The sequence below is a fragment of the Botryobacter ruber genome (assembly GCF_003347595.2).
GTDB classification, from domain to species: domain Bacteria; phylum Bacteroidota; class Bacteroidia; order Cytophagales; family Hymenobacteraceae; genus Pontibacter; species Pontibacter ruber_A.
Map to the genome: position 1 here is coordinate 173,015 of NZ_QCZK02000061.1, position 57,671 is coordinate 230,685.

A 57,671-nucleotide genomic window follows, 5' to 3' on the forward strand; every position below is an offset into this window, starting at 1 on the left:
GCCAGAAGTCCTACTTTAAAAGCACCAAACAAACCGCCAACAGAAACAACCGCTTTCATGTGCAGCCGCACCATGGCATTGGCGCGGTGGCCCAGATGGGCAGGGCTGGCTTACTGACGACTGCGTCCATGAACGTGAGCTATGCCTACCACCTGCCCATTACCCGAACACTGAACCTCTCCAGCGGCATTACCACCGGCATGGTACAGTACCGGTTAAACAGGAACGGGGTAAAAGTGCAGACTGACAACGATCCGTTTATTTATGGCGACTTCGGCAACCTGAACAAACTGGACCTGGGCATTGGCATGTGGCTTTACAGCCGCGATTTTTATGTGGGACTTTCAGCCATCCAGCTCCTGAAAAGCAAAAATGACGTTGACATCAACGATGGGCCGAAAGCGTCGCTCCAGCCGCACTTTTATGCAACAGGCGCCTACCGCTTCCTGTTCTCCGACATGGTTGCCTTCACCCCTTCGGTAATGATTAAAATGGCAGACCAGGGCACAACAGCCGCAGACGTAAATGCGAAACTGATTTACGGGCAGCGTTTCTGGGCCGGCCTCTCCTACCGCCACCAGGATGCCACCTCCGCTATGGCCGGCTTTTACCTCACGCCCATGATCGACCTCAGCTACTCCTACGACTTTACCACCTCCGAACTTCGAAGGGTAAGTGCTACCAGCCACGAAGTAGTGGTAGGCATAAAGCTCAGCAACCCGCAAAAAGTGCTGTGCCCGACCTGGGTCTGGTAAATATCGCAGCAGGATGTTGCTCCTGCAAACCAGGGAGCAGTGGCTGTGGTGGCAGGAGCTGCAGACTTTCCAGGGATGCTGATAAGGCCACATTCTACTACAACAGTGGTAGTAAGCACAAACAAGAAGGCTAAAAGGAGTAGAGAAAATGTTATCTCAATCCTTTTAGCCTTCTTGTTTTGAAAAGCGCTGCTAGTATCGCTACCCTAAGCCTGGAACCCTGTCAATCGGTGGTTAGCATAATTTACTGCAGCTGCCACCACAGCCGCTGCTCCCTTGCAACACTTTAGTTTTTAGGGCAGCACAGGCAATTACAGATCCAGTGCTCTTCTTTTCAGAAGTAAGTACTCTTCGTCTGAAATAGATCCTCTCTGGCGAAGATGGTCCAGCCTTTCAATAGTAGTGATGGAGCTTTCAACAGTTCTCGGATTGTCAACTTCCTTGTGCAGGTCTTCCGCTGAAAGGGAGGAATAGTCCGGTTCTGCATAATCACGTGCCGGAATTCTATCCCTGTTTATTTCCTGATTGTAAGTGTAAAACCTGTCTTCATTGTACGTGTCGTTGTTATAAAAATCATCAGAGATGCGACGCGTATTTCCGGGTTGCTGCTGAAGTGCCTGGCCAAACTCTGCTTTGTAATCATCTTTGGCATCGGGCAGGAACTCCCGCTGTGACTGACGCAGGTTATCGCGCACAGCGTACTCATACTCATCTGTTATCGGGCCACCAGTGTAAACAGGATACCTGGCAATGGATTTTGAATCGATGGAAGAAACAAACACATTTCTGCCGCCCTTGTCCAGGGCAGCTGCCCCGATCGGGATAAGCAAATACTGATCATTGCTGGTATTAAAAAACCTGCGGTTCGCCACTACTGCCAGGTAGCGCGCCTTCATGGCCTTTGGGTCCACAATTAGGTCTTTCACGATGCCTAAACTCTCGCCATCGGCGCCAACTACTCGCCAGCCAAGTATATCCGGATTATCTTTTGCAATTTTATAGTCTTTCAGGTTGCTTAGCGGCACCAGCCTTCCAGCATTTATTTCATAATTATCCATTGTTCATACCTTTTTAAATTGTTCTACTTCAGACAGAAACAAAATAAACCGACTCAAACTTGCCCTGCGCAGGAATAACCATACCGGTAGCAGGGGGCTCTTCGTCTTCAACGTCATCCCTGTCGGATGCAAGTTCATAAATACCCCAGGCCAGTAGCCCTAGCAGGAGAAGCAGGAACAGCCATGGCCAAATCGGCTTCCTTTTACGTTCTAACTTTATTTCTACCATTTTTCCTTGATTGTTGCCGCCATAATTTTCGGGCCACCTGTCGTAAAACAGGCAGCAGGCACTATGGTGAAGTTAATACGCTAATTCTGAAACGAATGTTAAAAGGAAAAATGGATATCAGTAAGAAAGCCAAAAGGAGGCTCCTGCCCTCAAATGAAAAATAAAACAAACTACCAGGTATGAATCCCGGATACGGAAGTACAGAATAACAATTAAGTGCTCTGGGTTTTCGGCCCCTTCACAACCCGCCGCACAAGCACCACTATTTTTTCGATAACGGCACCTAAAATAAGCCCGCCGATACCGCTAACCAGCACCTTTGCAAGCCAGGCAAGCGCGGGAATGTCTGCCAAAGAGTGCTCCAGGTTGTCCAGCGCGTGGCTGGTAACCGGAATACCATGTGCAATAATTTCGGCCCCCACCCACAGCATGGCTGCGGTTCCAATATACCCGAGGGCCTTTAAAAAGTGCGGCATAAAAGTAACAATCCCGCGCCCGATCCGCCTGATCTGCGGGTGAAAGGTGTCTTTGGCCATGTGCACGCCAATGTCGTCGGCTTTTACAATCAGGCCCACAAACCCATAAACGGCAACCGTAATAAACACCGCCACACTAAACATCACCACAATCTGGGTGGCCAGGGCCTTATCGGCGACAGTGGCATAGGTAATGGCAACAATTTCAGCCGAAAGAATCATATCGGTGCGCACGGCGCCTGTAACGCGTTCTCTTTCCAGTTCTTCGGGTGTAACCACTTTTACCCCTTCTTCCGGGACATGCTGGTCCTCCTCCTCGTGTTTACTGAACATGGAATGCACTTTCTCATATCCTTCAAAACACAAAAAAGCACCACCCAGCATCAAGATCGGGGTAATGGCCCAGGGCGCGAAAAACCCGAGCAGCAAGGCCGCCGGGCTTAAAATCAACACCTTATTTAGTAAGGATTTTTTGGCGATCCGGTAAATAATCGAAAGCTCGCGCGACGGGTCGAGCCCCACCACATACTTGGGCGTTACAGCCGTATCGTCAATCACAATGCCTGATACTTTCCCTGTTGTTTTTGATACCTGGGCGGGCACATCATCGAGGCTTGCCGCGCTCGCTTTAACAAGCGCAGACACATCATCGAGTAAAGCGAGAAGTCCTGAAGCCATTCTATTTTGCTATTTTTGCTATCGTATGAATCCTGATTAATTTATTTTTAGTACCACCCTGGTGGCACGTACGAGACTGCCAGTATCCTGACAATTACGCCACGTCGGATGGCGATATTACGAAATATATCTGTTAGTACACCTGTTAAGCTTATAATTTGATTTTTTCCTGCCCGCTGCCATTTGTACCCTCTAAAAGTTCTGCACCCACAGCCACCATTCCCGCTGCTCCTGCCCAGAACAACTTCAGGCACAAAAAGCGAGACTTCAGCCAAGGCACCCCTCTTTCTCAGGCAGCCAACGCAAATAAACATTATCCAATCACACGTTGGCTCCACCCTGTAATCACAACAAGTATCCGGGGCAGCTCCTGAAACAAACCCACAACCACAAATAACTGAATTCCAAAAATTTAAAAATCAAACAAGCAGCTCCTGTTTCAGTTTTTAGCAAAATTATAAACCAACAGTATAGACAACCGTAAAAAGCTATGGTACAGTAAATTGGTTTTTTACTATTATTAACCGGTTTGCTGTACCTTATTTATTTTATAGATAAATGATAAAACAATGAAAAAGGTTATTTATTCAATATTCAGTGTCAGTGTTCTTCTTTTTGCATCCTGTTCCGAAGACAGGGGCACAACGACCGAGGTGGCGGATGCCAACGAGGATGAAGTTGTAAACCAGTCCAATATCCGGGGTTTTGGCGATGAAATTGGCAAGGACGTAGGTGCTAATACGCCTTCAACGGTTGCTGATTATCGCGAACGCTCCGAGCATATTACCGAACAGATGGCTACGGATCTGCAGCTCGACGAGCCTGCACAGCAACGGGTTTCGGCTATTATCTACGACCGCGAAAGAAGATTAGGTGAACTGGAAGGCCGCTATAACTTTAGCGAAACAAACCGAATGGGCGGCCGTGTTATGGATGAAAACGACATGGGCACCAGGATGGAAGATCCGATGATGCAAGATAAGACCAGCACCACCACAGACACCAGGATGATGGATGATGCCGGCACCATGGAACGCGACAACACAGCCATGACCGCTGAACGTAAAAAAATTATGGCAGATGCCGACAAGGAGCTGAAGTCGGTTTTAACAGCCGAACAGTATAACAAGTTCGTACAGAACCGCACCAAATACGATGAGCTGAAATATAAAAACGATGCCACCGACACCAAAATCAAGTCTGAAGGCGATGAGATGAAGTACAAGTCAGATGATTATAAAGTGAAAGTGGAAGGCGATGAAACGAAAATAAAAACTGAAAACGAAAAGATGAAGATGGAGCGGAAATAAGCAAGGTAATTTTTCGGCTTATTGCACACAAAAGCCTGTAGTTTAAAAGCTGCAGGCTTTTGTTTTTGGAAAACGCCTACAGAAAACTGCCATTCCGGTGAGGCGCCGGCAAAGCAGGCTTCAGCACCGGCAGGTGCTGGCAGGTTTTTTGCTTATTTCCTTCCCGGCATTCCGCAACAATATTTTAGACTCTTGATAATTTTTCCGTAATTTTATCGTAACTACTTTAACTTAAAATACGCAAAACTGCGGCTCCTTTAGTACACATGCTCCGACATCCACTGCTTCTGTTCCTCCTCTTTTGTCTTCTGCTCTGCAGCCTGCCGGCTACAGCCCAGAAAGCTATCAGGATTAGTGGCAGCATCCTGCAACCCGATAAAACAACACCGGTTCCGGGGGCCAATGTCATCAAGTTTAGTACAAAAACAGGGGTGGTATCGGATGATCAGGGGAAATTCCTGATTGATATGCAGCAGGAAGACACGCTGCTGATACGGGCCATCGGGTACAAACCGGTACTTTATGTGCCCAGCAAGCTGCCTGTTTCGGAATTGCGGGTAAAAATTGTGCTGCAGGAAGATAGCGTGATGCTCGGAGAGGTGGAAGTAACCATACGCCCATCGCAGGAAATGATCGAGCGCGCTATGCGTAACATGAAGCAGCCGCAGGTAAGCCAGGCCAAAAAACCGGGCTATATACCGCCTGCCGAAGAACCGGCCCCGCCGACACCCGTCGCTCCTACAGCAGCCAGCCCCATTTCGATGCTCTACGAAATGCTCTCGAAAGACGGAAAGGAACGGGCCAAACTACAGCAGCTCATTCAGCAACTCGAAAAGGAGCAGCGCCTGAAAGAGGCAGAAGAGAAGAAAAAAGAGTACAACCGCTTCTTTAAAGACAACACCGGCTACGAATAAAAAGCAGCCGCCTGAAAACATTTTTGCATTAGGCAGGTTAAAAGGGCTACAACACCTGACCGTATGAAGATTGGCTACCCCTGCATCAACGAGAGCCTCGACTGCTCCTCTTCCCGAACATTCCGGCTGGCATCTTATTCCGAAGAGCGGCTAATCTCTTCCGTTGAACAGAACCTGGCCTGCCTGCGCCGCATCCTGGAATACAACGTGCAGCACGGCATGCTGTTTTTCAGGCTCACCTCCGGGCTGGTGCCCTTTGCCTCGCATCAGGTGAATACCTACAACTGGCAGGAGCACTTTCAGCCGACATTCAAAAGCCTGGGCGATTACATCAAAAGCCACAACATGCGCATCTCCATGCACCCCGACCAGTTTGTGGTGCTCAACTCGCCAAACGAGCAAACAGTACGCAACAGCATTGCTGAACTCGTGTACCAGGGAAGTGTGCTCGACCTGATGGGCCTCGACACCACCGCCAAACTGCAGATACATGGCGGCGGCGCGTACGGCGATAAACCCACGGCCCTGAACCGCTTTGCAGACGTGTACCACACTCAACTGCCCGAAGCCGTAAAAGCACGCCTTTGTGTTGAAAACGACGACCGCACCTATTCGCTGCAGGACTGCCTGGTGCTGCACGAGCTCACCGGAATGCCCATTATCTTCGACAACTTCCACCACGAGTGCAACAGCAACGGCGAACCCATGCGCGAAGCCGTGCAACTGGCCTCCCAAACCTGGCAGCCCGACCGCGACGGCATCCTGATGATGGATTACAGTTCACAGGCCCCTGGCGAGCGCAAAGGCAAGCACGTGCAAAACATACAGGAACAGCTTTTCCACGATTTCCTGGCAGAAACCGAAGGGCTGGACATGGACCTGATGCTCGAAATTAAAGACAAGGAAGCCAGCGCCCTAAAAGCCATCGAAATAGCCCGTTCGATGGGCCGGCTAAAATAAACTTGCCAGCAGCTGATACCCCCATTCCACCAGTTGCCACATAATCCAGCCCATCAGGATGAGCAGCAGTACAATGGCTATCAGCACACCAATCACAATGCCTTTGCCGCTGCCCTGGTACCTGCCTTCGGCATAGTGGCTGCGCAGCATTTTCACATTCCGGGAATTGGCTTTGTAAGCAAAGTCGAAGATGTTCCCCAGAACGGGTATACTCCCAATCACAGCATCCAGGGCCACGTTCAGGAGCATGAGCGCCACCAGTTTTCCGCTGGCGCCGTGCCGGGCCATAGTCAGGATCAGCATCGCCGAAACGGCAAACGAAGCCAGGTCGCCCACCCCCGGAATCAGTCCCAGGATCGGGTCCATCCCGAAACGCCAGGTAGTGCCAGGAACGGAAAACTGGTTATCCATGATCCTGGTAATATGGTCTACCCACTTCAGCTTCTCGGAGCGAGGCGTGCGGGTATAGTGTGTGTTGAATTCTGCCATAGCCGCTTATACGCATAGCAGCAACTATAGGTGCCCCAGCACCCTTTCAGGCACTTTACTGTCATCAAAACTTCCCCTCTTCACGTCACCAGCACGCATTTTTATGTACTGCTCCTGCCACCACAGCCACTGCTGCTGCTTCATTTTGCTCCAGTCTCTGCCCGAAGCTACTGTGTGACCTCCATCACTGAAGCGGGATAAACGCGACTGTACCTTTGTGAACAGGAAATAAAAAAAGGATTAAGGTTGATTCATTCAGGTGCAATAACGTAAATCAAAGTAATCGCTCCATCAAAAAACAATAATTATTATGAAAATTAAACAGTTTGAAGATAAAGGATTAGCCCATTACTCCTACGCCATTTTAAGCGAGGAAACAAAAGAGATTGTACTCGTAGACCCTGCCCGCGATCCGGCGCAATATTATGCCTTTGCCAGCGCCAACAATGCCAGCATAGTGGGTGTGATAGAAACGCATCCCCATGCCGACTTTGTGAGCGCACACCAGGAGATTCACCGGAAAACAGGGGCCACCATTTACACGCACAGCCTGGTAGACGCCGATTATCCGCACCAGGCATTCGACGAAGGGTCCGAAATTACGGTCGGCGACATTAAGCTCAAATCACTGCACACCCCCGGCCACTCCCCCGACAGCATCAGCGTGGTGCTGGAGCATGAGGGAAAGGACAAAGCGGTATTTACCGGCGATACCCTGTTTATTGGCGATGTGGGGCGTCCGGACCTGCGCGAGAAGGCGGGAAAAGTGATGGCAAAACGCGAAGAACTGGCCCGGCAGATGTACCACAGCACCCGCGAAAAACTCATGAAACTGAACGATGACGTGCTGGTGTACCCCGCCCACGGTGCCGGAAGCCTCTGCGGAAAAGCCCTCAGCAGCGCCAACAGCAGCACCATAGGCGCCGAGAAAACAGGCAACTATGCCCTGCAGCCCATGAGCGAAGAAGAATTTGTAAAGCTGCTCCTCCAGGACCAGCCCTTCATCCCCAAATATTTTGGCTATGATGTGGCCCTCAACAAACAGGGGGCACCAGCCTATCAAGAAAGCATTGCAGCTGTAAAACGACTGGAAAAGAACTTTTCGCCCGAAGCAGGCGCCCTGGTCGTAGATGCCCGCGACCAGCAGACCTTTAAGCAGGGCCACCTGCCAGGTGCCTATAATATACAAGCAGGAAACAAGTTCAAAACCTGGCTCGGAAGCATCATTGACCCCGAAGAGTCGTTTTACCTGGTGGCGCAGGACGAAAAGGAGCTGGAGGAACTGATTGCCAGGGCAGCCAGGATCGGATACGAAAGCAAAATAAAAGGTGCCTTTGTGCTGGAAGGAAAAGCCCCTGCCTCCTCCCCTGCCCTTGATCTTAGTAACTTCGAAGCACACCCCGAAAACTACACCATCGTCGACGTCCGAAATGCTTCCGAAGTAGATGGGAAGTTGATCTTTGACAAGGCCATTCATATTCCGCTGCACGAACTGCGGGAGCGGGCAAGCGACATACCGGAGGAAAAGCCGGTGGTGGTACACTGTGCCGGCGGTTATCGCTCTGCCGCTGCCAGCAGCATCCTCGAAAAAGCCCTGCCCCACACCAAGGTACTGGACCTGAGCGAAGACATCAGCAGATTTAAAGAGTAAGTGCATGCCAAAAGCCGGTGCGGTTCCTAACTGCACCGGCTTTTTCAGCTGAAGCTCCCAAAGCCTGCGGTATGCGTAGCCGTTGTGCTGAGGCTGTGGAGGCAACAGCAGCAGCGTTTTACCTCCCGGTTTACCAGGAGGCAAACGTATTTCAGATGATTATATTCCCACTGCCAGCCGCAGCCAGCGCCCGAAACAAATTTGAACTTAAAAAAGACAGAAGCCGGGCTAAATCCCCTTACTGCACCTGCCACCACTCCCGCTGCTCCTGCTCAGCTGCTACCTCCCGGTGGCTGTAGCAGGAAAAAAACAAGACCAACATACAGAAACGCAACAATTCCTGCTCTGTGATAATAGTCACTGTAAAGCCTTTCACAACCTGGTACCTTTGTATAAGGTTAAACTCATAACAATAATAAAATGGAAATTTTTGGATATGTAGCAGCTCTCGTCATTGGTCTTTCGCTAGGTCTGATTGGTGGCGGAGGCTCTATTCTTACGGTTCCGGTACTGGTTTATATGATCGGGTTAAACCCGGTTATCTCCACCGCTTACTCCCTTTTTATAGTAGGCCTCACCAGCCTGGTTGGCAGCTATAAGTTTTACAAAAAAGGGCTGGTCAGCCTGAAAACGGCTGTTGTGTTCGGTATTCCGTCTATTATATCGGTCTATATTACCCGCCGTTACATTGTACCGGCCATTCCCGACGAGCTGTTCACGATGGGCGATCTGCTCGTAACAAAGGACATTATGCTCATGCTGCTGTTCGCCGGGCTGATGGTATTCGCCTCCCTGAGCATGATCCGCCAGAAAAAAAAGGATGATGTGCTAACCGACGATAACGCCGACACAGCAATCGACATCGCCCACGAACAGCCCACGGTACATGCCAAACCAAAATTTAACTATGGCGGCATTCTGGCCGAAGGACTGGTGGTTGGTACCATCACGGGCCTGGTGGGTGCAGGCGGCGGCTTCCTGATTATTCCGGCACTGGTGCTCTTCAGCAAACTCGACATGAAAATGGCTGTTGGTACTTCACTGCTCATCATTGCGGCAAAATCGCTGCTGGGCTTTGTGGGCGACATCTATAATTACGACATCAACTGGACTTTTCTGGCCATTTTCTCCACCATCTCCATCGCCGGTATTTTTGTGGGCTCCTTCCTGTCCACTAAAATTCATGCCGATAAACTGAAGGTATCGTTCGGATGGTTTGTGCTGCTGATGGGGATTTATATCCTGGTAAAAGAAATTTTTCTTTCCTGAGGTTAGCGTGACCTAAGTCACTGAAAACGGCATAATATCTTCCGAAATTTGTATTGTTCCTGTTAGTTATTAAACACCTTACAGAGCATCTTAAAGACAAATATCCTGCAACAGATAACATAAAAGCAATTAGTACCCAAAGCAAAAATATTATGAAAGTAGAACAAATATATACCGGCTGCCTGGCACAAGGGGCTTATTATATCGAAAGTAACGGAGAAGCTGCCATCGTAGACCCGCTTCGCGAGATTATGCCTTACCTGGACAAGGCGGCCCGAAACGGCGCTAAAATCAAATACGTGCTGGAAACACACTTCCACGCCGACTTCGTGTCGGGGCACGTGGATCTGGCCAAAGCCACCGGCGCACAAATTGTGTTTGGTCCGAACGCACGGCCTTCCTTCGAAGCCCATATCGCCACTGATGGTGAGGAGCTGAAACTGGGAAATGTGCGCCTGAAAGTACTGCACACGCCGGGGCATACCATGGAATCTACTACCTACCTGCTGCTAAACGAAGCAGGAAAAGAACAGGCCATCTTCACCGGCGACACCCTGTTTATCGGTGACGTAGGCCGTCCGGACCTGGCTGTTAAATCGGACCTGACGGAGGAGCAACTGGCGCAAAATCTTTACGACTCGCTGCGCAACAAAATTATGCCGCTTCCCGACGAGGTGGTTGTTTACCCGGCACACGGCGCTGGCTCTGCCTGCGGTAAAAACATGAGCAAGGAAACATCCGATACGCTCGGCCATCAGAAAGAAACCAACTACGCCCTGCGTGCCGACATGACCAGAGAGGAGTTTGTGCAGGAGGTTACCACCGGGTTGCTCCCGCCTCCGGGTTACTTCCCGCTCAATGTAAAAATGAACCGCGAGGGCTACACCAACATTGAAGAAGTGCTGAGCCAGGGGCTGCGGCCATTCACGCCGGATGAATTTGAACTGGTTGCCAACGAAACCGGCGCGCTGGTACTCGATACCCGCAAGCCGGAGGAGTTCGCCAAAGCCTTTATTCCCAACTCCATCAACATCGGCATCGATGGCAGCTTTGCGCCTTGGGTAGGTGCGCTTATCCCCGACATTCAGCAGCCCATTTTGTTCGTTGCCGACGAAGGGCGCGAAGAAGAAGTAGTAACCCGGCTGGCACGCGTCGGCTACGACCACGCCATTGGTTACCTGAAAGGCGGCATGCAAGCCTGGGAAGCAGCCGGTAAAGAACCGGACACCATCAGCTCCATCGGAGCCGGAGAGTTTGCCCGGGCATATGCGCAGAACAACCAGCTCAAAGTAGTGGATGTACGCAAGCCGGGCGAATACCAGGCCGAGCACGTTACCACCGCACTACACGCTCCGCTCGACTACCTGAACGACCACCTGGCCGAACTGCCTAAAGATGAAAAAATGTACCTGCACTGTGCCGGCGGCTACCGCTCCATGATAGCAGCTTCCATCCTGAAGGCAAGGGGTTACGATAACGTGGTAAACGTGGAAGGCGGCTTTAAGGCAATTGCCGGAACAGACGTTCCTAAAACAGCTTATGTGTGTCCGTCCACACTAAAATAACAAAGATGGCTAAAAGAGGGGGCCTGGCTTCGGAAGAAACAGGCTCCTGCCATAGCCACCCATGCAAATAATATAAAATCAAATACAGAATCTAAAAGATAAAATAGCTATGTTTAATTTATTTAAATCTGCTCCCAAAGCCTATGAGGATTTGGATGGCAAAACGTTCAGAGAAAAATACGAAAGTACACCCAAAGCAAAACTGCTGGATGTACGAACACCGGGGGAGTTTGCATCCGGAACCATAAAAGGAGCAAAAAACCTGGATATAACCTCGCCACAATTCCAGACGGCAATAAAGACGATGGATAAAACCGAGCCCTATTTCCTGTTTTGCCGGAGCGGCGCCCGAAGCGGCAATGCCAGCAAACTGATGGCGGACCAGGGCTTTAAGGTGTACAACCTGTCCGGTGGAATAGGCGCCTGGCCAAAATAAACCTGCTGTGCAGCAAGCTTGTCCTGTTATGGCAGCAACAGGCAGCCTAACAACCTGCCTGTTTGCTGTTGCACCAAAAAAATAATACGTACTTTATAAAACAGATATGCTGGAAATCTTAAAACAACCCTGGCCATGGTACACCTCGGGTGCGGTAATAGCCTTTATCATGGTGCTGTTGTTATTCTTCGGGAAGTCGTTTGGCTTCTCCTCTAACCTCCGCGTGATATGCGCTGCCTGTGGAGCAGGTAAAACGGCAAAATTTTTCGATTTCGACTGGCGCTCCCAGACCTGGAACCTGCTTTTCCTGGTAGGCGCCGTAGCAGGAGGTTATATTTCGGCAGAGTTCTTAGCCGGCGAAGAAGCAGTCCAAATCTCACAGGCCACGGTTAACGATTTAGCCCAGCTGGGTATCTCCGCCCCGGATGGCTTACAACCGGAAGAGATTTTCAGCCTGGAAGCGCTGTTCAGTTTAAAAGGGTTTCTGCTGCTGCTCATCGGTGGCTTTCTGATTGGCTTCGGCTCCCGCTACGCCGGAGGCTGTACCTCCGGGCATGCCATCAGCGGCTTATCCAACCTGCAGCTGCCCTCGCTGATTGCCGTTGTCGGTTTCTTTATTGGTGGTCTGCTGATGACACACCTGCTGTTACCGCTGATCTTTTAACTGGCAAGGCAGCAACTTAAACTCGTATTTTAAAGACATAATTCGACCTACGTGAAAGGAATAAAGTTTATACTGGCCGGCATTTTATTCGGCATCGTGATGAGCAAGTCGGAAGCGATTTCATGGTTCCGGATTCAGGAGATGTTCCGCTTCCAGGCATTTCACATGTACGGCATCATCGGGACGGCCGTGGTGCTGGGTGTAATTGCGGTAGCGTTAATCAAAAAATTCAACCTGCGCGACTACCAGGGGAACCCGATTGTTTTTCAGCCGAAAGAGAAGTCGGTGCCGCGTTATTTGATTGGCGGCACTATTTTTGGACTAGGCTGGGCCCTGACCGGCGCCTGCCCGGGCCCGCTGTTCGTAAACCTGGGCCATGCCTACTGGGCTTTCCTGGTAGCTGTAGGGGGCGCCATTGCAGGCACCTATTTTTACGGCCTGATAAAAGACAGGCTGCCGCATTAATTTTTAAATCCGCAGACCGGGTGCAGCGGCACCTGGTAGCGCTACATCAACAGAAAAATAAAAAATGAGCAATAGAAAATTATCATTTCGTGACATTCCGGGCTGGGCAGTGATGCTGGCAATCTTTGGCGTACTCTACCTGACGGGCCTGCACACCGAGGCTATCGGACAGGTGCAGCGGCTCCTGCTGGCAACAGGCCTTAAAAAAGCCGATGTGCCTGAACAAATGGAACAGATACCTGACAAAAACCCTTCTGCAGCACCCACCATAGCCACAGAAGCCTCCGAAATGGCAGGAAAAGGATTCCAGATGAAAAGCCTATCCGGGGAAACAGTCAGCCTGGAAAGCCTGAAAGGGAAAGTAATCTTTATGAACATCTGGGCCACCTGGTGCCCGCCCTGCATTGCCGAAATGCCCAACATCCAAAGCCTCTACGAGAAAGTAGGCTCCGATAAAATTGCCTTCGTGATGCTGTCCGTAGACCAGGGCGGTGTGGACAAGGTGCGGAAGTTTATCCAAAAGAAAGGCTATACCTTCCCGGTATACCTACCCGCCAGCCCGATTCCGCAGGAGTTTGATTCACCGGCTATTCCCACCACGTTCATTATCTCGCCTGATGGTAAGATTGTAGCGAAGCAGGAAGGCATGGCGAAGTATGATACCAAAGAGGTGCGGGAGTTCCTGCAAAGCATGGCAAAATAATCTGCCAGCGTGCAGCAGAGGCTATGGTGGCAGGTGCTGCTGTCAGACACACGCAGGAGCTACGCACAAGCTGAGGTCTTTTGAATCTGTCCGTTCGACTGCCAGGAGAAATCTGATATTAAATGGTACACCAGATTTCTTCTTGCAGTCGAAAGGACAGTTCTTTTTTCTATAGCTTTACTGCACAGACGCTCTTGCCTCAGAAGCAGGTTTCCAGATGGATTTCAGCTCCGTTATTTTCCCGGACTTCAGCTGGAACTGCCCGTTTTTAGAAACAAGCTTCACGGTAGTGAAAGGCTCATTGGGGAAGAAAATATCGGTCATCACGGTTTTACCGCCGTCTGCAAACAGCTCTACCGACGCTACATCTACCAGCAGTTTCATTGTTATCGTTTTACCGCTTGCTACCCTTGGTCCGTAATTCACAGTTGCAAAGCGGTCGGAGAAGTTGAAGTTGCCCGACTGGGTTCTGTCGGTGTAGTAGCGGTTGCCGGCGGCATCGTAGCCGATGACCATTTTCTGATCTTTCGCGTTGGAAAGCTCAATGGTAAAGTCACTTCCCTCCTGTTGTGCTTCCAGTTCCAGGTTCAATTCGAATGACGTAGTGCCTGCAGGTAACTTATCAGAAACAACTACCGCATCCGATATGATTTGCGCTTCCAGACTTTTGCTTGAGCCGTAGATGTTCCGCAGCTCCTTTACAGGTTTAGATACCACACGTAAACCGGCTGGCGTGTTGGCCAGTGTTAATTCACGCGCTACGGTCATGGTGCTTCGCCAGTTTTCGGTGGGCACTACGGTGGCGTAGTCCCAGTTGCTCATCCAGCCCATGAACAGGCGGCGGCCATCTTCTTTGGGAATATTGGCCCAGGTAACACCGGCGTAGTTATCGCGGCCGTAATCTATCCAGATGCCTTCGTGTCCTTTCGCGCCACCTGCAGCCGGCTTGCTTAGCAGCCCCGATTCAAACTGCTTGTCCATCACAAACTTGTTCCCGTCGAAGTTGCCTACAAAATACTGGGTAGCAGAGCCGCCGTTTGGCCCACCTGGGTTGATGCTCACCAGCAGTACCCACTTCTCCTCGTTAGAGCCTTCTACCGGAAGCTTAAACAAATCAGGGCACTCCCAAACGCCGCCGTGCGCACCAATGTTGGCTCCAAAATCGCTTTCCAGTTTCCAGTCTTTCAGGTTTTTAGAGGAGTAGAAGCTGATTTTATCCTTCACAGCCAGCGCCATCACCCACTTCTGCCCTTCTTCGTACCACGATACTTTTGGGTCGCGGAAGTCGCGGATGCCCAGGTTTTTAATAACCGGGTTGTTTTCGTATTTCTTCCAGGTACGGCCGTTGTCGAGGCTGTAGGCAATGCCCTGCGTCTGGTAATCTTCACGTCCTGCCTTTTCGCCTTCCATGTCGTGATAGGTGAAGATGGCTACCATCGCGGGGTTTTCTTTGCTGCCCAGGCCGGAGGTGTTGTTCACGTCCACCACGGCACTACCTGAGAAAATCATGCCCAGGCTGTCGGGATATAGCGCGATGGGCAGGTGCTCCCAGTGCACCATATCTTTGCTCACAGCGTGGCCCCAGTGCATAGGCGCCCAAACGGTGGTGTCGGGGTTGTGCTGGTAGAACAGGTGGTACTCGCCGTTGTGGTACACCATGCCGTTCGGGTCGTTCATCCATTTGGATGGTGGTGTGAAGTGGAACTGCGGCCGGTGCGGCTCCTGGTTTGCAGTGGCTTGTTCTATGCCTTCAGAGGCTGTGGTGGCATCTGCAGTACCGTTACCGGTGTTGCAGCTTAGGGCTGTTACGGCCATGCACATGGCCAGACCCTTTACGAGATAGTTAAAGTTCATATGGTTAGCTGTTTTTCGTTATCAATTGTTTCAATCAGTCGCTTTAGTCCGGGCTGCTTATTTGCAAGGAACTGAATTCTGCCTGTGTAGCATGGCCGAAGATACCCCACTGCCTGCCGGGCATGCCATAGATGCGGTTGCTCAGGGCCGCTTTGCCGTCTATGTAGACCACGCAAATTGTTCCGTCCAGCACAATATCAATGGTATATTCCGTATTCGCTTTGAATTCGAATGGTACCCGCGTCACCTCGACCGGATTTCCGCCTGTTAGGTTATAAGCTGCCACCCTTCCCCGCTGCGGCTCAAATACTATTTTATAACCCTGTTCCGGGTAATTATTTGCGTTAAAGATAAAGCCGGTGGTACCGGTATTGTTATCTGCTTTTAGTTTTGCCTGTATTTTCCGGGTGCCATTTACAGGTGTAAATGTGTAGAAAGCTTCTGCCCCGCTGCCATTAAGTTGATACGTATTAGCATTTACCGTGACAGCTCCGGCAGACTTCTGCACCTGGAGCGGGAGGTTGTTTTTGAAAATAGCGGCTACCGTTCCCGGCACTTTCACCCCCAGCGTACCGTCTGCTGCCTGTGTTAGCTCGTGGGCAACCATATTTCCAGCCCATTCCTTATTGCCGTTGTCATTTTCAGGCAATCTTCGGGCAGTCCAGCCAAACAGGTAGCGTTTGGCTCCGTCTGTTTCGGTTTTGGCAGCATAAAAGAATTCCCCGTCCAGCATATCGTGTGCGGGTTTACGCCAGGGCCCTTCCGACGAATCGGCAATGCGGTAATGGGTGCCCTTGTTTGAGCTCCAGTTTTCGGAGAAGAACATGTACCAGAAGTTGCCCATTTTAAACACATCGGCACACTCCATCATCAGGTAACGTTCTTCTTCGGTGGTGGTGTAGAGCGGGCCTTTTAATGTCCAGTTGTTGGTAGCCGGATTTGCAGAGGTGTAGAGCAGCACAACAGCTTTCCGGCTGTGTACGGTCTGGGTGCTAATGAGCATCCAGTATTCGTTTTTCTCACTGTTGAAGAAAACATGAGGGTCACGGAAATCAAAATTGTAGTATTCCGGTGGCGCTGTCAGTTTAAAGGTAGTATTTTTTATCCAGGTTTTCAGGTCTTTGCTGGTGGCGTAGAGCACGCTCTCGCGCGGGTTGCTCATTAAGAATTCGGAAATGCCGTTATGGCCGGTGTAGTACATGTAGTAGGTGTCGCCCACTTTTACCGTTGAGCCTGTACCGATAGCAAAATCGGGTTGGGTAGTGGAACCGTACGGAATCATTTCTCCCCCGTAAGAGAAGTCCAGCAGGTTGGTACTTTCAAACTTGTGTATGGCATGAAAACCCTGTCCGGCAGGTTTTGTCTGGGCATCGTGCAGGAAGAAAAGGTGGAATTTGCCATTATCGTAATACGGCATGATATCGCCCACCCAGCCGGTAGTATTGTAGGGGTTGGTGGTACCGGTCCAGCCAGAAGGTGGTGCAGGATAAATTCCTGCTACCTTATTTAAATTGGCACCCGATGTATTGGATGTGTCCGGTCCTGTGCTTTCTTTGCTGCAACTACAGGCAAGTAATCCAAAGGCAACAACTGTGGCAAGCATACTCTTTTTTAACTTCATCATTTTTGCTCTATTCCCGCTACAGCTGTTCAGGCTGTATGCTGATTCTTATTTTATTCTAGGCCTATCCAGCGAAATAACCGGCCTGCCACTGCCGCAGGCAAGCTACAACAGCAGCAGCTTCTTCGTAAAAGTCCCTTGTGCCGAAGTTACCTTTACCAGATAAAGCTGGCTGGGCTTCAGGATGTTTTTTACCTGGAAATCAACCGTGGTTCCTGCTCTTACCATTTTTTGATGCAGCACCCTGCCCCGCAAATCAAGCAACTCCACCGATACCGGTTCGTTTCGGAGCGGGGTTAAATCCAGCGTAAAACTATCTTTCACCGGAATGGGATACACGCGGATAGCCTGATTCAAGGTCCCGGCTGCCTTTTCCTTTCCCAGACCCGTTACAGAGCCTGCTACCGGGATTACCAGGTTATCCAGGTTCAGGTGACCAAAACCGCCTGTCTCGTTATCCACTACCCGGATGTAGCAGGTGGTGCCAACGTAGTCGGCGGCTTCAAACACTTTGGGTGCATAGGCTTCGTCATTCAGGCCGGTGGTTTTCAGCAGCACCTGGTCATCGGAAGCACGCACGAGGGCCACGTACAGGGTGTTCAGGTTTTTGCCGCCACCCAGCAGGAAGGTGATTCTGCCATCGCCTCCCAGCTCAAAATCGGGGGTTCGTATTTCACCGGTGCGGGTATCGTTGCCTGCTTTGTGGCCCCAGAGGTGGCGCTGCCCCTGCTGGTTGAATGGTCCGCCCCAGCCCCAGTTGCTGTCGGTGGTTATGTCGTTTAGTGTAAAGGCCTGGCCGGTTACCTGCAGGTCGCTGAAATTGCCCTGCTCAAAATCGTAGCGCAGGTAGCTGGTATGTACCGGAGTTGTTACGGGAGCAGAAGTATCGTCGCTGGACCGGCCATTGTGCACGGCCTGCGCTATGCCCCAGCCTTCCACCGACAGGAAGCGGGTGGTGCCTCCCTGCGAGAACAGCTCCACGCCTTCGCTCTGCGCCTGGGTAGGGTAAATGCGGAAGGAAAAAGCGGCGGCATCGTTGATGAACACATCCACTACCGAATGGTCGATGAACAGCTGGAACTTGTAGGGTTTGCCAAAGGCTTTTTCGTCGTAAGCGCCTTGCAGCAGCCGCTTCTCCTCGTCGTGTATAGCAAACGTAGACTGCCGCTTGTCCAGGAACACCGTCTTCAGCTGCGTATCGTAGTAGAGCGAGGTAAATTCCTGGCGGTTAGGCGATACCCGGAAATTCAGTCCATAGCGGGTGCCGGTGGCGGTGGTGTCGACGTAGGCAATAATTTCCGTACGCTTCCCACCGATGTTGCTGACAGGTGTGGCAGCCGTTACCTGGATGTCTGTATGTTTCTGGTACCCGCTTTCCTGCCGGATATCGGCCAGGTCAGGCAGCGGTTTTTGGCCCAGCGTTTTGCCATCGGGCAGCAGGTGCCACACGCGGGGCAGGCTGAACACGTGCGCCCACCCGGCCTCCAGCTGCGCCTGCGACGACCGCCGCTCATCCACAATGCCTATGCCTACGATATTGTTGTTGTAATCCCGCTCGATGGTAGGCGACAGGTGCCCGTGAATCAGGTCGAGCATTTTGGGCTGCGCGTAATCGGGGGTGAAGCGGCCGTTCTGCCAGGTGCCCGTCCAGTACACGGCCCTGGTATACTTATTTGGACCGTACTTGCCCACGCTGCCGCCAATCGGGTTTACCACCAGCACGTATTTGCCATTGCCCAGCGGCTCGAACACCGGCATTTCCCAGATGGCAGAACCGATGTCCATCTGGCTGTAAGGGATGGCGGTAAAGCTGGGGTTGAAGGTCCAGTTGAGCAGGTCGGTGGAGGTGTAGTAGGCTAATCCGCCACCGCCGTTTAAGGCAGCACCTATGAGCATGTGCCAGGTGTTGCCTTCTTTCCAGAGAAAGGGGTCGCGAAAATCGTTTACGTTTTCGCGATTAATTACCGGCCCGTGCTTCTCCCAGTTCTCCAGGTTCGGGTCGGTGCTGGTGGCCAGGGCGATGCCGGGGTTGTAGGAACCGGAGTGGTTGACGTTAGTGTAGAAGGCGTAGGCTTTGTTGTTATGCATAATCACATCGCCCGACCAGATGCCCTTCATGTCGTAGCCCGAAGTAGGCGACCACTCCAGCGACGGCCACAGCGCATCCTTGGCGTGGTGCCAGTTCACCAGGTCCTTGCTGACCATGTGGCCCCAGTGCATCTGCGTTTTAAACGGACCGTTGGGTGTGCGCTGGTAGAACAGGTGGTACTGGTCGTTGTGCTTGACGAGTCCGTGTGGTTCGTTGGCCCAGTTGGCGGGCGGCATGGCATGGTACACCGGGCGCTGCACATCCTGCGCAAAGCGGGTAGCGGGTACGTCGAGTGAAGTAACGCCTAAGGCTGCTGCCTGGGTTGCGCCCGCTTCGTAGTGGCTTTTAAGTGTGGCTTTGGTGAGTGCTGCATCATATAATTTGGTGTCGTCGATGGCGGCGCTCAGGGCGTTGAGCAGGAAAATGCCGTCCCACTTCCCGGTGTTGCTTCGCCCGATAAACAGTGGCGCATTTGCCTCCTGCAGCTCCCCTCCTGCCGGAATGGTGCTGCTGCCTTTTTCTTCGCCGTTCAGGTAGAGTTTGATAGTACCCTGGTTACCGTCTACCACGGCTGCCACGTGCACCCACCGGTAGAGCGGGAACAGTTCGGTGGCATGGCAGGTGTACATGGTTCCGTTGATGCTGGCCCGGAAGTACCAGTTGCCGAAGGTGTTGATACCCAGCTGAAAACCGTTCATACCATTGGTCTGGCTGACGATAGCCGAAGGTGTTAAATTGGCATAAGGCACCTCGGCATCGGAAGGATAGCTTTCCAGGTTCACCCAGGTTTCGAGGGTAAACGCCTTCCGGTAGTTATGTGTGGCAGTTGCCTCCACCCAGGTAGAGAAGCCATCCAGACGCAGCGCATTACCGGTAATGCCCGTCACCCGCTCAGGCCGGTTAAAATTATTCCGGACCGGAAAGGTATTACCGGATACTGCCTCTACAGCTGTTGTTGTGCCGCTCACTTCGTTGAAGTTGAAGTGCAGCACAGGCGTCTGCGCCTGTACAAGCAGGCTGCTGAAAAAGCAAGCAATCAGGAGTAAAAAATTTCTATTCATAACCTTTCGACGTATGCAGCTGCGCATGTTTTGGGTGAAGCAATGCCAGTTTCTGCTTAGCAGTGGGTGCGGTGGCTGGTGCTGCTGTTTTTTATGGTCTGTATTTGTTTCCAGGACTGCTACTAATTGATTTTATCCTTCGCATGAATTGACTTCAATTCCGTTACCTGGCCTGCCTTCAGCCTGTACTTCCCGTTGGGCGTAAGAAGTTTGATACCGGAGAGCTTTTCGTCCGGGAAGAAGGTATCTGTCAGCACAGTTTTGCCACCGTCTGCGAAAACTTCTACAGAAGCAGCATCTACCAAAATCCGCAGTTCGAACTGGTTATCTGCAGCTAACCGTGGTGCGTAGCTGATGCTGGCAAAGGCGGTGGAGAAGTTATTCCTGCCGGATTGGGTTCTGTCGGTGTAGTATTCGTTGCGTTTGGCATCATAGCCTACAACCAACTTCTGGTTCTGACTGTTGGAGAGCTCTATTGCAAAATCGGACTTCAGACCTACTGCTTCCATAGTTACGGTTAAATCAAAAGCTTCGGGCTTAAAAGGAAGCTGCTCAGAAATGGAATACCCATCAGCTATCGGTTGCTCCTTCAGTTTAGTTGTTTTACCATAAAGATGCTGCAGCTCCTTTACTGGTTTGGAAACCACGCGTAAACCGGCAGGTGTGTTTTCCAGTGCCAGGCTGCGGGGAATGGTCATGGCACCCCGCCAGTTTTCGGTAGGCACAGCATCGGCATACGCCCAGTTGTTCATCCACCCTATGAACAGGCAGCGTCCATCGGTTTCCGGTACGCCAAACCAGGTAACGCCAGCATAGTTATCGCGCCCGTAGTCGAGCCAGATGCCTTCATGCCCCTTGCCGCCTGCTGCAGGTTTGTTGCGCAGGCTGGTTTCAAACTGCTTATCCAGCACAAAATTTTTACCATCGAACTCCCCTATAAAATATTGTGTCGCTGAACCGCCGTTTGGCCCGCCTGGATTAATGCTGGCCAGCAGCACCCATTTTTCCTCCTGCGTACCCGCTACAGGAAGTTTTAACAGGTCAGGGCACTCCCACACGCCGCCATGCCCGCCTACGGTGGCGCCGAAATCACTTTCGTGCTGCCAGTCTTTCAGGTTTTTGGAGGAGTAGAAGCTCATGTGGTCGGCTACTGCCAAGGCCATAATCCATTTTTGCTGTGGCTCATACCACATTACTTTCGGGTCGCGGAAATCAGGAATGCCCGGATTGGGGAGTACCGGATTCTTTTCATACTTGGTCCAGGTGCGGCCTTTGTCCAGGCTGTAGGCCATGCTTTGCTGCTGCGTTTTGCCTGCACTTGTAAAAAAAGCTACTATCGGTGGATTATCTTTTGTACCCAGTCCGGAGGTGTTGTTGAAATCAACCACGGCACCACCCGAAAAGATTGCACCCAGGCTATCAGGTGCAAGCGCAGGTGGCAAATGTTGCCAATGCACCAGGTCGGTACTGACGGCGTGGCCCCAGTGCATCCGGGCAAAATCGGGAACTGCCTGGTGAGGGGTGTGCTGGTAAAACAGGTGGTACTCCCCGTCCAGGTACACCATGCCGTTGGGGTCGTTCATCCACATGGCGGGTGGGGTGAAGTGAAACCAGGGCCGGTGCATTTCAACCGTACTGCTGCTGCCGGTAACTTGCGCCTGCTCATTCGTTCCAACCAGCTGCTGATTGGAGCCGCAAGCGCTGAGCAGGGCACAAAAGGCTGCGAATGTGGATAGTCGTTTCATCATGTTTTATTTCGGATTATTCCAGGATTACTTTTTTGATTATCGTTTTCCCTCCTCTCAGATAAATTTTCAGGAAGTTGAGTCCGGAAACATTATTTCCCGAAACCTCAACGATGGCTGCACCGGCCTGTTGTTTCAGGTTGACGGGCAGCCGTTGTCCGGTAAGGGTGAAGAGTTCCACCTTTTCCAGGTCGAGTTCGCTTTCAATCCGGAGAATACCCTTTGCGGGATTAGGATACACGGTAACTGCTTGTGCCGGCACGTCCGTATCAGCAGCCAGGATGGGCGCAGGTTCCCAGATGCTTCTCAGGCTCCAGAAGATAAAATCCTGTACCTCTCCCGAGCCAAAAAAGGAAATCTGGTCTGACTGCGCCGCAGGAAAAATACGGGCTGTCTGAACAACAGCGCCATCGTTTACGAACACCTCCACCGACGACTCGTCTACATAAATTCTGAATTTCAGCTCCTGGTGTTGTGCCTCCAACGGAGCATAAAATACTTTATCATAACTTCCTGAAAAGCTGCTGCCTGACTGGCTTCGGTCAATGTAAATGGCATTTCGGGCAGGGTCGTAGCCAATTTCCGTCTGCTCCGATGTTCCCTTCCGCACCTGCACGCCAGCTGTGGTGGCTGTGGAGGCTGGTACCAGCGTAAACTGGAGTTCATATTTTGTACCGTTTAGCTGCCTTGCCTGGATTTGCTCATTTAGTTGTGTTATGGGCAGGTTGGGGAGGCTAACGGACGCCTGCCGTAACTTGGTCAGTTCGTTTACCGGATTCTGGTATAGCCGCACGTTTCCGTTTTCGTTAAGCCGCAGCTCCATGTACCGCGGCAGCGACATGCTTCCGCGCCAGGTGGAAGTTGGAATAGCACCTGCATAAGCCCAGTTATTCATCCAGGCCAGCCACACTCGCTCGTAAGTACCGGCAGGCTGGTTTTCCCAGGAGCGGCCCGCATAGAAGTCGGGGCCGTAGTCGGTCCAGAGGGCTTTTTCCTCCTTACCCATTATGGCTTCGTTAGCAAAATAAATATGGTCGATATTGAGGTGTCCCCAACTGCCCGTTGCATGGTCTATAATTTGAATCGTAGCCTGCGCCCCTTTGTGCTGTTTCACATCCCAGGCTTCCCAGCGCAGCTTTTCCTCATTTCTCCCGGTGGTGGCTGCTACTACCTGGCCATTGATGAGCAGGCGTATCTCTGCCTGCCCCGGCAGGTTGCCTCCTCCTATCAGGAAATTAATGTAGTCATGCTGTATGGTAAAAGCAGCAGACGTCAGGCTACCCTGCGATGCATCGCCGTTCAGGTAAGAGTTTACCAGCTTTTGCCCCAGGTAACCCGTTACCTGCTGCTGACCAGGAAAAGCGCCTGTGGCAGGTTTATCACCAAAAGCAGTGCCTTCTGCCGTCCAGCCGGCATAGCTGTCGCCTTCAAAGCCTTCAAAGAGTACCCCCTGCGGCAATACCTCCTCTGGTCTCAATAAGGCATCGAATTCTTCTGTAAGTGTAAAAGTTTTTCCATCAAAATCTCCTATAAAGTATTGTGTGCCGGAACCACCGGTAGGAGAACCCGGGTTCAGGCTTACCATCAGCACCCAGCGGTATTCTTCCCGCCCCTGTACTTTCAGTTTAAACAAATCAGGACATTCCCAAACGCCGCCATGCGCCCCAATACCTCTGCCAAAATCGCTTTCGAAGGTCCAGTCTTTCAGGTTAGGAGAAGAATAAAATTCGATGCGGTCCAGCACCGCCAGTGTCATCACCCATTTGCCTGTTGCCTCGTGCCAGAACACCTGCGGGTCTCTGAAGTCGGCGATGCCCTGGTTGGGCAGTACCGGGTTGCCGCTATACTTCCGCCAGGTTCTGCCGTTGTTTGTGCTGTAAGCCAGGCTTTGCCGTTGCGTGCTACCGGCACTGGTGTAAACAGCCACCATGGCCCCTGTCCCGAAACCGGCTGTATTATGATGGTCTACAACTGCACCACCAGAAAATATCTGCCCCTGCGCATCCGGATAAAGGGCTACCGGCAATTCTTCCCAATACACCAGGTCTTTGGAAACAGCTTGCCCCCACGACATGCTGCCCCATTGCGTCCCGAAAGGGTTGTACTGGTACATCAGGTGGTACTCCCCGTTCAGGTAAACCATTCCACAGGGGTCGTTAATCCAATTTTCTTTAGGGGAAAAGTGGTATTGTGGCCTGTAAGGCTCCTGGTATGGCGCTGTCTGAGTTGCGCCTAAAGCAGGCCACAAGCAGGCAATACCCATACAAAAACGTTTCAAAACCTTACAGACCATTTTCTCTTTTGTTAGTTAGCAGACAGGTAGCGGATGGCATTTTCAGCCAGCTTTTCTACGTTTCCTTTGTGGGGATTTACACCAGTGGCGTTGATGGTGCCTTTGGCATTCTGGTTCCACTCGATGCCCCCGATGCCCTGCCAGATAGCTCTTCCTTTGAACTCTGTGGTAGGCAGCAGTTCCATGATACCGGCCATAAAGTAATCGCCGATACCATCCCAGGTAGCCAGCCATCTCACGCTGTTGGTTGTGGTGAAGGTGGTGTAGGCCTGCTCGCTGTCGTTTGGCAAACCATATACTTCCGGAATGCGAATCATCACAAAATTGTGGTCTTCTTTCCAGCCCGGCCCGATTACAGGGAACGTTTTGCGGTTGTCGCCGTGGGTGGTCAGGTTGATGCCGGCAAACAAACCGTGGCTGCTGTTGTCTTTGTTGCGGTTCACATTCACGTTGATGCCCCAGGTGTCCGGATTATCGCCTCCCATCCCGTTACCGATAGCCAGGTGAAAGGTATTTTCCAGTCGGCCCATCTCAAATATGTATTGGTTGGCGTAACCTAACAAGTAGAGATTGCCTCCGGCTTTGTACCAGTTGGTGATAGAAGTGAGCACCTGCGGGTCTTTGGCAATGGCAGGCATGCTAAAGCGTTCGTCGGCGTCGCCATCGAGGTACCACAGCAGCGTCTTGAACTGAGTCAGGTCCACTTTGCCTTCTTTGATATCCTGGAAGCTGACAAAAGCACTCACCTGTTCGTCGTAATTGCTGAAGAACCAGCTGGCCAGCGCCTTCTCGTCATCATCCTGGATTTCGGCTACGCTTCTGTGGTGGCTCAGGAAGGCGGTTACGCTCAGCACATTAGCCGACACAGTATATTTGTTGTAGAGGTTGCCGTTGGTGATGGTATAGGTCTTGGGCGACCTTAAATCCAGCGCAGCACCGGCAGCAGGACTGATAACCGCACCAGCAGGAAGCGAGATGGCAGGCGTTACGCTGGAGATATCGGTACCGCCAGGGTACGTTATCACAACTGTTCTTTTCTTGTCGTCGATGGCTACGTTTAGTGCTCCCTCTGCCTGAAAGTTGAGAATGTTCACATCCCCGCTCAAATCGAGGTTAGTGTTCTCGAAATCATCCTCACACCCGCTAAAGAGGCACACCATAAAGAGCAGCGCCAGGAGCGACGTATATTTTGTATTTATCTTTTTCATGTCTGGAAAATTTATTTAAAACTTATGATGTGATAGAATTTCCCAAAGCCTCACCTGTAGCAGCGCGAAAGCTTTTGAAAGCACCCGGCACTGGCGCAGCAGCATGCAAACAGGTGCTGCTGCGCAAACCTTCCGGATTCAGGAAAAATCAGCTGTTAATAATTAGGGTTTTGCTCATACCTGTTTTCGCTCCAGAAAATCTGGTTCTGCGGGATAGGCAGGTACTCATGTTTGCCTGCTGTAAACCTTCCTTCCTGCAGGAACTCCCTCCTCGTCTTCTCCTTGTTCAGGTAATCGTTCATCACCTGTTCGGCTACTCCCCAGCGCACCAGGTCGAAGAAGCGGCTTCCTTCCATGGCCATCTCCAGGCGGCGCTCGAAACGGAGTGCTTTGCGGGCATTTTCCTGGTTCCAGGTGATGTTTACCCCCGGCTCATAGGGCTTCACATTGTAGTTGGCCAGTGGAGCACCTGAGCCATGGCGCAGCCTGCTGGTACTGTTTGCTGCCCGTGTGCGTATCTGGTTAATGATAGGCAGTGCCTCATCCTGGCGGCCCAGTTCAATCAGGGCTTCGGCTTTAAAGAGCAACACGTCGGCATAGCGCAGCACAATACGCGCTTTGGTATTTGCCCGGAAAGGGTCGGCGTTTACGTAGCCCGGGTCGTTGGGCGACACGTTTTCTTTCAGGGAGTTGTAGTAGCCGTAAATCTGAGGCGTACGGCTCCAGGTGTTGTCGAAAATCTTCGTGGCATCATACTTCCAGGGGTTACCCACGCGGGCAACGGTATGGTCGAGGCGGGGGTCAACGGTTTGCTGGCCTATGTCTACATTGCTTTCGTTGAAGGTATCGAACTGTGGTACACCAGCCTCTGTAGTTCGATAGGCGTTCACCAGGTTTTGCGAGGGTTTCTGGAAGTCGCAGCAGCCCAGGCCCTGCGGCGCCGACAGCATATCGCCATAGTTCACGCGGCCATTAGCTTTACCGAAACCGAAATCACGTACAATGCCATCGCCGGTAGAATACTGCACCGCAAAAATGGCCTCTCTCCCGTTCTCAAAAGTACCTGCCATAAAGTTATTGGCAAAATCCGGCTCCAGGCCGTGGTTAGAGGCAATCACCTTGTCTGCTGCGGCAATTACTTGCTGCAACCGCTGCTGGTTTATGTTAACTACCCGGTGCTGGTCGTTCTGCTGGTAGGCCTGGTACAGCCTGGTTTTGGCCAGGTAGGCATAGGCGGCTATCTGGTCGGCACGACCTACCTGCGGTTGTGTGGCAGGTAAGTTTTCGGCGGCAAATTCAAAATCCTGTGCAATTTTATCCCACAACTCGTCGCTCGTAAACTCCACATTCGTGATGTTTTCATACTCCTCTACCGGCGCTTGCTCATCGATGTAAGGGATGCGGTTGTAGAGCGTTTTGAGGGTGAAGTAAAAGTGGCCCCGCAGAAAACGCAGCTCCCCCTGGCGCACCTTCTTTTGTGGATATTCCGCCTCCGGTAGTTTCTCGATAATGCGCAGAGCATCGTTGGAGCGACGGATGGCGGAATACAGCTGGTACCACATGCCGTCAATCTCGCCTATTTCAGGACGGATGTTCGTGAAGGTTTCCAGGAAGTGAAAGCCCTGGATATCGCCGGCATCGCGGCCTCCTTTGTAGGCATCATCGGCGCGCACGTTGCCATAAGGCCACAGGCTGTTGGGGGTAGTGTACCAGTCATTGCCCAGGGCCGCGTAGGCTGCTGTCACCAAACCCTCTGCATTCTCTGCACTGCTTATCTGGCCCTCGCTTAGGGTGCCTTTTGGTTCTACATCTAACAAATCGTTGCAGGAAGCGCAAAAGAGTAATGCTCCTGCACATGCTATTAATATCTTTTTCATAATGCTTCTTTTACAAGGTTGAATTTTTAAAACCGGATGTTAACACCTGCTGTACCTACTGCCGGGTTCGGATAGCCATACCCCGGGTTCTCCGGGTCTATGCCCGTAAAGGATTTGCTCTTGAGCAGGATGCCCAGGTGATCGCCGCCTACATACACCCGCAGCGACTGTATGCCTGCTTTCTGGGTGAGCCCTGTGTTGAAGGTGTAGCCTACCTGTGCGTTGCGTAATTTCAGGTAAGAACCTTTCTCGATAAAGTAGGTCGAGAAGCGGGACTCCCAGTTGGTATCCAGCAGCGAGATGGCCGGAATGTCAGAGCTTTGATTCGTTGGCGACCAGGCATCGAGCAGACGGGCGCCTTTGTTTGAACCTGTTTCGGAAACGCTCCAGAAATCGGTGATAAATTTCCAGTCGTTTACCACATCCACACCCGCTACACCTTGCAGGAACAAGTTGAAGTCGAAGTTCTTATAGCGTGCCGATGCATTGAAGCCATAAGAGAAATCAGGGTGCGGCGTGCCAATCCAGGTGCGGTCGTAATCGTCTATTACCCCGTCCTTGTTCAGGTCTTTGTACCTGATTCTGCCCAGGCCTTTGCCCGGTTGTGTGGCATGCGTATCGAGTTCTTCCTGGGTGCGGAAGAGGCCGTCGGCCACATATCCGAAGAAGGAATTGATTGGGCGACCTAAAATATTCTGGCCTCTGCCGTCGCCACCATAGGCGTTGATGATTTCGTCGGGCAGCACGGTCACCTTGTTGCGGTACATATCGAAGTTGGCATTCAGGTCGAGCGCCAGCTCCCCGATTTGGGTGCGGTTGCCCAAGGTAAGTTCAAAACCTTTGTTTTCCATGGAAGCACCGTTTACTACCTGGCGTCCGCCTTCTCCTTTTACTGCAATCCAGGGTGGCACAAACAGGATGTCGGAGGTTTTGCGGATGTAAGCTTCTGCACTACCATAAATCTTCTGGTTAAACAGCTCAAAGTCTACGCCGAGGTTCGACATGGTAGTAGCTTCCCAGCGCAGGTTCCTGTTTTCGGTCTGCACCAGTTTGTAACCGGATGGCAGCACCCCGCTTTTGTTTCCGCCAAGGTCGTAGCCGGTGGTGGGGTAGTCGGCCAGGTAAATATTGTAGATGGCGTTGTTGTCAATCTCCTGGTTACCCGTCATGCCCCATCCGTAGCGGATTTTCAGGTCGTTGATGAACGAGATGTTATCCTTGATAAAACTTTCTTCGCTTAAACGCCAGCCTACCGAGAAGGCAGGGAAGGTACCGAAGCGGTTGTTCTGCCCGAAGCGGGAGGAGCCATCGCGCCTGATGGTGGCAGAGAAGAGGTATTTGTCGTTGAAGGTGTAGTTGGCTTTCCCGAAGAACGAGAGCAGCACGTGCTCTGCGGCACTACCGCCGTTGTCTTTCAGACCGGTGCCTGCATCGAGGTACATGTAGTCGTTGTTTTCTACCTCAAAGTTTTCACGGGACGCCCAGAAGGCGGTGAAGTACTCGCGGTAGTATTCGGTTCCGGCCAGCACATCAATGCGGTGCTTATCGCCAACTACCTTGCTATAGTTTAAGGTATTCGACCAGTTCGTTTTTACGCTGTGGCTCTGGTTGTTTTCCAGCCTGTTCACCGGGTTGTTCAGGAAGCCTGACTGGTAAGCTTTTCTGTATTGCCGGTGCGTGTAATTGCCGTAATCGATGCCGTAGTTGGAGCGGAAGTGTAAGCCTTTCAGGAGCTCGATGTCGGCAAAAATGTTTCCGAACACCCGCATGTAATCGTAGCTGTTCTGCTTGTTGTCTTCCAGCAGGCGCACAGGGTTCTGGCGGTCGTTCATACCACCCACCGGGCCACCCCAGCCGCCATCGTCGGTACGCACCGGGATAATCGGCAGCGCCTGCATGGCTGCATTCATCGGGGCACCTCCTACCTCATAGGTTTTGTTCAGCGTTAAATTCTCGCCGATAACTACTTTGCCGTTAAAAAATTTGTAGTCGGAGTTCAGGCGGGCCGAGAAACGATTGAATTCTGTCGTTTTGATAACCCCTTCGTTGTTGAAGTACCCCAGCGATAGCAGGTAATTGCCGTTTTCGGTACCACTCGACAACGAAACATCATAATTCTGGATAACACCGGTGCGGGAAATCTCATCAAACCAGTTGGTGTTAGAAGAGCGCATGGTGTTGTTCTCGTCAAGGTACTTCGGAACCAGTACTTTATTCAGCACCGGCTGCCCTGTCTGTGGGTCAACGCCCCAGTCGAACATGTACTTCACGTTGTTAGCGTTAGGGTCCTGGCCGGCGTTAACACTTGCCTGCCACAGCACCCGTCCGTACTCCTCGGTGTTAAGCATGCGGGTACGCGTCGTGAAGCCTGACACGGAAGTATAGGCATTGGCATTGATTTGTGGTTTGCCCATTTTACCGCGTCTTGTCGTAATGATAATCACACCGTTTGCAGCCCTGGAACCATAGATACTGGCCGAAGACGCATCTTTCAGCACCTGCATCGATTCGATATCGGCCGGATTGAGTTCATGCATGCCGGCTTTGGTAGGAACGCCGTCGATGATGTAGAGCGGGTCGTTGTTGTTAAGCGTACCAATGCCCCGGATACGCACGGTAGCAGGAGAACTTGGAGAGCCGCTGCTGGTGATGTTCACACCCGCTACCCTGCCCTGCAGGCCTTTAATCGGGTTAGCTACCGCCTGCCTGTTCATGTCTTCCACATCCACTACAGCCACGGCACCGGTCAGGTCTTTTTTGCGTTCTGCCTGGTAGCCCGTTACCACCACCTCTTCGAGCATCACCTTATCTTCGTCAAGGGTAAGATTGAATTTGGCCTGGTTGCCTACCGGTACTTCTTTGGCCAGATACCCGATAAAGTTCAGCACCAGCACGTCGCCGGGAGCTGCCTGCAGGCTGAAGTTGCCATCCATATCAGTGGCTGTACCCCTGGAAGTTCCCTTTACAGCAATGCTCACGCCCGGCATCGACTGCCCCGTTCTGGCATCGGTCACCTTTCCGCTAATGGTGTTCTGCTGCGCCTGGCTTGCCAACGCGTGCAGGCACAGCAGGCAGCAGATAAGGAATGATAGATATTTCTTCATAATGTTAGCTTTTATGGATTTTATAACTGATTCTTCTGTTTTGGCAGGTAGTTTAACCCAACTGCCTGCTCTTCCAGCACATTTTCTTTTACTTCATCTTGTCCACGCTCAGGGCTTCTCCGGATTTGCTCTTCTATCGTTTCCGGGTCATATTCACCGGTAGCCCCTTTCTGCGTGGCCACATAAGCTCCCACCAGGCAGGCTCGTTTCAAAATGTCGGATACTGGCGTTCCTTCGAGGTAGCCTTTCAGGAAAGTAGCCAGGAAAGCGTCGCCGCTGCCAATGGTGTCTTCCACTTCTACTTTACATCCGGCATCTTCTGTGTAGCCTTCGTCATCGAGAATCGCAGCACCGCATTCACCTCTTGTTACAAGGACCACCTTCAGCCCGAATTCCTGCTTCACAAACTGCATCTGCTCTTGTTCATTGCCTTCAAACCCGAACCACCCGATTATCTCTTCGAGCTCCTGGTGATTCATTTTGGCGATATCGGCCAGGTGCAGCAGTTGCTTTATCTTTTCGGGCGTGTAGTGCGGCGGGCGCAGGTTTACATCGAACACCTTGAGCTTTGCCTGGGGCAGGTATTGCAGTAGCGTGTTCTCCGTTTCGGGACTGCGGGCGGCCAGGCTGCCGTAGATAAAAGCATCGCTCTGCCCTACCAGGCGGGCCACCTGCTCGTCGTATTGGATGTAATCCCAGGCAACGGGCATTACAATTTTGTAGGTAACTTCGTTTTTGTTCGAGATATTGGCTTTTACCACACCGGTCAGGTGCGTTTCGCCTTGTTGAATCCACTGCGTGGACACCTGCTTGCTCTCCAGGAATTGAAGCAGTTCTTTGCCTAAGTCATCGTTGCCCACCCGGCTTACTACCACCGGCTGGTAGCCGTTGTAGGTTAAGTGAATGGCCACGTTCATGGGAGCGCCTCCGGGCTGTTTGCCGCTGGGCAGCATGTCCCATAAAGTTTCGCCGAAACAAACTATTGTATGTGTCATGGTATGGAATATTTTTATGAGCGTGTTTAGTATACTTTTTCCACTGCAGGTACTTGTTTTTCAGGCTCCGCCACCTTTTTGCCAATCTCTTCCAGCGATACGCCTTTGGTTTCGGGCATAATTTTCCAGACGAAGAGCAGTTGCAGCACCATCATGACCGCGAATATCATAAAGGTATTGCCACCACCCAGTGTAGCCGTAATGTAAGGGAAGGTAAAGGCGATGACAGCTGCCATAAACCAGTGGGTGAAACTGCCCAGCGCCTGACCGCTCGCCCGTACGCTGTTGGGGAAAATCTCCGAGATAAATACCCAGATAACAGCTCCCTGCGAAAAGGCGAAGAAGGCGATGTAGACAAAGAGGCTGACCGGCACCACCATGCTGCCGAACTCTTCCAGGTAAAAAGCCCGGGCTACCAGGCCCAGCGTCACGATTACCCCAACCGAGCCAATGAGCATCAGCGTACGGCGTCCAAAGCGGTCGATAAAGCCAATGGCAATGAAGGTGAAGATAAAATTCACCAAACCGATGCCTGCCGAAGAAAGCAAAGCGGCTCCTTTGCCCAGACCGGTCATTTCGAAAATGCGGGGAGCGTAGTAGATGATGGCGTTGATGCCCGACACCTGGTTGAAGATGGCAAACAATACAGCCAGCATCACCGGAGTACTGTATTTTTTGGAGAAGAGCGACAGAGCAGGACCAGAAGAGGCTTTGTCTTTAGAGGCCATAATGGCTTTGAGTTCTGCCTCGGCCGTAGTCGGGTCTATCTGCAGCAGCACGGCTTTGGCTGCCTCCGGGGCTCCTTTTTTTACCACCAGCCAGCGCGGGCTCTCCGGCACGAGCAGCACCAGCGCCACATACAGCATCGCCGGGAAGGCTTCTACTCCCAGCATCCAGCGCCAGGCGTTGCTGCCCGCATCCTGCAGCAGGTAGTTAGAAACATAAGCTATCAGGATACCAAACACCACGTTAAACTGGAACATGGCTACCATGCGGCCTCGTCGTTTGGCGGGGGCAATCTCGCTGATATACATAGGAGCTGCCACCGAGGAAGCACCCACGCCCAAACCACCGATAAACCGGAAGAACAGGAAGGAGTACCAGTCCGTAGCCAGCGCGGAGCCCATGGCTGAAATGAGGTAAACCACACCTATCCAGAATAAGGTATTTTTCCTGCCCATCCTGTCGGAAGGAATACCTCCGAACAATGCGCCTAGTACAGTACCTATTAAAGCAATAGACACGGTAAGTCCGTGCTGAAATACATCCAGATGCCATACCTGTTGTATTGACTGTTCCGCTCCTGATATTACTGCCGTATCGAAGCCGAATAAAAATCCACCTAATGCTACTGTGATGGACCAAAACAAAATCTTCCTTTCGTTCATTGCTGCCTGTGTTAATTTTTACCAAAACTACCGCTTGTTAGCCCAAACCTGTTTCGGCAGCGTTTCAACCTTTTTCAAAATCTGTTCATTTACCTTTTCAGCCTCAGAAACTGCATTTACAGCCTGAAAAGCAGGAAAAAGGTCTGAAAATTTATTTTCTGAGGCTTTTGATTTTGTATCACATTTTCAAATTTGATACATCCTGAAAAGTAATTAACGCTCCCCTCTCTCATATTAACAGCTGTGAGCTTCCAAAATAGTTTCATGTGTTAACACCGGTGCAGAGGAAACCACTGCACAACCAGAAGATGGAGCCGTGGCAGCTTGATTTAGGAAATGAAAGGGGTAGCCGGAGAGGGAATGGTGACTGCAGGTGAGGACTAAAAAATACAGACTGCACCTGCCACCATTGCCACTGCTCTTCTATCTGAACCTTTGATTTACAGTGATTAATTTGATTTAATTGATTTTGGCAGTAGGGACAGGTCGCGACTTTCGCTGGTGCGAGCTTGTAGCTCGTACTTATTTACCACCAGGAGTAAGTAAAGCATCCTGTATGACCTCGTATAGCTGCTACTCTCACTTCGTGCACGAAATATGGCAGCAAATAAATTCGGCTATTGAAGGTACGAGCTGCAAGCTCGCACCAGCGAAAGACCAAAATCAATTAAATCAAAATAATCACTGTAAATCAAAGGTCAGACAGAAGCGTCTTCTTTAGGCGAACGACTGGCTTTGAAATCGGAGGGGCTCATCTCGAACTGGTTTTTGAAGGCCGTGGAGAAGTAGGCTGGCGAGGAGAAACCGACTTCGTAGGCAATTTCGGAGATGTTCATGTCGCTGTGGAGCAGCAGGTGGCGGGCTTTGGTCAGTCGGACGTTGTTTACGTAGTCGTTTACCGAATAACCCAGCAGCGCTTTCATTTTACGGTACACCTGCACCCGCGACATGCCGAGGCTCTGGGCAATTTTTTCGGCATTGAGGTCCGGGTTAGACAGCTCCTTTTCAACCACGGCCATCACCTCGTTCATGAACTTTTTGTCGAGCTGCTTGGGTGGCGAGGGGGCGGCTTTGGTATCAATGGCGATTTCGGTGCTGTAATGCTCTTTGAGCAGGCTACGGTTCTTGAGCAGGCCTTTTACCCGCTCCTGCAGGTACAGGTAGCTGAACGGCTTGGTCACGTACAGGTCAGCTCCTGATTGAATGCCTTCTATTTTGCTTTCCATGGCATCTTTGGCCGTGAGCAGGATAACCGGGATATGGGAAGTGCGCAGGTCGCTTTTCAGCGCTGCCGTCACCTCCAGCCCATTTTTCTGGGGCAGCATCACATCGCAAATCACCAGGTCGGGCACCACCTCGAAGGCCTGGTGCAGCCCGATGGCGCCGTGTGCTGCTTCTACTACGTTATAGTCGCGCTCCAGCCGCGTTTTCAGGAATTCCCGCAGCTCCTTGTTATCCTCAATCAGCAGCACGGTGTGCTCTTTCACTTTTTCGCCTGCACCTTCCGGCTCCAGGTGCTGCTCCTGCTCCGTATCCAGCACGCCGGCTAAATGCTGCTGCGTCAGGTGCTCTCCTGTTGGAACTACAATTTCGTTTTCCTGCAGGTGCGCTTTGCCCAGTGGCAGCATTACCGTGAAGGTGGTGCCCTGGTTTTCTTTACTCTTAAAGGAGATGTCGCCTTTGTGCAGTTTAATAAACTCTTTCGAAAGCGCCAGCCCCAGCCCGGTGCCCAGGTTGCTGGTCTCGTCGCCGCTGAAAAAGCGGTCGAACGCATGCTCGGCCTGGATTGGCGTCATGCCTATACCGTTGTCTTCTACTGTTATTTCCGCCTGGTCGCGGTTTTCGGTTAAGCGCAGCTTGACGGTAATTTTGCCGTTGTCTTTTGTGAACTTAAAAGAATTAGACAGCAGGTTGAACAGCACCTTGTCGAGCTTGTCCACGTCGAAATACACGTTCAGCTCTTTCAGCTCCGACTTGATTTTATAGCTGATATTGTGCTTTCTGGCAAGTCTGGTAAAAGACGAACCTACTTCCTCCACAAACTTTACCAGGTCGCGCTCCGTTGCCTGTAGCTTCATTTTCTTGTTTTCGACCTTCCGGAAATCCATCAGCTGGTTTACCAGGCGCAGCAGGCGGTTGGCGTTGTGCTTTACCAGCTGCAAATCCTTTTTCAGCGCAGGGGCAATATCGCTGTGCAGGGCATCTTCTACCGGTCCTAAAATGAGTGTGAGCGGGGTACGGAATTCGTGGGAGATGTTGGTAAAGAATTTCAGTTTGGCCTCGTGTGCTTTATCAGCTTTTTTAGCCATCAGTTCAATCTCGTTGCGCTGGCTGAGTACTTCCTGGTGCTTCGTCTCCAGGGCCATGTTTGCTTCCTTCCGGGCACGCAGGGCCTGCAGGGCTATGGCGCCCAACACAATAATAACAACCAGGCTGCCCGACATAATGTAGAGCAGCGTGCGCTGGTTGTTGTAAATCTGGATTTGTTCGTTTATCCGGTGTTGCTGCCGCTCAATATTCCGCTCCTGTGCCAGGATTTTATCCGACTGCTGCTTCATAATGTGCACATTCCGCTCGTCAATCACCGTAGTGTTCAGGATGTTCTCTTTTGAAAAAGGGCGCTCGTGCAGGATGCTGTGGGCCAGCTGTATAACTTCTTCACCGCCTGTTGGATAAAGAAAAGTAGCATCCAGAATACCGTCTTCTACCAGCTGCAATCCGCCGCCCGGACCTCCCAGCCCGTCGAAACCAATAAACTTCAGGTCCTGCGGACCATCAAACTTCAGGCTCTCGTAGGCGCCCAGCGCCATCACATCGTTGTGCGCCAGTACCAGGTCTGCCTCCCGGTGCTGCTCCCACACGGCAGGAAAACGCTCTTTGGCAATCTCTTTTTCCCATTCCCCATTTACCTGCGCTACAATCTGAATATCTTTATAAGGCGCAATGGCTTCCATAAACCCCTTATGCCGCTCAATAGCCGGCGAAGAACCTCTCAGGCCCCAGACTTCGATAATACGTCCTTTTCCGTTAAGCATGCGGGCCACATATTCACCGGCCAGTTTTCCGATTTTATAGTTGTTTGCGCCTACGTAAGCCGTATACATGCTGGAACTTGTCTTCCTGTCAACTACAATTACAGGAATACCTTTCTGAAAAGCGTCTTCTACTACAGGCGTGATAGGCTCCGCCTCGTTTGGCGAGACGATGAGCAGGTCTACGCCCTGGTCGATAAACTCGCGGATGTGCTTTACCTGTGTCTGGCTGCTGTTTTTGGCATCTTTAATCTGCAGGTCGAGCTCGGGGTAAAAGGATGTTTCGCGCTCCATTTCCTCGTGCATAGCTTTACGCCAGGCATCGCCTTCCGTGCATTGCGAGAAGCCAATGGTGAAATGTTTGCTTTCCCGGGAATTGCCACAGGAAAACAAGAACATCATTAAAAGGAAAGTAATGTATTGTAACTTCATTTTGCTGATACCTTCTCTGCGAGGATTGAACTGCTGCAAACGCGGGAAAAGGAGTTTAGAAAGTCATCTGCTCCTGCCTCAATACCTCCGACCACGCAAGCTAACACTAGTTAGCAGCTTATCCAAGCCTTATTTTAATAAGCGACTTTGATAAAGTTTAGTTCGCCAATGCCGGACTTTCTATAAAGATACTAAAAACAATACTAAACTTTAACAGCCAGTCAGTTACACCAGCAAATGCCCTATCCTATCGTTTCTTTGACGACAAGCGTTGAGAAGCTTCAACATCCTGTAGCAGTTTTAGGTTTTGTTATCAAACCAGGTCAGGAAACTGAGAACATTCACGACACAGGCACGTTTCAGGAAATGTAAGCAGTTGCAATCCGTAACGGTGGCAAAGCAGGGGGCGAAGGAAATAAACTGACTGCAGCTGATCACCGGCACCAGCAAAAGCTTTTATTTTGCTGAGCCAAAAAGCATACTCTTGCACTTCCCACACTATGTCTGAAGAAAACAACCACGGCAGCGGCAACATCCTGTTCTTTAACAAGGAGTACATCGCCGAGTTTGTGTATGGCGGCATCGACGGGGCTATTACCACATTTGCGGTAGTGGCCGGTGCCGAAGGAGCCAGCCTAGGCATTACGGTTGTCATTATCCTGGGGCTGGCCAACCTCATTGCCGACGGCTTCTCGATGTCGGTCGGCAACTTCTTCTCCACCAAAGCCGCCCGCGACAACTTCGACCGCCACCGGGCCATTGAGTGCTGGGAAGTGGAGAACCTGCGGGATACGGAGGTAAACGAAATCCGGGATATTTATGCGGCCAAAGGCTTCAAAGGCGAACTGCTCGAGCAGGTGGTACAGGTCATCACTTCGGACAAAGAGGTGTGGATAGATACGATGATGCGGGAAGAGCTAAAGATGGCCAAAGACGAAAAGACGCCTTATAAAACAGCCGGCGTCACCTTTTTTAGCTTTGTGCTGGTGGGCTCCATCCCGCTGCTGGCCTACATATTCGCAGGCCGTAACTTACAACTCGACAACTCCAGCCTCTTCCTCTACTCCAGCCTCCTGACCGGCGTCGCCCTAGCCCTGGTCGGCAGCCTGAAAAGCATCGTCACCGAAAAAAGCATTGTCCGGGGAGTGTCTGAAACGCTCGCACTCGGAGGTATTGCAGCCCTATTGGCTTACTTTGTTGGCGATGTGCTGGAAACGATATTAGGTCTGAACCTTTGATTTACGGTGATTTTAATGATTGCAGTGATTTTTTGGAATGGGGCTTGATAATCCTATACTGCCGCAAGTTTAGCGACAGCGTAACTTGTGGTAATTTATTCCAGCAAGCTTTCAGCTTGCGGATGCCATAAGCAAAACTGGTGAAAGAAAAAGCAACTTGAAGTGATTGCTCAATCCCGCTGCTCCAGAATAACCTATACATGTACCTCGCAAGCTGAAAGCTTGCAGGTAAAGAAAACCACAAGGTACGCTGACGCTAAACTTGCGGCAGTATAAACTATAATTCCAGAAAATCAAAAAAATCATAAAAATCACTGTAAATCAAAGGTTCAGACAATCAATCTACTTTCCCTACCTTACGCTCCTGTTTCTCCCCCGGCCCAAACCAGATGTTGCTCAGTTCCACCTGCTCGGCGTTGGTAATGTCCACCGGCACGTTGGCGCTGTCGGCCCGGAAGTTGGTGATGTGCAGGTCGTGTACTTTCTTTCCGGCAAAGCCTTCTACCCAGATACCTTTATTTGTTGCTTTCTGGCAGCTCACGTTGTTGAAGCGGATGTCGTGGATATTGGTAACGTTGCCCTGGCCCTCGTTTTTGTAGTTGGACGTGATGTAGATACAATCTTCCACTTCGCCAAACTGCACGTTGTTCACATAAATGCCGGCTATCTCCCCGCCCCTGTCGGCGTTTGATTTCAGGTACAGGCCCCGTTTTACGTATCCGGCAAAGGTGCAGTCGTCTACATAAATATTATACACCCCCGACGACATTTCGCTGCCGATAACCACGGCGTGCAACCCTTTAAAGCGGCAGTTGCGGATAACCATGTCGCGGCTCGGGCGTTTCATAGCACGCCCTTCGTGGTCGCGGCCGGCTTTAATGGCAATGTTGTCGTCGCCGTTATCAAAGTCGATGTTTTCGATGAGCACATCCTGGCAATATTCCGGGTCGATGCCGTCGTTGTTAAAATTATGCGCGTTGAACTTTACGCCGCGCACGGTTATATTTTTGCTCAGCAGCAGGTGAATGCACCAGAACGGCGAATCCTCTATTTTCACATCTTCCACCAGAATATTCTCACACTCGAAAAACTGGATAAGCTGCGGCCGCAGGAATTTGCCTTCGCCAAACGTGCGTTGCTCCACCGGCACCCCTTTGTGGTTCATGTCGCGGCTCAGGTCCTGGGCCGGCTTCTGTTTGGCGCGCCACGCCGCCCACTCCTTCGCCTGGTCTGCTTTTATCGTTCCTTTTCCGGTAATACCTACGTTCACCAGTTGGTAGCCATAAATAAAAGGGCTGTAGTTGTACACGAGCGTTCCTTCCCAGCTGGTGCGCACCACCGGCAGATAGGCTTTCGCATCGGAACTGAATACCAGCACCGCTCCCTCCTGCAGGTGCAGCTCCGTGTTCGACACAAAATGAATCGGGCCTTTAATGAAATAGCGGCCTGGCGGCACAATAATGCGGCCGCCCTTGTTCTTCCTGCTCTGCTGCATGGCCTTGTCGAACGCAGGCTTCCAGTTTTTGCCGCCGCTGCTGGCGCTCCGGAAGTCGGTTATCCGGATTTCCTTGTGCGGAAAGGTGGGCGCTTTAATGCGTTCCAGTATGGCTTCTTTGGAATCGGACTGAGCCGAAACAGTCATGACTGCCGCAGCAAATGCTAGCAGCAGGATTATAAAAAGATACGATTTGGTAAGGAAAGGTGTCTTCACGGGTAAAGGGTCTGAACGATAATTAGTATGTTTTTGTGAATAACACTAATTTTACCTAAATATACAAACCCGGAGCTTATCCTTTTGCTACGTAAGGCGACTCACTACTTCTACCGCAAAACCCATCTCTAACCTGGTTTAAAAATCTGCTGCACCAGCCACCACAGCCTCTGCTCCTGTATTCTCGCCAAAATGCAAAAATTGGCAGCCGGTAAGCAACATACGCTTGTTATTTATATTTAAAAAAATACTTCATAAGTAAATTATTTATTAGTATACTTGCTATATAAAAGCATAAAAGGGCATTTTGCAGATTTTTCAGGCAGGATTATTGCATTTTAAGCAACTAACAACTGCTTGTTTGCTCCCTAAAAAGTAAATTTATCCAGAATTTCCATATATGATTTATTTCACACAGAAACTCTTTTTAATATTATCTATCCTGGCGGTGGTGAGAGGCTGCTCCGACGCTGCCCTGGAGCCAGGGGAGCGGGTTGTACAGCCAGCGGTAGTTGACAAATATGTTACCTACTTCAACCAGATGGAGCCCGAGGATGTGGTAAACCATATCCCGAACGCACAGGCAGCCAGCTGGATGAAGCAAAATGTGCCGCTGTTCGAATGCCCTGATTCTGTGATGGAAGGCACCTACTATTACCGCTGGTGGACGTTCCGGAAACACCTGAAACAGACGCCGGATGGCTTTGTATTCACCGAATTTATCACCCCGGTAAAACATGCCGGTATTCATAATACCATCAGCTGTGCCCTCTCCCACCACGTGTACGAAGGCCGCTGGCTGCACAACCAGGAATACATCGACCAGTACGTGAACTTCTGGTTCGATAAAGAACTTCCCCGCGAAGGCAGCAAGTACTACAAGTTCAGCTCCTGGATTGGCGATGCCTCGTATAACCGCTACCTCGTAAACCAGGATTCGGCTTACGTGCTTGGCTTGCTCGACGACCTGGAGAAAGACTACAGTACCTGGAAAGAAACGAACAACTACGGCAAAAACCTGTTCTGGCAGTTCGACGTGCGCGACGGCATGGAAGAGTCGGTGAGCGGCTCGCGCAAAGAGAAGAATGCGCGCCCTACCATCAGCAGCTACATGTACGGCTACGCCAAAGCGATTGCTGACATCGCCACTATGGCCGGCCAGAAAGAAAAAGCAGCAAAATATGCACAGGAAGCTGCTCAGATAAAAGCCGCCGTGCAGGAGCACCTCTGGGACGAGCAGGAAAACTTCTTTAAAACCCGCCACGAAGACGGCCAGCTGGATGGCGCCCGCGAAGCCATTGGCTTCATACCCTGGTATTTTGGTCTGCCGGATGATAAACCGAATTATGCCAAAGCCTGGGAGCAACTAACTGACTCGGCCGGTTTTGCAGCACCCTGGGGCTTAACCACGGTCGAGCGCCGCGAGCCTACTTTCCGCACACGCGGTTCCGGTCATGGCTGCGAATGGGACGGCGCCGTATGGCCTTTTGCCACCACACAAACCCTGAAAGGCTTGTCGAACCTGCTCAACAGCTACAGCAACCACAGCATGACGAAGCAGGATTATTATAATGCCCTTCGCACTTATGCCAAATCGCACCAGAAAAACGGCCTGCCTTACCTGGGCGAATACCAGGATGAAAAAACAGGCTACTGGCTCAAAGGCGACAACCCTCGCAGTAGCTACTACAACCACTCCGGCTTCTGCGACCTGGTTATCAGCGACCTGGTGGGCCTGAAGCCGCAGCCGGGAAACACCCTGGAGGTGAAGCCGCTTATCCCGGAAGACCAATGGGACTGGTTCAGCCTGGACAACGTACTGTACCACGACCAAATGGTGACCATCCTGTGGGATAAAACCGGTGAGAAGTATGGCAAAGGCAAAGGCTTCCGTATCTTCGCAGATGGCAAGGAAATTCACCATTCCAAAGAGCTGAAGCCGGTCGTAACACAGTTACCGCAGAAGAAAAGCTAATTGAGCAGCCGGTTAAACAAGAGCAGAAATAACAACATAGAAGCATAGCAACATGAACACCAAACAGTCCCTCTTCTCCAGAGGCCTTTTCTTCTGCCTGATTTGCCTCCTGGCACTCACGGCTGTAACCGCGCAGGCAGAAAAGAGTCCGTATTATAACGTGCTGAAGTACGGCGCCAAAAACGACGGCAGCAAAAAGGCGACCGACGCCATCCGCAAGGCCATCGACGCAGCGGTAAAAGCCGGCGGCGGTACCGTTTACTTCCCGGCAGGCGAATACCTGACCGGCCCCATCCGCCTGAGGAGCAACATCACCATCTTTATTGATGCCGGTGCGGTAATCAAGTTCAGCGACAACTTCGACGATTACCTGCCCATGGTACCATCGCGTTACGAAGGGATTGACGTCACCAGTTTCCATCCGCTGTTTTATGCTTATGAAGAAGAGAACATCGCCATTGTAGGCCGTGGCACCATCGACGGGCAGGGCAAAAAGTGGTGGGCTTTTGCCGAAGTGGATTCCCGCAAATCATCTGACTCTAAATGGCAGAAAGAATTTCATCGCCTGAACAAGGACATCCTGCTCCCGGACCTGCCGGGCACCATCGAGCGTGGCTTCCTGCGTCCGCCGTTCATCCAGCCGATGTTCTGCAAAAACGTGCTGATTGAAGGCATTACCATCATCAACTCGCCTTTCTGGACCGTTACACCCGAGTTCTGTGAAAACGTGACCATTACCGGCGTAACCATCAACAACCCGCCATCGCCCAACACCGACGGCATCAACCCATCGTCGTGCAGCTACGTGCGCATTTCCGACTGCCACATCAGCGTGGGCGACGACTGCATCACCATTAAATCAGGTAAAGACCGTGCTGGCCGTAAAATGGCAACTCCTGCCCAGAACTACACCATCACCAACTGCACCATGCTGCGCGGACACGGCGGTGTGGTAATCGGCAGCGAAATGTCAGGCGATGTAAAGAAAATCACCATCTCCAACTGTGTGTTCGACGGCACCGACCGGGGCATCCGCATTAAAACAGCGCGTGGTCGTGGCGGTGTGGTAGAGGAAATCCGGGTAGATAATGTCATTATGAAAGACATTAAAGACCAGGCAATTGTGCTGAACATGCAGTATGCCAAATCAGAACCGGAGCCGGTTTCCGAAAGAACGCCTGCCTTCCGCAACATCCATTTCAGCGACATCACGGCGATGGGCGTAAACGAAGCGATTCTGATTGACGGTCTGGAAGAGATGCCTGTGGAGAACATCACCTTCAGCAATATGAACATCAATTCCAAAACAGGTGTCACTATCCGGAACGCCAAACGAATTGAGCTGCACAACATACAGCTGAATAACGAAACCGGAACACCATTCAAATTTGCTGAAGTGCAGGGGCTGGAATTGTCTGGCATAAAAACGTATACGCCGCTCGCAAATACACCGCTGGTAGAGCTGACCAACGTGGAAGACGCCTTCCTTTACAACTCCTTCCCAAGAGCCGGAACCGATATTTTCCTGAAACTGAAAGGCAGCAAAACCAAAGGCATCACCCTGAACGGCAACAACCTGAAGCACGTGAAAACCCCGCTGGTAATAGAGCAGGACGTGACCGAGAAACCGGTTGTGGAACTAAAGCAGCCACAGGTGCTGAATAAGTAGAAAAAGAAAAGTAAAAGCAAAAACAGGCTTTTGTTTTGGAACAAGGGCTTTAGAAAACAGAAATACTACCGCAAGTTTGAGCGAAGCGGTAACTTGTGGTAATTCATGGCGCCAGTTTGTAACTGGCATTCGTGCAGGATACTTTCGCCAGTTACAAACTGGCAGCATAACGAACCACCAGTTACCGCTTCGCTCAAACTGGCGGTATGAAAATTTAATAGCTTTTACAATTTTAAGCATGAAGAACACTTCCTATCTTTTCCTGATGCTATTCTTCCTCCTGGCAAGTCCGCTGCTGGCCCAGGAAAAGTCTGCCCCGGAAAAAGTAGAGAAGTGGGCTGTTTTTGAGCTTACCTTAAAAGGTACAGAGGCAGGAAATCCATTTATCGAGGTGCCCCTGACGGCGGTGTTTACCCACAACGGCAAAACCTTTACCCCCGACGGCTTTTACGACGGCAACGGGATGTACAAAGTCCGCTTTATGCCCGATGCGGAAGGCACCTGGACCTACGAAACCAAAAGCAGGCACGAAGCCCTGAACGGCAGGAAAGGCACCTTTTCCTGCACGGCCGCCTCTCCCGGTAACCACGGCCCGGTGCAGGTACGCGACCAATACCATTTCGAATACGCCGACGGCACCAACTTCTTCCCTTTCGGCACTACGATTTACGAATGGCCTTACAACCTGAAAGAGACCCAAGACCAGACCATTGAAACCCTGAAGAAATCGCCGTTTAACAAAGCCCGCTTTCTGGCTATTCCGCCTTACAAAGAGAAATACACAAAGGGCCCGCTGAAGATTACCCTGTTTCCTTTTGAAGGCACCTCCAAAGAGAACTGGGACTTTTCCCGCTTTAATCCTGAGTACTTTCAGCACCTGGAGCGTTGCGTGGAGCGCCTGCTGGAAATTGGTGTGGAAGCCGATTTTATTTTGCTGCGGCCATACGACGGCGCTTGGGGATTCGATAAAATGGACATGGCAACGAACGAGCGCTTCATCCGCTATGTGATAGCCCGCTTCGGCGCTTACCGCAACATCTGGTGGAGCCTGGCCAACGAGAACAGCTTTATGCGCCACCTCTCGCAGGAAGACTGGGACCGCCTGTTCCAGGTAGTGCAGCAGCACGACCCCTACGGGCACCTGCGCTCCATCCACAACGCCGACCGCCTCTACGACTACAGCAAACCCTGGGTGACACACGTGAGTCTGCAGTATTACAATGCCGTGAAAGCCTTCGGCGTATCGCCCCTGCTCCGCGACATCTACCGCAAGCCCATCGTGCACGACGAAATTAACTATGAAGGCAACATCAGCAGAAGGTGGGGCCAGTTATCGGGCGAAGAAATGAGCCACCGCTTCTGGATGGCCTACATCGGCGGTGCCTACGCCACCCACGGCGAAGCCACCGAAGAAGGCTGGATATCGAACGGCGGCACCCTCACCGGTACCAGCCCCGAACGCATCGCTTTCCTGAAGCAGATTGTGCTGGACGGTCCGAAAGAAGGCCTCAACCCGCTGGACCAGTACTACCTGACCAACGCCGCCGGCAAGTACGGCGAGTACTACCTCTACTACTTCGGCACCGAAACACCCAAAACCTGGGCTTTCGAACTACCCGACGATGGCCTGAAAAACGGCATGCGCTTTAAAGTAGACCTAATCGACACCTGGAACATGAAAATCACCCCGCTTGGCCAGGTTTTTGAAGTGGAGGAGGTGAACCGCTATAAATACAGTGATAAAAAGAAATCAAAAATAAAGCTGCCCAACAAGCCCTACATGGCCCTCCGGATACAACGCATCGACGGCGCTGAAAAGCAAACAGAGAAGTCGGTGAAACGGAATGAGCTGACGGATGAGGTGGAGCAGTAAGTAATTGTCATTTCGACCGCAGGGAGAAATCTGGTTAATGAGTTGTATCAGATTTCTCCCTGCGGTCGAAATGACAATCTTAAAGAAAGACCTCGCAGTGTGCGCAGCTCCTGCGAGTGTCTGAACCAGCAGCAGAGGCAATGGTGGCAGGTGCAGCAGAATTTTTGAAAGCATAAAAAAAAACAATAGTCAACCTATAACCAGCGGCAAAGCCTGTTCAGGCAAAGCAGCCGCTAAAACAAAAAACAACATACCGCATGAAAGCCAAAAGCTTTGTAGCTCTCTTCTTACTCGTACTTACCCTGTTTGCCTTTAACCAGAAACAGGAAAGCAAACAGGACCTAACTCTTTGGTATAAAGCACCCGCCGAAAAATGGACTGAGGCCCTGGCACTTGGTAATGGCCGCCTGGGTGCCATGGTGTACGGAGGAGTGGAAAAAGACCAGATACAGTTTAACGAGGAAACCTTATGGACCGGTGAGCCACGGGAGTACGCCCGCGAAGGCGCCGTGAAATACCTGCCGGAACTACGCAGGCTGCTGAAAGAAGGAAAGCAGGACGAGGCAGAGAAACTGGCCCAGGAGCACTTCATGGGCCGGAAAAGTACCGAAGAAGGCGACCAGGCCGTGTGGGAGAAAAAAGTAACCGCTGTGCAAACGCAGCCAGTTTCACCGGCACAACCTGGCTACAACGACAGTAAATGGGAAGAAATGACGCTTCCGACCCCTGACGGCTGGGAAAAAGTAGGTATGGAAGGTCTGGATGGCTCCATCTGGTTCCGCACTAGCTTTGAGCTTCCGAAGAAGTGGAAAGGCAAAGACATTAAGCTGGAGTTGGGCCGCGTGCGCGACAAAGACTACACTTTCGTGAATGGCAAACTGGTTGGCTCCACCGAAGGCATCGGTAACCACCGACGCTACGTTATTCCGGCTTCGCTGCTGAAGAAAGGCAAAAATGTAATTGCCGTACAGGTCATCAACTATTTCAATAAAGGCGGTTTTGTGGGCCATAAGTTCGGCAATATTCCCATCTCCGTTTACCCGGAGGGCGACCCGAGCCCGGAGAAAAACCTGCTGGCCCTGAACACCAAGCCCTGGAAGTATTGGGTGCAGGACGATAATCCGCCTGCTGTTCCGACATTCCAGGCTGCGTACCAGGCGTTCGGCGACCTGTGGCTCAACTTTAAAAACCACACCGGCGCCACCGACTACAGTAGAGAATTGGATATTCAGAATGCTATTTCCCGCACGACCTACACCCTGAACGGCGTTACCTATACCCGCGAGTATTTCGCCAGTGCGCCTAACCAGGTAGTGGCTGTACACCTGAAAGCCAGCAAACCCGGCCAGATTACCTTCGATGCTTCGCTGAACAGTCCGCACAAGAAATCGTCGACCCGTAAGATAGATGCGCAGACACTGGGGCTCTCGCTGCAGGTAAAGAACGGTGCCCTGCGCGGCGAAAGCTTCCTGAAAGCCAACAATAAAGGCGGAAACATAACCGTAACAGACGATAAAATAAGCGTCAATGGCGCAGACGAAGTAACCCTTTACCTGACCGCCGGCACCAACTACATCCGCTACGACAACGTTTCGGGCGACCCGGCAGCAGTATGCCGCAAGGCGCTGCAATCAGTGCAGCCGCTGTCGTATGAGCAGGTAAAAGATGCGCATACTAAGGAATACCAGGGCTATTTCAACACCCTTTCGTTTACGACTCCGCAAACTGCCAATGCGCAGCTGCCAACAGATGAGCGTATCGCCAAGTTTGCTTCTGAATCGGACCCGTCACTGGTGCCGTTGTACCTGCAGTTTGGCCGCTACCTGCTTATCTCCAGCTCGCGCCCGGGTACACGTCCGCCGAACATCCAGGGCATCTGGAACGATATGCTGGCACCGCCGTGGGACAGCAAGTACACCACCAACATCAACGTGGAAATGATTTACTGGCCGGCAGAGCCACTGAACCTCTCCCCCATGCACCAGCCGCTATTCGACATGACGGAAGAACTGGCAACGCGGGGCAAAGTAACGGCGAAATACCACTACGGCGCCCCCGGCTGGGTGCTGCACCACAATACAGACCTCTGGCGCGGCACGGCCCCAATCAATGCCTCCAACCACGGCATCTGGGTAACAGGCGGCGCCTGGCTCAGCCACCACTTCTGGGAGCACTACCTGTACACGCAGGACAAGCAGTTCCTGAAAGAAGAGGCTTACCCGATTATGAAAGGTGCTGCAGAGTTCTTCACACACTTCCTGGTAGAGGACCCGGAAACAGGCTGGCTCATCAGCACGCCGTCCAACTCACCGGAAAACGGCGGACTGGTAGCAGGCCCGACCATGGACCACCAGCTTATCCGTAGTTTGTTTAAGAAGACCATTGAAGCAAGCCAGCTTCTGAACACCGACCCGCAGTTCCGGGCCGAGTTACAGAAAATGCTGCCCCGCATTGCTCCTAACCAGATAGGCAAACACGGACAGCTGCAGGAATGGCTAGAAGACAAGGACGACCCGGACAACAAGCACCGCCACGTGTCGCACCTCTGGGGCATGCACCCCGGCGACGACATTACCTGGCAGAAAAACCCTAAACTGATGGAGGCAGCAAAGCAGTCGCTTATCATGCGCGGCGACGAAGGCACCGGCTGGAGCCTTGCCTGGAAAATAAACTTCTGGGCCCGTTTCCTGGACGGCGAACATGCTTACAAGATGCTGCAGATGCTCATTCACCCGGCAGCCAAAGGAGGAGGCTCTTACCCGAACATGTTCGACGCCCACCCGCCTTTCCAGATTGACGGAAACTTTGGAGGCGCTGCCGGTATTGCAGAAATGCTGGTACAAAGCCACGACGGCGGTATCGATTTATTACCTGCCTTGCCAAAAGCGCTCCCGGAAGGTGACATAAAAGGCATCTGTGCCAGAGGCGGATTTGTGCTGGACATGAAGTGGAACGGCGGCAAACTGCAGAGTCTGGAGGTAACGCCACGTGCAGACAACAAATGCACCCTGCGCTATGCCGGCAAAACCATCACCTTCAACGCCCAGAAAGGCAAGACTTATAAACTGAATAAGGATTTGAAGCTAATATAGGCCGCCAACTGACCTCGCAGCGTCTTCCAGACCTGCGAGTGTCTTTATTGTCTGAATCAGGATTTACAGGATTGAAGGATTAACAGGAGTGAGGAATAATAAACATGTATTCCCAATTCAAATTATGCCTGTTTCTGTTTGGAAGAACGGGACTTGGTACTAAAGCGGAAAGCCGATCCTGAAAATCTTAAAATTCTGTAAATCCTGATTCAGACAAAAGAGCAGTGGCAATGGTGGCAGGTGCAGAATGAAAGATATGCTACTTATGCTACTTCGGATTTATCAATCCGAAGTTTAGCTGCTGCGGGTCTCCAGACCCGCGTACACCAGCGTCCGGTTCACGAGGATTAAGAAATCCTCTACAATTAGCTTTCGGATTAAAAAATCCGAAAGAGCAAGAAAATTTTAAAGCATTCACCTGAGACGCTTGCAGGTCTGAAAGACGCTGCAAGGTCATTTTGAAATGTTAAAACAGAAAATGCAAAAACCAAACATACCCTTCTTCACACTTTTCAACCGCAACCACCTGGTTGCACTCACAACAGCAGTTCTCCTCGCTGTTGTTACCTCCTACAATGCCTTTGCACAACAAGCAAACGTGCGGCAGGACATCTCCCTTGACAAAAACTGGCGCTCCATTGTAGATGAAAAGAACCAGAACGCATACCAGGGCTTCGAAAATTCGGGCTACAACGACAAGGAATGGAAGCAGGTAAACGTACCCCACAACTGGGACGACTACGAAGGCTACCGCCGTATGCGCCATGGCAACCTGCACGGCTATGCCTGGTACCGCAAAACGTTTGAGGTAGCGCCGCAGAAAAAAGGACAGCGCTACTTCCTGTTCTTCGAAGGTGTAGGTTCTTATGCAACGGTGTGGCTGAACGGCAAGAAAGTGGGCTATCATGCCGGCGGCAGAACCACCTTTACACTCGATGTAACGGATGCCATCAACCTCGCTAACAAGCCAAATGTACTGGCTGTTCGTGCCGACCATCCTGCTGAAATACGCGACCTACCGTGGGTATGCGGCGGCTGCTCCGACGAGCGCGGTTTTTCTGAAGGCTCACAGCCTATGGGTATTTTCCGCCCGGTGCACCTGCTGGTAACAGACCCGGTGCGGGTAGAGCCTTTTGGCGTGCATATCTGGACCGACTCTACACTAACGGAAAAAGCAGCACAGGCTTACATCAACACCGAAGTAAAGAACTATGGCGAGAAGGCGCGCAAAATTACCGTCATAAACCGATTGGTGGACAAAACCGGCGCCACGGTAGCCGAAGCTAAGACCAAGCAGAAGCTGCAGCCTGGCAAAACCACCGTCATCAAACAAAAGCCTGCATCCATTGCGAATCCGCACCTGTGGTCTATCGAAGACCCATACCTGTACACGCTGGTAACGGAAGTAGTGGAGAAGAATAAGACCATTGACCGCATCACTACCCCTTATGGCTTCCGCTGGATTTCCTGGCCAATTTACAGAGCGGATAACGACAGACGCTTCTTCCTGAACGGGAAACCTGTGTTTATCAACGGGATTGCGGAGTACGAACACCTGCTGGGCAACAGCCATGCCTTTAGCGAGGAGCAGATACGGTCGCGGGTGCTGCAGATGAAAGCAGCTGGTTTTAACTCTTTCCGGGACGGGCACCAGCCACACAACCTGCGCTACAACAAGCACTGGGACGAGCTGGGCATCCTGCTCTGGACACAACACACGGCCCACATCTGGTTCGACACACCGGAATTCCGCGAGAACTTTAAACAGCTGCTGGTGGACTGGGTGAAAGAGCGCCGCAACAGTCCGTCGGTGGTGCTGTGGGGGCTGCAGAACGAAAGTACATTGCCCGAAGAATTTGCCCGCGAGTGCACCCAACTGATACGCGAACTCGACCCAACCAGCCCCTCGCAACGGTTGGTAACGACCTGCAACGGCGGCGAAGGCACCGACTGGAACGTACCTCAAAACTGGACCGGTACCTACGGCGGCAACCCCGCCACCTACGACGAAGACGTAAAACGGCAAGTGCTCATCGGGGAATATGGCGCCTGGCGAACACTTGACCTGCACACCGAAGGACCTTTTGTACAGGATGGCGCTTACAGCGAAGACCGTATGACGCAGCTGATGGAGATGAAAGTACGCCTGGCCGAAGAAGCCAAAGACAGCACCTCCGGCCATTACTTCTGGCTCTTCACTTCTCACGACAACCCCGGTCGTGTACAGGGTGGCGAAGGCCTGCGCGAACTGGACCGAATAGGTCCGGTGAATTACAAAGGCACGCTCACGCCATGGGAGGAGCCGCTGGATGTATATTACATGTTCCGCTCCAACTATGCGCCCAAAGACAATGAGCCGATGGTGTACATCGCCTCCCACACCTGGCCCGACCGCTGGACTACCCCCGGCAAAAAAGACGGTGTCGTGGTGTATTCCAACTGTGATGAGGTAGAGTTGTTCAACGACGTAAATGCCCGCTCGCTGGGCAAACGCAAAAGAAGCGGTGGTACAGGCACACACTTCACCTGGGATGGCGTGGACATCAACTACAATGTATTGTATGCCGTGGGTTACGTAAATGGCAAGCCGGTAGCGAAAGATTACATCGTGCTGCACCACCTGCCACAGGCCCCGAACTTCAACGCCTTCTACAAAGAAGCCAAGCCGCTGCTGGCACCAGCTGCAAATATGAATTACCTGTACCGCGTAAACTGCGGTGGCCCTGCCTACACCGATAAGCAAGGCAATACCTGGATGGCAGACGTGCATAAAACCACGAACGGCACCTGGGGTTCTAAATCCTGGACGGACGACTTTACCGATTTGCCGCCTTACTTTGCCAGCCAGCGCCACACCCACGACCCAATAAACGGTACAGACGAATGGCCGCTCTTCCAGAAGTTCCGTTACGGCCTGGACAAGCTGCGCTACGAGTTCCCGGTGCCGGATGGCGAGTACCTGGTGGAGCTGTACTTCACAGAACCGTGGCTCGGAACAGGCGGCGGTCTGGATGCGACAGGCTGGCGCTTGTTTGACGTGGCTGTAAACGACAAAACCGTTATCGAAAACCTGGACATCTGGAAAGAAGTCGGACACGATGGGGCTTTAAAGAAAACGGTAAAAGCACAGGTAACAGGCGGTCAACTGGTTATCTCGTTCCCGCGTGCAGCCTCCGGACAGGCCATTATCTCGGCCATTGCTATCGCTTCGGCCAATAAAAACAGCAAGGCTGCTGCTCCGTCTCCTGCTATTATCCAGGACTTAGCGACAACCGATAACGCCATGGCCAACAACTGGACCGCCCACACCTGGCTGGACACCGGTTACAAGCAGTATCTGAACGCTGATGTTGCCTTCACCATTTTACCTGCTGACTGGTACGGGGCCGAGTGGATAAAAACGCCTGCAACCGTTAAAGCCGGGGCAGGCATTAACCTGGCCCAGTTTAAGGTGAGCCAGGAAGCTGATGTGTATGTTGGCATCGACGGACGCATTACCCAAAAACCAGCCTGGTTGCAGGAGTACGAAGACACCAAGAGCTTTATCTACAACACGCAAGGCACCAAATTCCATGTGTACAAAAAGCGTTTCCCGGCAGGCGCCACCGTTACGCTTGGCGCAAACGGTAAGATTCCTTCCGGTAATCCGGCCATGTATTCGGTTGCTGTCACCAAAGCCGCTAACATCGACCCGGCTTACGACCTGAAATCGACGATAAAATACAATGCCATAGCAGGCAGAGGAGCTGGTGCAGAGCTGGTAAAAGAGCAGGTGAATAACAAGGATGTCTTTACGTTCAAAACGAAATCAGCCAACAATGCGGTAGAGTGGGATTTTAAAGTGGGTGTAGCCGATATTTATGCGCTGGAAGTGCGCTACCATAACCCGAATGCCAACACCTTTACCGGAAAGCTGCAACTGTTTTCTGTGGACGGCACCCTGATGAAAGAAGAGACTGTTGAGTTCACCTCAACACGCCCTACCAAGTGGAACTACATCAACACCACCACGGGCAGCATGGTAAATGCCGGTCAGTATAAAGTACGCATCACCTCAACGGAAGCTGAAAATGTAAGCTTCTACGATTTGGCAGTACAGTAAATGAAATCAAAACCCGGTAGGTGTTGAAAACCTACCGGGTTTGAACGAACCTACCAGGTTTAAAAAGACATCAAATGAAAAAGAAAAACTTTTCACTCCTTTCCTGCCTCCTGCTGCTCTTAACAGGCGCTCTTTGGGGCTGCAAAACGGTAGCGCAGGAAAGCAGTCAGCAGCAACCAACGCTACGACAGGGGCGCTTTTATACAGAGGCCAAAGGAAAGGAAGCGTTGGAACGGTTTGCAACCACTTACCACGACAAAAAGAGCTGGGAGAAAAGAGCCGAAAAAATACGACAAGGCATCATTCAGGGGGCACGCCTCGACGAGCTGCCGAACAACACGCCGCTCAAGCCCATCGTCCACAGCAAACGCACCTACGACGGCTACACCGTGGAAAACGTGGCCTTCGAGAGCCTGCCCGGCTTTTTCGTCACCGGCAACCTCTACCGCCCTACCCAAAAGCAGTCGTCTTATGCTGCCATCCTGACACCGCACGGCCATGGAAAAGACCCGCGTTTCGGTGCGGATGTGCAGAAGCGTAGCGCGGCCCTGGCCCGTATGGGTGCCATCGTATTTGCCTACGACATGGTCGGTAACGGTGATGCGCAGCAAACGACACACAAGCATCCACGGGCCCTGCAGCTGCAGTCACACAACAGCCAGCGCGCCGTCGATTTCCTGCTTTCGCTTCCGGAAGTGGACAAGAACCGCATTGGCGTAACCGGTGAGTCAGGCGGCGGTACCCAGACGTTTGTACTTACAGCCATCGATAAGCGCATTGCCGTGTCGGTGCCGGTGGTGATGGTGTCGGCTTATCATTTTGGTGGCTGCGTGTGCGAAAGCGGAATGCCCATCCACCAGAGCCACAACCACGAAACCAGCAACGTAGAAATTGCCGCCCTGGCAGCCCCTCGCCCGATGCTGATTATTTCAGACGGGAAAGACTGGACAGCCAATACCCCGAAAGTAGAATTCCCTTATATCAAAAACGTGTACAGCCTCTACGGCAAAGAAAACCTGGTAGAGAACGCGCATTTGGCGGACGAAGGCCACGACTACGGTCCTAACAAACGGAAAGCTGCTTACTTCTTCCTGGCAAAACACCTCGACCTCAAGCTCGAGAACCTGATTAACGCCATCGGCGAGATAGATGAAAGCTTTATCAAAGTCGAGCAACCGGAAGTACTGCGGGTATTTGACGAGCAGCACCCACGACCGGCTCATGCGGTGATGGGTGACGAAGCGGTAACCAATCTGGTAGAGTCGTACGCACCAAAAGCAAAGCGAAAGTAGGAGCAGTGGGAATGGTGGCAGGTGCAGAAGCGTTTTTTGTCTTAATTTGGATTCGCCGGATTAAGGGATTAATCGGATTTTCCGCCATTGTTGGTGATATCACCATAGCCGTCAGGCTAACTTGTCTTTTGTGTCATTGGTACCGCAGGGAGAAATCTGAATTCCACATACACAGGTGAAATATCCCAGATTTCTCCCTGCGGTCGAAATGACTATGAATAATTTTTGGTTTTAGCCTGACGGCTATGGTGATAACACCAATAACGGCGGGAAATGACTTAAAAAAAGTACGAGCTACAAGCTCGCACTAGCAGTGGCAATGGAACAGAAATCCTGTTAATCCATAAATCTGACGAATCCAAATTCAGACAATTTAGAATCAATAAACCAAGTAAATATGACGTCGAACAAAAAGCAGAAGCTTATTCTTTTAGCTTTCCTGTGGCTGGCAACAGCACAAGCCTATGCTACCGATATCTGGGTGTCGCCAAAGGGCTCGGATTCGAATGCAGGCACCAAATCAGCTCCTTTCGCCACACCTGATATGGCGTTGCGGAAGGCCCGCGAACTGCGCAGGCTCAAAGACCCTGCTGCGGAAAAAGAAGGTATCCGTATTATTTTACAGGGCGGCCTGTACCAGTTGCACCAGCCCATGCTTATCCGTCCGGAAGACTCTGGGAAACCGGGTAGCCCAACTACCATCGAAGCAGCTCCGGGCGAAACACCAGTATTGAGCGGTGGCGTCCAGGTAAAGGGCTGGAAAAAAGCTGGTAGCGTTGCAGGTCTGCCGAAAGCGGCCAAAGGAAATGTTTGGGTAGCCGATATTCCAAAAGTAGGTGGCCGTCAGCTGGAGTTCCGCCAGTTGTACGTGAACAACAACAAAGCCACCCGCGCCACCAACCTGACCGACGGCACCCTCGACCGCATCCTGTCGGTAGACAAAGAAAACCAGGCCATCTGGATTCCTACACCCAAAGTAGCCATCAAAGACATCGACCAGCTGGAGTTTGTGATTCACCAGTGGTGGGCTATTGCCAACCTGCGCGTGAAGTCGATGGAAACGCAGGGTAACAAAACGAAGCTGACGTTCCATCAGCCCGAAAGCCAGGTGGAATTTGAGCACCCCTGGCCTGCTCCGTTCATCGACGAGAAAAAAGAATACAACGGTAACTCTGCCTTCTTTTTGGTAGATGCCGTGGAACTGCTCAACCAACCAGGCGAGTGGTTTGCTCACCAGGAAACAGGCAAGCTGTACTACTGGCCACGTAAGGGTGAAAACATGTCCAATGTCCAGGTAACGGCTCCTGTACTGGAGACACTGGTACAGGTAGAAGGCCACCGGGATTTACCGGTACAGCATGTAGGATTCAAAGGCATCCGCTTCGAGCACACTACCTGGTTGCGTCCTTCTAAGGCAGGTCATGTGCCGCTGCAGGCGGGCTGGTACCTACTGGATGCTTATAAACTGAAAGAGCCAGGAACACCCGACAAAGCAGGTCTGGAAAACCAGGCTTGGGTAGGCCGGCAGCCGGCAGGTTTAATGGCAACCAATGCACGCAACATTGATGTGGAGCGTTGCGTGTTCACCCACATGGCCGCTACCGGCCTGGACTTTGTAGAAGGCGTGAGCTACAGCAGCGTGATAGGCAGCGTGTTCGAAGACATTGGCGGAACAGGCATCCAAGCCGGTTTCTTTGGCAGTCCTGCCTACGAAGCGCACCTGCCGTACAACCCAACCGACGAGCGCGAACTGGTGCACCACATTTACATCGCCAACAACCTGATTACGAATGTTACTAACGAAGACTGGGGCACCGTAGGTGTGAGCGTGGGCTTTGCCCATGACGTGAACATCGAACACAACGAGGTAAGCGACGTGAATTACTCCGGCATCTGCGTGGGCTGGGGCTGGACCAAAACCATCAACAGCATGAAAAACAACCGCGTGCACGCCAACCACATCCACCACTTCGCCAAGCAAATGTACGATGTTGGCGGCGTGTATACGCTGTCGGCACAGCCTAACAGCGAGGTAAGCGAAAACTACATTCACGACCTGATGAAAGCGCCGTACGCCCACATGCCACACCACTACCAGTACATCTACTACGACGAAGGCTCCTCTTACATCCGCGCCATCAACAACTGGACTGAAGCCGACAAGTTCTTCTCCAACTCCCCCGGCCCCGGCAACCTCTGGGAAAACAACGGTCCGCAGGTAGACGAAGCGATAAAGAAAAAAGCCGGTATTCAACCGGAGTACAAGGATATTAAAGAAAATTATAAAGTGGCGCTGAATAAGAAGTAGCAGCTGCTTTATTTGATAAATTAAGAAGCCCCGCTCACAGGAGATTTACTCTGGTGAGCGGGGCTTTTGGTTTTAGTACTAATTGTAACGCTTGTGCTATCGGTTCACCGTTTTTTTCCCCCAACAAAACTATCCGCTGTAGGAAAGCTGCCAGATATTTTGTAGCTCTCTGTCAGGGGACAGAGAGTGGGTGTTGATAATAAAAACAGAGCTGCAGTGGCTGTGGTGGCAGGTGCAGTAAGCTTTTAGTATTTAAATATGCTGTGAGTTATTCTTTCTCCTCAACTTCATCTTCTACTTCTTCCACAGCATCTTCCACATCCTCCTCAATGTCTTCTTCAATTTCTTCCACCTTCTCCATTTCTTCTTCCACAGCATCATCGGAAGAGGCACAGGCGCTAAAGGTAAACAGGCTGGCCGCCATCAGGAAATATAGTACTTTTTTCATAGGTCATTCTGCTTAGTGTAATACCATCACCCCCTCTACAGAAAACGAACAATATCTTAATGTGGTTGAAATACAAGAAACTATAACATAAAAACAGTAGCACCTGAAAGCTTATCCTGATTTTAAAGCCTGATTTTCTACATAAAAACTTCACTGCTCCTGCCACCATTCCCGCTGCTGCTAAATTGGAAGGCAGCGCTTGCAATCAGGCAGAAAATGCCCTAAAGCCAAAGCCCATGCCAGTGAATTCACCTACAGGTGCTTTTGCTTTCAATTTACTCCAGTTTACTTTTCCGTAGAAGTCAGCGTGGTGCTGGTCTGGTCGTCGGAGAAGTTGAAGCAGAGCGTCATTTGTTTCGGACGGGTTCTCCAGTAGTCGAAGTAGTTGTTTTGATGTTTCTGCACAATATTACCAGTCTCTCGGTGACACGAGGTTCTCCCGATAAGCAGCCCCTGGATATTGACTCACTTTCGAATCCGCTTGAAAAGCAGATGACTGTGGATGTTGGTACTAGCTGTAAGCCTGAATTAAAGCAGCAAGAGCCGGCCCCTTACGGGAACCGGCTCTTGCTGCTTTAATTCAGGCTTAGGACTGCTGTTACTTCTTCAGTACCATCTTAATTGTCTGTACACCCGAAGTAGTCGTCAGTCTGCCAAAGTAAATACCCTCAGGCATGTTACGGCTATCCAGTTCGAACTCATACAGCTTATTAGCCTCTGCTACACCCATATCCACTTTCTTCACCAAAGAACCTTTCACATCGTACACTTCAACCAGGTAAGTCTGCTCTTTATCTACAGAGAACACGATGGTTGTCCTGTCGGAGAAGGTGTTTGGATAGTTGTAGAATTGAATGGTTTTTGTCAGCTCAGGGGTAACTTCAGCAGTTAATTTTTTAGAGTTGCTACCGCCGCTAACTTCTTTAACTGCTTCATGAATTACGATATTACCTCCTCCTATGCAATCTCCTGGTTCAGTATAATCTTCCTCATTCAAAGCACCTATAACATTATCATAAACAAGATTATCCCCGCTATCCCAAATTCTGATTCTGAATTTGTCAGGTTGAACTGGTACTTTCTTGTCTCCGTCAGATACAATTACAGTGAACTTAAAGCCGCTGTGACCATTTAGCATACCTATCCCTTTGTAAGTAGCTTTGTCACTATTAATTACAAGGCTCAGGTTTTCGAAGGATGTGCTCTGGAACTTCAGATTTCCAACGTTGAAATGGAATTCGGTATGGCCTTCAAGGATATTCTGACTACCTTTTTTAGTGTATTTAGATAAAATGGCGTAGGTTGCTTTTCCAGCAGTGTTTGAAACTAGTCCATAATCAGACGTTCTTACTGCACCTGATGCTGAATTAATCCAGCCTCCTCCAGTTACAAAACCTCCATTCAAATCATACACTGGCACAAACACTGCAGGTGTCTGTTGAGGCTCATCCATTGCATTAGTATACTTAAGGTAAACAGTATACATACCAGATGCAGCTGGCGCATTTGAGGATCCTGAAATAGTTTGATTTGTTTCATCTATACCTCCTTCTGTTGTGCTGGCGCTATAACTCCATACCCAAACCGGGCTTTTTACAATTCCTGTATAATTACCAGTTACACCAATTGTTTTTGAAACCTC

At 51.4% G+C, this 57,671-nt stretch carries 38 protein-coding genes (2 of these 38 running past the window's edge); 19 read left to right on the forward strand and 19 right to left on the reverse strand.

Going from position 1 to position 57,671, the window contains the following annotated elements; genetic code table 11:
- Positions 1-755, forward strand: partial view of a PorP/SprF family type IX secretion system membrane protein gene (locus DCW36_RS22135; RefSeq protein ID WP_114780717.1) — the 3' portion only. Its footprint begins 253 nt before the window's first position; only the last 755 of its 1,008 coding nucleotides appear in the window; its start codon lies beyond the left edge, outside the window; its stop codon occupies positions 753-755.
- 311 nt (positions 756-1,066) lie between these two features.
- Here the strand turns inward: DCW36_RS22135 and DCW36_RS22140 are convergent, their stop codons facing one another.
- The 3 genes from DCW36_RS22140 to DCW36_RS22150 form a co-directional block, all read right to left on the reverse strand.
- The gene (locus DCW36_RS22140) at positions 1,067-1,813 is read right to left on the reverse strand and encodes a PRC-barrel domain-containing protein (RefSeq protein WP_114780718.1); all 747 of its coding nucleotides are present in this window, start codon (positions 1,811-1,813) and stop codon (positions 1,067-1,069) included.
- A 28-nt stretch (positions 1,814-1,841) separates the two neighbouring features.
- Positions 1,842-2,042 carry a hypothetical protein gene (locus DCW36_RS22145; protein WP_114780719.1) on the reverse strand — a complete coding sequence of 67 codons (201 nt, stop codon included), beginning with the start codon at positions 2,040-2,042 and terminating at the stop codon, positions 1,842-1,844.
- 212 nt (positions 2,043-2,254) lie between these two features.
- The gene (locus DCW36_RS22150; RefSeq protein ID WP_114780720.1) at positions 2,255-3,196 is read right to left on the reverse strand and encodes a DUF808 domain-containing protein; all 942 of its coding nucleotides are present in this window, start codon (positions 3,194-3,196) and stop codon (positions 2,255-2,257) included.
- Positions 3,197-3,765: 569 nt separating this feature from the next.
- On the opposite strand from DCW36_RS22150, the gene DCW36_RS22155 reads away from it, so the two are divergent.
- The 3 genes from DCW36_RS22155 (at position 3,766) to uvsE (ending at position 6,380) form a co-directional block, all read left to right on the forward strand.
- Entirely contained in the window at positions 3,766-4,506 is a 741-nt protein-coding gene (locus DCW36_RS22155) for a hypothetical protein (protein WP_125185274.1), read from the forward strand.
- Between the two features lie 266 nt (positions 4,507-4,772).
- On the forward strand, positions 4,773-5,420 hold the full coding sequence (locus tag DCW36_RS22160; protein WP_114780722.1) for a carboxypeptidase-like regulatory domain-containing protein: 648 nt from the start codon (positions 4,773-4,775) through the stop codon (positions 5,418-5,420).
- 63 nt (positions 5,421-5,483) lie between these two features.
- On the forward strand, positions 5,484-6,380 hold the full coding sequence (gene uvsE / locus DCW36_RS22165) for a UV DNA damage repair endonuclease UvsE (protein ID WP_114780723.1): 897 nt from the start codon (positions 5,484-5,486) through the stop codon (positions 6,378-6,380).
- Here the strand turns inward: uvsE and DCW36_RS22170 are convergent.
- Entirely contained in the window at positions 6,372-6,869 is a 498-nt protein-coding gene (locus DCW36_RS22170; RefSeq protein ID WP_114780724.1) for a DUF4112 domain-containing protein, read from the reverse strand. The two genes, uvsE and DCW36_RS22170, sit on opposite strands and share 9 nt — an antisense overlap.
- Before the next feature lie 310 nt (positions 6,870-7,179).
- Here DCW36_RS22170 and DCW36_RS22175 point away from each other — a divergent pair, with 310 nt between their 5' ends.
- From DCW36_RS22175 to DCW36_RS22205, 7 genes are all read left to right on the forward strand, one after another.
- Positions 7,180-8,520 carry an MBL fold metallo-hydrolase gene (locus tag DCW36_RS22175; RefSeq protein WP_114780725.1) on the forward strand — a complete coding sequence of 447 codons (1,341 nt, stop codon included), beginning with the start codon at positions 7,180-7,182 and terminating at the stop codon, positions 8,518-8,520.
- Between the two features lie 420 nt (positions 8,521-8,940).
- On the forward strand, positions 8,941-9,789 hold the full coding sequence (locus DCW36_RS22180) for a sulfite exporter TauE/SafE family protein (RefSeq protein ID WP_114780726.1): 849 nt from the start codon (positions 8,941-8,943) through the stop codon (positions 9,787-9,789).
- Between the two features lie 152 nt (positions 9,790-9,941).
- Positions 9,942-11,354, forward strand: coding sequence for an MBL fold metallo-hydrolase (locus tag DCW36_RS22185; RefSeq protein WP_114780727.1), 1,413 nt, complete (start codon positions 9,942-9,944; stop codon positions 11,352-11,354).
- Positions 11,355-11,463: 109 nt separating this feature from the next.
- The gene (locus DCW36_RS22190; RefSeq protein ID WP_114780728.1) at positions 11,464-11,790 is read left to right on the forward strand and encodes a rhodanese-like domain-containing protein; all 327 of its coding nucleotides are present in this window, start codon (positions 11,464-11,466) and stop codon (positions 11,788-11,790) included.
- A 106-nt stretch (positions 11,791-11,896) separates the two neighbouring features.
- On the forward strand, positions 11,897-12,454 hold the full coding sequence (locus tag DCW36_RS22195; protein ID WP_114780729.1) for a YeeE/YedE family protein: 558 nt from the start codon (positions 11,897-11,899) through the stop codon (positions 12,452-12,454).
- A gap of 51 nt (positions 12,455-12,505) precedes the next feature.
- On the forward strand, positions 12,506-12,919 hold the full coding sequence (locus tag DCW36_RS22200; protein ID WP_114780730.1) for a DUF6691 family protein: 414 nt from the start codon (positions 12,506-12,508) through the stop codon (positions 12,917-12,919).
- 64 nt (positions 12,920-12,983) lie between these two features.
- On the forward strand, positions 12,984-13,622 hold the full coding sequence (locus DCW36_RS22205) for a TlpA disulfide reductase family protein (protein WP_114780731.1): 639 nt from the start codon (positions 12,984-12,986) through the stop codon (positions 13,620-13,622).
- Positions 13,623-13,799: 177 nt separating this feature from the next.
- Here the strand turns inward: DCW36_RS22205 and DCW36_RS22210 are convergent, their stop codons facing one another.
- From DCW36_RS22210 to DCW36_RS22260, 11 genes are all read right to left on the reverse strand, one after another.
- The gene (locus DCW36_RS22210) at positions 13,800-15,476 is read right to left on the reverse strand and encodes a glycoside hydrolase family 32 protein (RefSeq protein ID WP_240676278.1); all 1,677 of its coding nucleotides are present in this window, start codon (positions 15,474-15,476) and stop codon (positions 13,800-13,802) included.
- A 43-nt stretch (positions 15,477-15,519) separates the two neighbouring features.
- Positions 15,520-17,100 carry a glycoside hydrolase family 32 protein gene (locus DCW36_RS22215; RefSeq protein ID WP_114780732.1) on the reverse strand — a complete coding sequence of 527 codons (1,581 nt, stop codon included), beginning with the start codon at positions 17,098-17,100 and terminating at the stop codon, positions 15,520-15,522.
- A gap of 102 nt (positions 17,101-17,202) precedes the next feature.
- Complete coding sequence (locus tag DCW36_RS22220; protein ID WP_164891213.1) at positions 17,203-20,247, reverse strand: LamG-like jellyroll fold domain-containing protein; 3,045 nt, start codon at positions 20,245-20,247, stop codon at positions 17,203-17,205.
- 122 nt (positions 20,248-20,369) lie between these two features.
- Complete coding sequence (locus DCW36_RS22225; RefSeq protein WP_114780734.1) at positions 20,370-21,995, reverse strand: glycoside hydrolase family 32 protein; 1,626 nt, start codon at positions 21,993-21,995, stop codon at positions 20,370-20,372.
- 13 nt (positions 21,996-22,008) lie between these two features.
- The gene (locus DCW36_RS23010) at positions 22,009-24,285 is read right to left on the reverse strand and encodes a GH32 C-terminal domain-containing protein (RefSeq protein ID WP_164891214.1); all 2,277 of its coding nucleotides are present in this window, start codon (positions 24,283-24,285) and stop codon (positions 22,009-22,011) included.
- Positions 24,286-24,296: 11 nt separating this feature from the next.
- Positions 24,297-25,493: a DUF4960 domain-containing protein gene (locus tag DCW36_RS22235; RefSeq protein ID WP_114780736.1), complete on the reverse strand. Its 1,197-nt coding sequence runs from the start codon at positions 25,491-25,493 to the stop codon at positions 24,297-24,299.
- 155 nt (positions 25,494-25,648) lie between these two features.
- Positions 25,649-27,370 (reverse strand): RagB/SusD family nutrient uptake outer membrane protein, encoded by a 1,722-nt coding sequence (locus DCW36_RS22240; RefSeq protein WP_114780737.1) that lies wholly within the window; start codon positions 27,368-27,370, stop codon positions 25,649-25,651.
- 26 nt (positions 27,371-27,396) lie between these two features.
- Positions 27,397-30,474: a SusC/RagA family TonB-linked outer membrane protein gene (locus DCW36_RS22245; protein WP_114780738.1), complete on the reverse strand. Its 3,078-nt coding sequence runs from the start codon at positions 30,472-30,474 to the stop codon at positions 27,397-27,399.
- Between the two features lie 20 nt (positions 30,475-30,494).
- A complete protein-coding gene (locus DCW36_RS22250; protein ID WP_114780739.1) occupies positions 30,495-31,469 on the reverse strand; it encodes a carbohydrate kinase family protein in 975 nt (324 codons plus the stop codon).
- Positions 31,470-31,495: 26 nt separating this feature from the next.
- On the reverse strand, positions 31,496-32,857 hold the full coding sequence (locus DCW36_RS22255; RefSeq protein WP_114780740.1) for a sugar porter family MFS transporter: 1,362 nt from the start codon (positions 32,855-32,857) through the stop codon (positions 31,496-31,498).
- Between the two features lie 698 nt (positions 32,858-33,555).
- A complete protein-coding gene (locus tag DCW36_RS22260; protein ID WP_240676279.1) occupies positions 33,556-36,291 on the reverse strand; it encodes a substrate-binding domain-containing protein in 2,736 nt (911 codons plus the stop codon).
- A gap of 530 nt (positions 36,292-36,821) precedes the next feature.
- Here DCW36_RS22260 and DCW36_RS22265 point away from each other — a divergent pair.
- On the forward strand, positions 36,822-37,559 hold the full coding sequence (locus DCW36_RS22265) for a VIT1/CCC1 transporter family protein (protein ID WP_114780742.1): 738 nt from the start codon (positions 36,822-36,824) through the stop codon (positions 37,557-37,559).
- A 337-nt stretch (positions 37,560-37,896) separates the two neighbouring features.
- Here the strand turns inward: DCW36_RS22265 and DCW36_RS22270 are convergent, their stop codons facing one another.
- Positions 37,897-39,270, reverse strand: a complete 1,374-nt coding sequence (locus DCW36_RS22270; RefSeq protein ID WP_205702982.1) for a glycoside hydrolase family 28 protein — start codon at positions 39,268-39,270, stop codon at positions 37,897-37,899.
- Between the two features lie 400 nt (positions 39,271-39,670).
- On the opposite strand from DCW36_RS22270, the gene DCW36_RS22275 reads away from it, so the two are divergent.
- Together DCW36_RS22275 and DCW36_RS22280 are read left to right on the forward strand one after the other, a co-directional pair.
- The gene (locus DCW36_RS22275) at positions 39,671-41,245 is read left to right on the forward strand and encodes an MGH1-like glycoside hydrolase domain-containing protein (protein ID WP_114780744.1); all 1,575 of its coding nucleotides are present in this window, start codon (positions 39,671-39,673) and stop codon (positions 41,243-41,245) included.
- A 52-nt stretch (positions 41,246-41,297) separates the two neighbouring features.
- Positions 41,298-42,914, forward strand: a complete 1,617-nt coding sequence (locus DCW36_RS22280) for a glycoside hydrolase family 28 protein (RefSeq protein ID WP_114780745.1) — start codon at positions 41,298-41,300, stop codon at positions 42,912-42,914.
- On the opposite strand, the gene DCW36_RS22285 is transcribed toward DCW36_RS22280, so the two are convergent.
- Positions 42,885-43,154 carry a hypothetical protein gene (locus DCW36_RS22285; RefSeq protein WP_125185275.1) on the reverse strand — a complete coding sequence of 90 codons (270 nt, stop codon included), beginning with the start codon at positions 43,152-43,154 and terminating at the stop codon, positions 42,885-42,887. The genes DCW36_RS22280 and DCW36_RS22285 overlap by 30 nt on opposite strands.
- On the opposite strand from DCW36_RS22285, the gene DCW36_RS22290 reads away from it, so the two are divergent.
- The 5 genes from DCW36_RS22290 (at position 43,153) to DCW36_RS22310 (ending at position 55,581) form a co-directional block, all read left to right on the forward strand.
- Positions 43,153-44,787, forward strand: coding sequence for a DUF5060 domain-containing protein (locus DCW36_RS22290; protein WP_205702983.1), 1,635 nt, complete (start codon positions 43,153-43,155; stop codon positions 44,785-44,787). The genes DCW36_RS22285 and DCW36_RS22290 overlap by 2 nt on opposite strands.
- Positions 44,788-45,044: 257 nt before the next feature.
- Positions 45,045-47,879 (forward strand): glycoside hydrolase family 95 protein, encoded by a 2,835-nt coding sequence (locus tag DCW36_RS22295; RefSeq protein WP_114780746.1) that lies wholly within the window; start codon positions 45,045-45,047, stop codon positions 47,877-47,879.
- 478 nt (positions 47,880-48,357) lie between these two features.
- On the forward strand, positions 48,358-51,981 hold the full coding sequence (locus DCW36_RS22300) for a malectin domain-containing carbohydrate-binding protein (protein ID WP_114780763.1): 3,624 nt from the start codon (positions 48,358-48,360) through the stop codon (positions 51,979-51,981).
- 74 nt (positions 51,982-52,055) lie between these two features.
- Complete coding sequence (locus DCW36_RS22305; RefSeq protein WP_114780747.1) at positions 52,056-53,273, forward strand: alpha/beta hydrolase; 1,218 nt, start codon at positions 52,056-52,058, stop codon at positions 53,271-53,273.
- Positions 53,274-53,670: 397 nt separating this feature from the next.
- Positions 53,671-55,581, forward strand: coding sequence for a right-handed parallel beta-helix repeat-containing protein (locus DCW36_RS22310; protein ID WP_114780748.1), 1,911 nt, complete (start codon positions 53,671-53,673; stop codon positions 55,579-55,581).
- Between the two features lie 268 nt (positions 55,582-55,849).
- Here DCW36_RS22310 and DCW36_RS22315 read toward each other — a convergent pair whose 3' ends face one another.
- Both DCW36_RS22315 and DCW36_RS22320 read right to left on the reverse strand, forming a co-directional pair.
- Positions 55,850-56,029, reverse strand: a complete 180-nt coding sequence (locus DCW36_RS22315; RefSeq protein WP_114780749.1) for a hypothetical protein — start codon at positions 56,027-56,029, stop codon at positions 55,850-55,852.
- Positions 56,030-56,627: 598 nt separating this feature from the next.
- Positions 56,628-57,671, reverse strand: partial view of a YDG domain-containing protein gene (locus DCW36_RS22320; protein ID WP_128397011.1) — the end only. The gene runs 1,341 nt beyond the window's last position; the window shows 1,044 of its 2,385 coding nt (coding positions 1,342-2,385); its start codon lies beyond the right edge, outside the window; its stop codon occupies positions 56,628-56,630.

Excerpts from the sequence above, each read along its gene's own strand:
- DCW36_RS22235 (WP_114780736.1), bottom strand. The coding sequence starts at position 25,493 with ATGAAAAAGATAAATACAAAATATACGTCGCTCCTGGCGCTGCTCTTT.
- DCW36_RS22155 (WP_125185274.1), top strand. The coding sequence starts at position 3,766 with ATGAAAAAGGTTATTTATTCAATATTCAGTGTCAGTGTTCTTCTTTTT.
- uvsE (WP_114780723.1), top strand. The coding sequence starts at position 5,484 with ATGAAGATTGGCTACCCCTGCATCAACGAGAGCCTCGACTGCTCCTCT.
- DCW36_RS22205 (WP_114780731.1), top strand. The coding sequence starts at position 12,984 with ATGAGCAATAGAAAATTATCATTTCGTGACATTCCGGGCTGGGCAGTG.
- DCW36_RS22315 (WP_114780749.1), bottom strand. The coding sequence starts at position 56,029 with ATGAAAAAAGTACTATATTTCCTGATGGCGGCCAGCCTGTTTACCTTT.
- DCW36_RS22295 (WP_114780746.1), top strand. The coding sequence starts at position 45,045 with ATGAAAGCCAAAAGCTTTGTAGCTCTCTTCTTACTCGTACTTACCCTG.
- DCW36_RS22255 (WP_114780740.1), bottom strand. The coding sequence starts at position 32,857 with ATGAACGAAAGGAAGATTTTGTTTTGGTCCATCACAGTAGCATTAGGT.
- DCW36_RS22265 (WP_114780742.1), top strand. The coding sequence starts at position 36,822 with ATGTCTGAAGAAAACAACCACGGCAGCGGCAACATCCTGTTCTTTAAC.
- DCW36_RS22220 (WP_164891213.1), bottom strand. The coding sequence starts at position 20,247 with ATGAATAGAAATTTTTTACTCCTGATTGCTTGCTTTTTCAGCAGCCTG.
- DCW36_RS22150 (WP_114780720.1), bottom strand. The coding sequence starts at position 3,196 with ATGGCTTCAGGACTTCTCGCTTTACTCGATGATGTGTCTGCGCTTGTT.
- DCW36_RS22170 (WP_114780724.1), bottom strand. The coding sequence starts at position 6,869 with ATGGCAGAATTCAACACACACTATACCCGCACGCCTCGCTCCGAGAAG.
- DCW36_RS22310 (WP_114780748.1), top strand. The coding sequence starts at position 53,671 with ATGACGTCGAACAAAAAGCAGAAGCTTATTCTTTTAGCTTTCCTGTGG.
- DCW36_RS22305 (WP_114780747.1), top strand. The coding sequence starts at position 52,056 with ATGAAAAAGAAAAACTTTTCACTCCTTTCCTGCCTCCTGCTGCTCTTA.
- DCW36_RS22160 (WP_114780722.1), top strand. The coding sequence starts at position 4,773 with ATGCTCCGACATCCACTGCTTCTGTTCCTCCTCTTTTGTCTTCTGCTC.
- DCW36_RS22140 (WP_114780718.1), bottom strand. The coding sequence starts at position 1,813 with ATGGATAATTATGAAATAAATGCTGGAAGGCTGGTGCCGCTAAGCAAC.
- DCW36_RS22185 (WP_114780727.1), top strand. The coding sequence starts at position 9,942 with ATGAAAGTAGAACAAATATATACCGGCTGCCTGGCACAAGGGGCTTAT.
- DCW36_RS22300 (WP_114780763.1), top strand. The coding sequence starts at position 48,358 with ATGCAAAAACCAAACATACCCTTCTTCACACTTTTCAACCGCAACCAC.
- DCW36_RS22175 (WP_114780725.1), top strand. The coding sequence starts at position 7,180 with ATGAAAATTAAACAGTTTGAAGATAAAGGATTAGCCCATTACTCCTAC.
- DCW36_RS22145 (WP_114780719.1), bottom strand. The coding sequence starts at position 2,042 with ATGGTAGAAATAAAGTTAGAACGTAAAAGGAAGCCGATTTGGCCATGG.
- DCW36_RS22210 (WP_240676278.1), bottom strand. The coding sequence starts at position 15,476 with ATGAACTTTAACTATCTCGTAAAGGGTCTGGCCATGTGCATGGCCGTA.
- DCW36_RS22180 (WP_114780726.1), top strand. The coding sequence starts at position 8,941 with ATGGAAATTTTTGGATATGTAGCAGCTCTCGTCATTGGTCTTTCGCTA.
- DCW36_RS22290 (WP_205702983.1), top strand. The coding sequence starts at position 43,153 with ATGAAGAACACTTCCTATCTTTTCCTGATGCTATTCTTCCTCCTGGCA.
- DCW36_RS22275 (WP_114780744.1), top strand. The coding sequence starts at position 39,671 with ATGATTTATTTCACACAGAAACTCTTTTTAATATTATCTATCCTGGCG.
- DCW36_RS23010 (WP_164891214.1), bottom strand. The coding sequence starts at position 24,285 with ATGGTCTGTAAGGTTTTGAAACGTTTTTGTATGGGTATTGCCTGCTTG.
- DCW36_RS22240 (WP_114780737.1), bottom strand. The coding sequence starts at position 27,370 with ATGAAAAAGATATTAATAGCATGTGCAGGAGCATTACTCTTTTGCGCT.
- DCW36_RS22215 (WP_114780732.1), bottom strand. The coding sequence starts at position 17,100 with ATGATGAAGTTAAAAAAGAGTATGCTTGCCACAGTTGTTGCCTTTGGA.
- DCW36_RS22225 (WP_114780734.1), bottom strand. The coding sequence starts at position 21,995 with ATGATGAAACGACTATCCACATTCGCAGCCTTTTGTGCCCTGCTCAGC.
- DCW36_RS22285 (WP_125185275.1), bottom strand. The coding sequence starts at position 43,154 with ATGCTTAAAATTGTAAAAGCTATTAAATTTTCATACCGCCAGTTTGAG.
- DCW36_RS22250 (WP_114780739.1), bottom strand. The coding sequence starts at position 31,469 with ATGACACATACAATAGTTTGTTTCGGCGAAACTTTATGGGACATGCTG.
- DCW36_RS22195 (WP_114780729.1), top strand. The coding sequence starts at position 11,897 with ATGCTGGAAATCTTAAAACAACCCTGGCCATGGTACACCTCGGGTGCG.
- DCW36_RS22280 (WP_114780745.1), top strand. The coding sequence starts at position 41,298 with ATGAACACCAAACAGTCCCTCTTCTCCAGAGGCCTTTTCTTCTGCCTG.
- DCW36_RS22245 (WP_114780738.1), bottom strand. The coding sequence starts at position 30,474 with ATGAAGAAATATCTATCATTCCTTATCTGCTGCCTGCTGTGCCTGCAC.
- DCW36_RS22190 (WP_114780728.1), top strand. The coding sequence starts at position 11,464 with ATGTTTAATTTATTTAAATCTGCTCCCAAAGCCTATGAGGATTTGGAT.
- DCW36_RS22260 (WP_240676279.1), bottom strand. The coding sequence starts at position 36,291 with ATGATGTTCTTGTTTTCCTGTGGCAATTCCCGGGAAAGCAAACATTTC.